At 61.9% G+C, this 56,906-nt stretch carries 48 protein-coding genes, 4 tRNA genes and 1 pseudogene (2 of these 53 cut by a window edge); 30 read left to right on the top strand and 23 right to left on the bottom strand.

Annotation, left to right across the window (positions count from 1 at the left end; translation table 11 throughout):
- Positions 1-462 carry the 5' end (the start) of a fumarylacetoacetate hydrolase family protein gene (locus tag ACP3TE_RS00465; protein ID WP_426734802.1) on the bottom strand. The gene continues 1,062 nt to the left of window position 1, outside the view, so only the first 462 of its 1,524 coding nucleotides appear in the window; it begins with the start codon at positions 460-462; the stop codon falls past the left edge of the window.
- Between the two features lie 547 nt (positions 463-1,009).
- Here ACP3TE_RS00465 and ACP3TE_RS00460 point away from each other — a divergent pair.
- Complete coding sequence (locus ACP3TE_RS00460; RefSeq protein WP_426734800.1) at positions 1,010-2,638, top strand: hypothetical protein; 1,629 nt, start codon at positions 1,010-1,012, stop codon at positions 2,636-2,638.
- A gap of 189 nt (positions 2,639-2,827) precedes the next feature.
- On the opposite strand, the gene ACP3TE_RS00455 is transcribed toward ACP3TE_RS00460, so the two are convergent.
- Genes ACP3TE_RS00455 through ACP3TE_RS00445 form a run of 3 tightly spaced genes read right to left on the bottom strand, consistent with a single transcriptional unit; the run spans position 2,828 to position 5,836 of the window.
- Positions 2,828-4,063 (bottom strand): ABC transporter permease, encoded by a 1,236-nt coding sequence (locus ACP3TE_RS00455; protein ID WP_332503229.1) that lies wholly within the window; start codon positions 4,061-4,063, stop codon positions 2,828-2,830.
- On the bottom strand, positions 4,060-4,767 hold the full coding sequence (locus ACP3TE_RS00450; RefSeq protein ID WP_105658038.1) for an ABC transporter ATP-binding protein: 708 nt from the start codon (positions 4,765-4,767) through the stop codon (positions 4,060-4,062). Before ACP3TE_RS00450 ends, ACP3TE_RS00455 begins: the two co-directional genes overlap by 4 nt.
- Positions 4,757-5,836 carry an efflux RND transporter periplasmic adaptor subunit gene (locus ACP3TE_RS00445; protein WP_426734797.1) on the bottom strand — a complete coding sequence of 360 codons (1,080 nt, stop codon included), beginning with the start codon at positions 5,834-5,836 and terminating at the stop codon, positions 4,757-4,759. The genes ACP3TE_RS00450 and ACP3TE_RS00445 overlap by 11 nt, the downstream gene beginning before the upstream one ends.
- Before the next feature lie 886 nt (positions 5,837-6,722).
- On the opposite strand from ACP3TE_RS00445, the gene ACP3TE_RS00440 reads away from it, so the two are divergent.
- Positions 6,723-14,576 (top strand): prealbumin-like fold domain-containing protein, encoded by a 7,854-nt coding sequence (locus ACP3TE_RS00440; protein ID WP_426734795.1) that lies wholly within the window; start codon positions 6,723-6,725, stop codon positions 14,574-14,576.
- A gap of 167 nt (positions 14,577-14,743) precedes the next feature.
- Here ACP3TE_RS00440 and ilvD read toward each other — a convergent pair whose 3' ends face one another.
- On the bottom strand, positions 14,744-16,663 hold the full coding sequence (ilvD, locus tag ACP3TE_RS00435) for a dihydroxy-acid dehydratase (protein ID WP_426734793.1): 1,920 nt from the start codon (positions 16,661-16,663) through the stop codon (positions 14,744-14,746).
- Between the two features lie 85 nt (positions 16,664-16,748).
- Here ilvD and ACP3TE_RS00430 point away from each other — a divergent pair, with 85 nt between their 5' ends.
- A complete protein-coding gene (locus ACP3TE_RS00430; RefSeq protein WP_426734791.1) occupies positions 16,749-17,528 on the top strand; it encodes a helix-turn-helix transcriptional regulator in 780 nt (259 codons plus the stop codon).
- Between the two features lie 270 nt (positions 17,529-17,798).
- Here the strand turns inward: ACP3TE_RS00430 and ACP3TE_RS00425 are convergent, their stop codons facing one another.
- Complete coding sequence (locus ACP3TE_RS00425; protein WP_400290871.1) at positions 17,799-18,548, bottom strand: alpha/beta fold hydrolase; 750 nt, start codon at positions 18,546-18,548, stop codon at positions 17,799-17,801.
- A gap of 116 nt (positions 18,549-18,664) precedes the next feature.
- On the opposite strand from ACP3TE_RS00425, the gene ACP3TE_RS00420 reads away from it, so the two are divergent.
- Genes ACP3TE_RS00420 through ACP3TE_RS00400 form a run of 5 tightly spaced genes read left to right on the top strand, consistent with a single transcriptional unit; the run spans position 18,665 to position 24,367 of the window.
- Positions 18,665-19,390 (top strand): NUDIX hydrolase, encoded by a 726-nt coding sequence (locus ACP3TE_RS00420; protein WP_332489031.1) that lies wholly within the window; start codon positions 18,665-18,667, stop codon positions 19,388-19,390.
- A 51-nt stretch (positions 19,391-19,441) separates the two neighbouring features.
- Positions 19,442-20,725, top strand: coding sequence for a quinolinate synthase NadA (nadA, locus tag ACP3TE_RS00415; protein WP_332489029.1), 1,284 nt, complete (start codon positions 19,442-19,444; stop codon positions 20,723-20,725).
- Positions 20,722-22,365 (top strand): L-aspartate oxidase, encoded by a 1,644-nt coding sequence (nadB, locus tag ACP3TE_RS00410; RefSeq protein ID WP_426734789.1) that lies wholly within the window; start codon positions 20,722-20,724, stop codon positions 22,363-22,365. Before nadA ends, nadB begins: the two co-directional genes overlap by 4 nt.
- Complete coding sequence (gene nadC, locus ACP3TE_RS00405; protein WP_426734787.1) at positions 22,362-23,228, top strand: carboxylating nicotinate-nucleotide diphosphorylase; 867 nt, start codon at positions 22,362-22,364, stop codon at positions 23,226-23,228. The genes nadB and nadC overlap by 4 nt, the downstream gene beginning before the upstream one ends.
- Complete coding sequence (locus ACP3TE_RS00400) at positions 23,225-24,367, top strand: cysteine desulfurase family protein (RefSeq protein ID WP_426734786.1); 1,143 nt, start codon at positions 23,225-23,227, stop codon at positions 24,365-24,367. The genes nadC and ACP3TE_RS00400 overlap by 4 nt, the downstream gene beginning before the upstream one ends.
- Positions 24,368-24,432: 65 nt before the next feature.
- On the opposite strand, the gene ACP3TE_RS00395 is transcribed toward ACP3TE_RS00400, so the two are convergent.
- Complete coding sequence (locus tag ACP3TE_RS00395; protein ID WP_426734784.1) at positions 24,433-25,860, bottom strand: D-alanyl-D-alanine carboxypeptidase family protein; 1,428 nt, start codon at positions 25,858-25,860, stop codon at positions 24,433-24,435.
- 449 nt (positions 25,861-26,309) lie between these two features.
- On the opposite strand from ACP3TE_RS00395, the gene ACP3TE_RS00390 reads away from it, so the two are divergent.
- Positions 26,310-26,819 (top strand): GNAT family N-acetyltransferase, encoded by a 510-nt coding sequence (locus tag ACP3TE_RS00390; RefSeq protein ID WP_181148886.1) that lies wholly within the window; start codon positions 26,310-26,312, stop codon positions 26,817-26,819.
- Between the two features lie 69 nt (positions 26,820-26,888).
- A complete protein-coding gene (locus tag ACP3TE_RS00385) occupies positions 26,889-27,365 on the top strand; it encodes an SRPBCC family protein (protein WP_332499038.1) in 477 nt (158 codons plus the stop codon).
- Positions 27,366-27,378: 13 nt separating this feature from the next.
- Here the strand turns inward: ACP3TE_RS00385 and ACP3TE_RS00380 are convergent, their stop codons facing one another.
- The 5 genes from ACP3TE_RS00380 to ACP3TE_RS00360 all read right to left on the bottom strand — a co-directional run bounded on the left by ACP3TE_RS00380 (position 27,379) and on the right by ACP3TE_RS00360 (position 30,897).
- Positions 27,379-27,972 (bottom strand): dihydrofolate reductase family protein, encoded by a 594-nt coding sequence (locus ACP3TE_RS00380; RefSeq protein ID WP_133834714.1) that lies wholly within the window; start codon positions 27,970-27,972, stop codon positions 27,379-27,381.
- Between the two features lie 109 nt (positions 27,973-28,081).
- Positions 28,082-28,765, bottom strand: a complete 684-nt coding sequence (locus ACP3TE_RS00375; RefSeq protein ID WP_105661090.1) for a hypothetical protein — start codon at positions 28,763-28,765, stop codon at positions 28,082-28,084.
- A 122-nt stretch (positions 28,766-28,887) separates the two neighbouring features.
- On the bottom strand, positions 28,888-29,346 hold the full coding sequence (locus tag ACP3TE_RS00370) for a MarR family winged helix-turn-helix transcriptional regulator (protein ID WP_105658053.1): 459 nt from the start codon (positions 29,344-29,346) through the stop codon (positions 28,888-28,890).
- Positions 29,330-30,463, bottom strand: coding sequence for an LLM class flavin-dependent oxidoreductase (locus tag ACP3TE_RS00365; RefSeq protein WP_105661548.1), 1,134 nt, complete (start codon positions 30,461-30,463; stop codon positions 29,330-29,332). Before ACP3TE_RS00365 ends, ACP3TE_RS00370 begins: the two co-directional genes overlap by 17 nt.
- Before the next feature lie 200 nt (positions 30,464-30,663).
- Positions 30,664-30,897 carry a hypothetical protein gene (locus tag ACP3TE_RS00360; RefSeq protein ID WP_133834713.1) on the bottom strand — a complete coding sequence of 78 codons (234 nt, stop codon included), beginning with the start codon at positions 30,895-30,897 and terminating at the stop codon, positions 30,664-30,666.
- A gap of 87 nt (positions 30,898-30,984) precedes the next feature.
- Between ACP3TE_RS00360 and soxR the strand changes: the two genes are divergently transcribed.
- A complete protein-coding gene (soxR, locus tag ACP3TE_RS00355; RefSeq protein WP_332489009.1) occupies positions 30,985-31,494 on the top strand; it encodes a redox-sensitive transcriptional activator SoxR in 510 nt (169 codons plus the stop codon).
- On the opposite strand, the gene ACP3TE_RS00350 is transcribed toward soxR, so the two are convergent.
- Both ACP3TE_RS00350 and ACP3TE_RS00345 read right to left on the bottom strand, forming a co-directional pair.
- Positions 31,475-32,152, bottom strand: a complete 678-nt coding sequence (locus ACP3TE_RS00350) for a response regulator transcription factor (protein ID WP_332728518.1) — start codon at positions 32,150-32,152, stop codon at positions 31,475-31,477. The genes soxR and ACP3TE_RS00350 overlap by 20 nt on opposite strands.
- A gap of 15 nt (positions 32,153-32,167) precedes the next feature.
- Positions 32,168-33,517 (bottom strand): sensor histidine kinase, encoded by a 1,350-nt coding sequence (locus tag ACP3TE_RS00345; RefSeq protein WP_426734781.1) that lies wholly within the window; start codon positions 33,515-33,517, stop codon positions 32,168-32,170.
- Positions 33,518-33,656: 139 nt separating this feature from the next.
- Here ACP3TE_RS00345 and ACP3TE_RS00340 point away from each other — a divergent pair, with 139 nt between their 5' ends.
- Positions 33,657-34,580, top strand: coding sequence for an ATP-binding cassette domain-containing protein (locus tag ACP3TE_RS00340; RefSeq protein WP_426734780.1), 924 nt, complete (start codon positions 33,657-33,659; stop codon positions 34,578-34,580).
- Positions 34,577-35,371 (top strand): hypothetical protein, encoded by a 795-nt coding sequence (locus ACP3TE_RS00335; protein ID WP_426734778.1) that lies wholly within the window; start codon positions 34,577-34,579, stop codon positions 35,369-35,371. The genes ACP3TE_RS00340 and ACP3TE_RS00335 overlap by 4 nt, the downstream gene beginning before the upstream one ends.
- A gap of 71 nt (positions 35,372-35,442) precedes the next feature.
- On the opposite strand, the gene ACP3TE_RS00330 is transcribed toward ACP3TE_RS00335, so the two are convergent.
- From ACP3TE_RS00330 to ACP3TE_RS00320, 3 genes are read right to left on the bottom strand one after another with little or no spacing between them, the layout of a single operon-like run.
- Complete coding sequence (locus ACP3TE_RS00330; RefSeq protein WP_426734776.1) at positions 35,443-35,880, bottom strand: DoxX family protein; 438 nt, start codon at positions 35,878-35,880, stop codon at positions 35,443-35,445.
- Positions 35,873-36,295: an organic hydroperoxide resistance protein gene (locus tag ACP3TE_RS00325; protein WP_105661097.1), complete on the bottom strand. Its 423-nt coding sequence runs from the start codon at positions 36,293-36,295 to the stop codon at positions 35,873-35,875. The genes ACP3TE_RS00330 and ACP3TE_RS00325 overlap by 8 nt, the downstream gene beginning before the upstream one ends.
- A gap of 34 nt (positions 36,296-36,329) precedes the next feature.
- Positions 36,330-36,782, bottom strand: coding sequence for a MarR family winged helix-turn-helix transcriptional regulator (locus ACP3TE_RS00320; protein ID WP_426734774.1), 453 nt, complete (start codon positions 36,780-36,782; stop codon positions 36,330-36,332).
- 230 nt (positions 36,783-37,012) lie between these two features.
- Between ACP3TE_RS00320 and ACP3TE_RS00315 the strand changes: the two genes are divergently transcribed.
- The 3 genes from ACP3TE_RS00315 (at position 37,013) to ACP3TE_RS00305 (ending at position 38,837) form a co-directional block, all read left to right on the top strand.
- Positions 37,013-37,465: a hypothetical protein gene (locus tag ACP3TE_RS00315; RefSeq protein ID WP_426734772.1), complete on the top strand. Its 453-nt coding sequence runs from the start codon at positions 37,013-37,015 to the stop codon at positions 37,463-37,465.
- A gap of 93 nt (positions 37,466-37,558) precedes the next feature.
- A complete protein-coding gene (locus ACP3TE_RS00310) occupies positions 37,559-38,164 on the top strand; it encodes a DUF305 domain-containing protein (protein WP_426734770.1) in 606 nt (201 codons plus the stop codon).
- 34 nt (positions 38,165-38,198) lie between these two features.
- Positions 38,199-38,837, top strand: a complete 639-nt coding sequence (locus tag ACP3TE_RS00305; RefSeq protein ID WP_426734769.1) for a CueP family metal-binding protein — start codon at positions 38,199-38,201, stop codon at positions 38,835-38,837.
- An 87-nt stretch (positions 38,838-38,924) separates the two neighbouring features.
- Here the strand turns inward: ACP3TE_RS00305 and ACP3TE_RS00300 are convergent, their stop codons facing one another.
- Positions 38,925-42,272 (bottom strand): efflux RND transporter permease subunit, encoded by a 3,348-nt coding sequence (locus ACP3TE_RS00300; protein ID WP_426734767.1) that lies wholly within the window; start codon positions 42,270-42,272, stop codon positions 38,925-38,927.
- A gap of 251 nt (positions 42,273-42,523) precedes the next feature.
- Between ACP3TE_RS00300 and ACP3TE_RS00295 the strand changes: the two genes are divergently transcribed.
- A complete protein-coding gene (locus ACP3TE_RS00295; RefSeq protein WP_105661102.1) occupies positions 42,524-42,802 on the top strand; it encodes a hypothetical protein in 279 nt (92 codons plus the stop codon).
- A 70-nt stretch (positions 42,803-42,872) separates the two neighbouring features.
- Here ACP3TE_RS00295 and ACP3TE_RS00290 read toward each other — a convergent pair whose 3' ends face one another.
- The 3 genes from ACP3TE_RS00290 to ACP3TE_RS00280 all read right to left on the bottom strand — a co-directional run bounded on the left by ACP3TE_RS00290 (position 42,873) and on the right by ACP3TE_RS00280 (position 47,366).
- Complete coding sequence (locus ACP3TE_RS00290; RefSeq protein ID WP_332499058.1) at positions 42,873-44,366, bottom strand: malate:quinone oxidoreductase; 1,494 nt, start codon at positions 44,364-44,366, stop codon at positions 42,873-42,875.
- Between the two features lie 72 nt (positions 44,367-44,438).
- On the bottom strand, positions 44,439-46,283 hold the full coding sequence (locus ACP3TE_RS00285) for an ABC transporter substrate-binding protein (protein WP_426734765.1): 1,845 nt from the start codon (positions 46,281-46,283) through the stop codon (positions 44,439-44,441).
- A gap of 150 nt (positions 46,284-46,433) precedes the next feature.
- Positions 46,434-47,366, bottom strand: a complete 933-nt coding sequence (locus ACP3TE_RS00280) for a 2-hydroxyacid dehydrogenase (protein WP_426734763.1) — start codon at positions 47,364-47,366, stop codon at positions 46,434-46,436.
- A 173-nt stretch (positions 47,367-47,539) separates the two neighbouring features.
- Here ACP3TE_RS00280 and ACP3TE_RS00275 point away from each other — a divergent pair.
- The 6 genes from ACP3TE_RS00275 (at position 47,540) to ACP3TE_RS00250 (ending at position 49,726) form a co-directional block, all read left to right on the top strand.
- Positions 47,540-47,612: transfer RNA gene (locus tag ACP3TE_RS00275), tRNA-Lys, on the top strand.
- A 49-nt stretch (positions 47,613-47,661) separates the two neighbouring features.
- Positions 47,662-47,734, top strand: a tRNA-Lys gene (locus ACP3TE_RS00270).
- Positions 47,735-48,240: 506 nt separating this feature from the next.
- Positions 48,241-48,313 (top strand) — tRNA-Lys (locus ACP3TE_RS00265).
- Between the two features lie 66 nt (positions 48,314-48,379).
- The gene (gene bcp, locus ACP3TE_RS00260; RefSeq protein ID WP_133834698.1) at positions 48,380-48,871 is read left to right on the top strand and encodes a thioredoxin-dependent thiol peroxidase; all 492 of its coding nucleotides are present in this window, start codon (positions 48,380-48,382) and stop codon (positions 48,869-48,871) included.
- Between the two features lie 92 nt (positions 48,872-48,963).
- A tRNA-Leu gene (locus ACP3TE_RS00255) sits at positions 48,964-49,048 on the top strand.
- A gap of 117 nt (positions 49,049-49,165) precedes the next feature.
- Positions 49,166-49,726 (top strand): MarR family winged helix-turn-helix transcriptional regulator, encoded by a 561-nt coding sequence (locus ACP3TE_RS00250; RefSeq protein ID WP_105658071.1) that lies wholly within the window; start codon positions 49,166-49,168, stop codon positions 49,724-49,726.
- 20 nt (positions 49,727-49,746) lie between these two features.
- Here the strand turns inward: ACP3TE_RS00250 and ACP3TE_RS00245 are convergent, their stop codons facing one another.
- The gene (locus tag ACP3TE_RS00245; protein ID WP_426734760.1) at positions 49,747-51,210 is read right to left on the bottom strand and encodes an SDR family oxidoreductase; all 1,464 of its coding nucleotides are present in this window, start codon (positions 51,208-51,210) and stop codon (positions 49,747-49,749) included.
- Entirely contained in the window at positions 51,207-52,037 is an 831-nt protein-coding gene (locus ACP3TE_RS00240; RefSeq protein ID WP_426734758.1) for a tryptophan-rich sensory protein, read from the bottom strand. The genes ACP3TE_RS00245 and ACP3TE_RS00240 overlap by 4 nt, the downstream gene beginning before the upstream one ends.
- A 114-nt stretch (positions 52,038-52,151) precedes the next feature.
- Here ACP3TE_RS00240 and ACP3TE_RS00235 point away from each other — a divergent pair, with 114 nt between their 5' ends.
- The 7 genes and pseudogenes from ACP3TE_RS00235 to ACP3TE_RS00205 form a co-directional block, all read left to right on the top strand.
- Positions 52,152-52,640, top strand: a complete 489-nt coding sequence (locus ACP3TE_RS00235) for a MarR family winged helix-turn-helix transcriptional regulator (RefSeq protein ID WP_426734756.1) — start codon at positions 52,152-52,154, stop codon at positions 52,638-52,640.
- Between the two features lie 12 nt (positions 52,641-52,652).
- Positions 52,653-53,756: a polyprenyl synthetase family protein gene (locus ACP3TE_RS00230; RefSeq protein ID WP_426734754.1), complete on the top strand. Its 1,104-nt coding sequence runs from the start codon at positions 52,653-52,655 to the stop codon at positions 53,754-53,756.
- A 5-nt stretch (positions 53,757-53,761) separates the two neighbouring features.
- Positions 53,762-54,706 carry a phytoene/squalene synthase family protein gene (locus ACP3TE_RS00225; protein ID WP_426734753.1) on the top strand — a complete coding sequence of 315 codons (945 nt, stop codon included), beginning with the start codon at positions 53,762-53,764 and terminating at the stop codon, positions 54,704-54,706.
- Positions 54,697-54,765 (top strand): annotated as a pseudogene (locus ACP3TE_RS00220) (hypothetical protein); the annotation flags it as partial. The gene ACP3TE_RS00225 and the pseudogene ACP3TE_RS00220, both read left to right, overlap by 10 nt.
- Before the next feature lie 3 nt (positions 54,766-54,768).
- Positions 54,769-56,295, top strand: a complete 1,527-nt coding sequence (gene crtI, locus ACP3TE_RS00215; RefSeq protein ID WP_426736260.1) for a phytoene desaturase family protein — start codon at positions 54,769-54,771, stop codon at positions 56,293-56,295.
- Positions 56,292-56,654, top strand: a complete 363-nt coding sequence (locus tag ACP3TE_RS00210; protein ID WP_426734751.1) for a lycopene cyclase domain-containing protein — start codon at positions 56,292-56,294, stop codon at positions 56,652-56,654. The genes crtI and ACP3TE_RS00210 overlap by 4 nt, the downstream gene beginning before the upstream one ends.
- A protein-coding gene (locus tag ACP3TE_RS00205) for a lycopene cyclase domain-containing protein (RefSeq protein WP_426734749.1) crosses the window boundary here: on the top strand, positions 56,644-56,906 show its 5' portion. It continues 58 nt past the right edge of the window; 263 of the gene's 321 nt are visible here — the first part of the coding sequence; it begins with the start codon at positions 56,644-56,646; the stop codon falls past the right edge of the window. Before ACP3TE_RS00210 ends, ACP3TE_RS00205 begins: the two co-directional genes overlap by 11 nt.

Here is a 56,906-nt window from a genome sequence, read left to right as displayed (position 1 = left end):
GTTGACCCAGGTCTGCACGCGCAGCCTGGCAGGATCCAAGGTGGCGGCATCCAGGGCGTTGGGACCCACCGGGGTGTAGCCGTCGCCGGACTTGGAGCGGATGTTCGAGCCCTTGTCCGCGTACTTCATGTCGTGCACGCCGAGGTCGTTCGATGCGGTGACCTGCCCGACGTAGCCCCAGGCTTCGTCTACCGAGACGCGGCGAGCGGTCTTGCCGATGATCAGTGCGATCTCGCCCTCGAAGGCGAGCAGCTCGGTGCCAGCTGGGCGTTCCACGGTGGAACCGCTGGCGGCCAGCGAGCTGGTGGCCTTCATGAAGTAGCTGGGGAACTTCGGGGTGCGTCCGCGCTGCGCTGCACGCGAGGAGTAGCTAAGGTGTACGGCCAGGATCTTGCCTGCCTGCGCGAAGGTCTCTTCGGTTACTGGGACAATATTGCTCACCGTTGATCGGCCTGCTTTCATCGAACATCATCTCGTACATCAAATCGTATACGATCAGTGTGCGCCGAATCTCAAACGGTGTCAAGCGGGCTTTGGAAATCTTTGGAAATGATTACCGTGAAGGCCTGGGAATCCGCAAGATCACGCGGAATTCTCCGGGAGCGGGAATGTTTCGAAATGGACAATTGCGGGGCGCCGGAACGGATGTACTGCAGCACACAATCGATAGCTGGAATCCTGGCTAGCCAGTCGATCTGATGCCGGATTCCCTGCATGGCCATCGTTGCCCTGTAGTCGGCAAAGGATGCCCGACCGGCGCTATCCTCTTGCCAGCTGGGCGGCAGTGGCAAGCTCGCTCGCGAACCGAAGCCGAGCTACGGCAGGCGCTCTTTTGCCGTTCGTGGAAATAGGCCATTTCACTGAGGGTGAGGGCAAGTGGAGTCATGGATTGTTCACGAGAAATATTCCGTTGCTTCCTCCTGCATGCCGGGTAATTGTAGATAGCCTGTATTTATGGGGAGTGTATTTAATATCCGAAACTCGCTGAGATGAGAGCGCAAGGAAAAAGATGTCTTCAGGTCAAAACACAGGCGTGATTGATTCGACGCTGCCGTCGCACCCCACCGAGGTCCACGCAAATAGCTGGATGTGGGGATCCGTGGCGTTGGTCGCCAGAGTTCCGGCATCTTCGATCACGGAACCTGATGGAAACTTGTGGTGGGTCCCGTCGAATGCCGCGGATATCACGTGGAAGATGTTCTGCAAAGATCTGCAAAGCGAAACCTCTGAGTTTCTCCAAAACGACGCGGGAAATCTGCATAAAGCATCAAAAAGCTGGTTCGACAAGACTTCGGTCGGACCTCATTTCCTGGCCATGACTGCCGACGCGAAGCAAGCACTATCGGGTGCTCCAACGTTTGCTTTCGACAACCAGAAGGTAATCAGCAAGCTGACCGGCGCCGGTATCCGGATCGCTGGAATTTCACGTTCTCGTAGTGAGGCGGAAACAGGAGCCGGCAACGCTGAATACGTCGCCTTGCACCTGAAGCTTTCGAAAGAGGCATTGCAAACCCCCGGTTGGGTGACCTCTGCGTTGCACCGGCCGACTCGTGCTGGGCTACTGCCGGGCACAAACATCGATGGCAAGGACTTGCGAGCGGGTGTAAACAACGCCTTGCGTTCAGCAGGCTTGGCAGTAGAACTGAATAATGGCGGCGCTCTGCAATCAAAAGACAAGCAGGATCCATGGGGGAACATCTATACGATCTCCACTTTTATTCCGCAAGACAAGATTCCTCAGTGCCAAAAACACTGGCACGGACCGAGCGCGATGGACAACCCTGCAGTGCGCTGGGCGCATGCACTGAGCATTGCTCAAACCGCCACGCCTAAGCCAACTTTGAGCGACTGGTCCGACCTCGGAGCTAGCAAAGCCCAAGTCTCCCTTGGCCCGTCAATTGGTTGGTGCAGTGATCGGGGGATGGGGATTGTTGCCCAGTCCCGTCCGGATGGCGATCCTGAACACTGGATCGCAGAGACTGGGCATACGGTGGCCCTAGCGCATTCAGTCTTCGTCGATTTGGCGGTCTTGACGATGCAGCAAGATGAATTCTTGACCCAGCGCGCGGGACACCTGGCCAATCTAGCGGCAACCGGAAACCTTGAGGATTCCGCTGCTTCGCTTAAGCGATACAAGGACATTCAAAAAAGGTTTATCGAGTTCCACGGCAAGCGCTGGTTGCAGGAGATACCCGGACGTGAATCTGCAACTCGGGTGCTGCAAGCCATGCAGAACGTGCGCATGCTGGAAGAAAGAATCAAGCATTCACTGATCGAGCAGAAATCCATCATGGATTATCTGGAAGCCAACCAGCGCGCCGAAGAAGAGCAGGTGAATCGCGAACGAGCCGAACAACTGCGCGAAGAGGCGGTTAAGCGTGAGAAGTTCAGTCACCGAGTGAATATTTTTGCGTTTATATTCCTGCCGGCCACACTGATTTTCACCGTTACCGGAGGTCTGGGGATCCAGTTATCCACACTTTGGGGAACTATTTGGATCGGCATCGCTGCTGTCACTACTATCGGGTTGATTGCTTGGATGAAGACGGAAGATGGAAAGAGGAAGAAGGATAGAAAACGCGCGTCCGGAGGCGCATCGCGCAGCGACGAATCCCTCCCTGCCGTGAGCAAGGGATAAACAGATCAGCTCAACACAGTTCGCGGCCACTGAGCTGGAGAAGAACCTCTTGGTTTGAGACCTCGGCGACGGAGGCTTTCTCAACGGTCCTCGGCTACCGCAGTTAATCAGCCGACTCACCAGAGGTACGCAGAAGGCGCTGGAACGGAAGTCATGATTCCGTTCCAGCGCCTTAGCGGCATCTGCATATTAGACGCGAATAGCATCCACAATCTTGACTCGGGCTGCCACCAGCGCGGGAAGCACACCGGTCAGTGCGCCTACGGCGATGGAAACTCCCATGCCAAGTACGGCCGCACCGATAGGGAATGCCGGCATCTGGTCCAGCTCGGTAGCCATCACCATATTCAGCAGATTCTCGTTGGAGACCAAGGCAACGGAGATGAGCACGCCAATGCCACCTGCTACGGCCGTGGCCACGACGCTTTCCATCATCACCGAGAAGAATACGCGTCCGGTTGTTGCACCGAAGCTGCGTCGGATACCCACTTCGCGGATACGCTGCTTCATGGTCACCATGGCAACATTGAGCAGACTCAGGGAACCAAGCAGCAAGATGATGATTGCGATCCCGGCAACCACCATGGTCAACATCTTCAAGCTCTCATCAGCACCCCACATCAGATAATCTTCGCGGTGCGCATCAACTGTGAGACCAGGAAGTTCTGCCTGCATTTGCTGGCCGAAGTGCATGGCCAGCTCTTCGGATCCCTCGATGGGCACCCACAGCTTGTAGCTGACCTCATTGAGCGGAGCTTGCATGCCGAACCAGTGCTCATAGGTGGCCGGCAGCATCCACAGCTTGCCGCCCATGCCGTAGCTAGATGCTTTGGTGGTTCCGATGACCGTAACTGAGACGGTGTTCCCATTGCTCATCAAATCCACGGTTAAAGGCAGTCGCTGGCCTTCCAGTCCCAATTCTTTGATGAAGGTGTGGTCAACCACCGCCGCTGGGGCAAGATTCTGTGCATCTTCGGCTTCCAGCCAGCGGCCGTCAGTAACAACTAACCGGTGCATTGGAGCGTAGTCGGGATCAACCACCATGATCTCGGCATCAAGGCTCAGCCCTTGGGCTGAAGCTTTCTGGTCGTAGCTGCGTCCCATCATGGTGGTGTACTCGACCTTGAACCGGTCACTGGTCTTTTGAAAGGCCTCATCGATTTGGTCGTTGCCCGCAGGACCAGCATCCGAGTTCGGGTCGTAGGCGTAGACAACAATCATTGCTGGCCGACCCTCGCTTTCAAGGCTTTCGGTCATCATCTGACGCGCCATGCCAGCTCCGGCCAATGCCGTAGTCAACGAGGCCACCGCAATGGTGACACCAACCAAGGAGAGCAAGACGCGCAACTTGTGAATACGCAGTTCCTGCCATGCCTCCAGCAGCGCAGCAACAAAACCGGTTCCTAAGCGAGTTAAGGATTTCATCTTGCCGCCACCTCACTGAGCGGATGCAGCCGCCCGCCATCCAACTGCAGCTGTTCTCGGGCCAAGGCCGCAACATTGCTGTCGTGCGTGATGGTGATCAGGGCAGCGCCGGAATCAACCGTGGCGGAATCCAAGAGATCCATCACCGCACGTCCGGTAGTGACATCCAAGGCACCGGTGGGCTCATCGGCCAGTACGACTCGTGGCCGGCGGACCAGCGCGCGAGCGATGGCCACACGTTGCTGCTCACCACCGGAGAGCGTCTGGGGCATTGAATCCAAGCGTTTGCCCAGTCCCACGCGCTCCAAGGACTCGGTTGCTAGCTTGCGCCGATTCCAGAAGTCGCGTCCACCGGCGTACATCAGTGGAGCCATGACATTTTCCAGGGCAGTGCGTCCTGGCAGGAGGTTGAACTGCTGGAAAACGAAACCGAGGTCGCGTCCGCGCGCATGGGCCGCCTGTTTGGCGCTCAGCCGGGTCGCATCCTTGCCTCGCCACAGCAGGCTGCCGTTGGTGGGCCGATCAAGCAGGCCGAGGATATTCAGCAGCGTGGACTTGCCCGTACCCGAACGGCCGACAATGGCTATGTGATCGCCTTCGGACACCGTGAGATCAATCCCGTTGAGGATATGCAGCTCGCTGTCATCGGGCAGCAGGACGCTGCGCGTGACATTCTCGAGCTTCAGCAATGGCTCACCACTCATCTGAGTAGGACTCCGTATCCATCATTTCTTCAGGTGCCGGGGTGGATCCTGGGACGAAGCGGAGAATTTCCGTCTCATCCTTCAGTCCTGAAATCACCTCGATGACCTTTCCGTCGGTCACGCCAAGCTCTACCTCGGTGCGGATTTCCTTGCCGTTTTCATCCAGCCTCCACACCGCGCCCTGGCCAACCAGGCCGCGAACAGCCGATACCGGTACGGTCAATACGTCCTCGGCGGTGCCTGCATCAATTTCCATGTTCATGCTCAGGCCGTCGAAAACCACGATGTCTGCAGGTACGGCACAAGAAATCTCGCTGCCCGAAGAGCTCTCAGTGGATTCTCCGGATGCCATTGGATCCATCTGCGATTCCATGTTCTGGTCTGCGGAGCCGGCGCTGGTTTTCTTCGAAGCGCTGTCACCGACAGACAGGTCCTTGCAGGTGAATGGCTCCGGTCCGCCGTCAATGGTGATCGTTGCTTCGAGGCTTTCATCGAGCAACCGGTAGCGGTCCAGCGGATCGATCGAACCGGCGGCCAAGAATTCCTGGGGTTGGATCGCGCCGAGTGCCGTGCCCTTGGTGACGTCATCGCCAACCTCGATCTGGAAAGCGCCGACCTTGCCTGTGGCCGTTGCGTAGACGTCGTGGTACTTCACCACTGGCGCAGCTTCCTGCGGTTGCTGCTCGTCTTGTGAACCTTCACTATCCGAGTCGTTGGCCTCAACGCTCTCTGGCTGGGATTCGGCGCGGACCTGGAAGATTCGATCGCCGAGGGAGACATTGTCGCCTGGCTTGACGAAAGCCCAATTGACAACGCCGTCCACGGGCGCATTCAGCTCTTTCGATTCGGTGAGCTTAATGGTTCCGGGAATGGACAGCTTGTTCTCTACCGTGGCTTTCTCAGCAAAGATGGTCTCTGCCGGGATCTCTCCGGTGGGGAACAGGTCATCGTCGGCGCTGGCAGTGCCGCCGGCAAACGCGAGTTTCACGAGGCTGACGGCGATCAAGGCGCCGATAACTAGCCATGCAGCGGGAAGGAATATGCGACGGAACGCGCGTCGTTGGCTCATAGGGTTGCTCTTTTCACCATTCAATGATTACCAAAGTGTTCAGCAACTACCAAGCTCAAACGGAGAAAACATGCAACCTTTATCAGATTGAGATTTATTTTTACTTTGCAGGTCAGACCGAGTACTCAAATTAGTAGTTGAAGGTCTTAGTGAATCTTCTCGACGTCCCGGGGTGAAGCGGGGCAGTCTCCGGGGCTCGATGCCGCGGAGCTCTTCGGTGGATGTGGAGCTCCCGAGGCGTAGTGCCATTGCTTCTGTACTGGCCCCGGGGTCGGCAGGATTGTTCCAGGCCGGTTTCTGCCCAGCCTTTCGGGCGCCGCGGGCGAGCGGGGGTGCCAAAGCCGCTGTCGCAGAGCATCGACCTTCATTGCTGTCCGCTAGGGCCTGAATCGTGAATTTGGCAGGTGACAAGCACGTTTAATCCATGGGCAAAGAAGTGCACCGATTGCTTCATTTTCAGCCAAATTTATTTCCTTCCATTTGCTGGCACAAAGCCGAATGCCGGCGTAGGATGTCGGCATATCGTTGTCTTGAATTGGGGGATTTAAAGACGAATTGAAACACTCGCATTCATTTCGCATCTTTAGATGCATTGGGGAACTTATCCTGAGCAGTTGAGCCACATGGGGTGGCTGAATCATGGGCCAGGCTTTCATTATCTGAGGTCAAAGCCTTACTATAGCTCGCTCTTTTTCGGGTGGATCGCTCCTGCACGCCGCGCGATCCACTCAGGACATTCTTGTATGGGGGAGAAATGTCTAGGCATCAAAGGCGTGGCACTTTTGTGCCAAATTTGCGCCGTAAAACAGCTTTAAACAGATTATTAAAAGGATGCTTGGCGATAATTTCGTCGATTTCCTTGTGTTTTGTCATGACCATTCCGGGCATGGCAGTTGCTGCCGAAACTTCTGTTGGGGAAGAAGTCGAGGCCAAACAGCAGGGGACTGAACCGGAGAACTCTGAATCGGTCCTGGCCACCGGCTCGGCCGAGGAAACCAAGGCCGAAGCCGACGAATCGTCCACGGCTGACACGGGGGAAGAACAGCCGGCTGCTGAAGCAGTAGACAGCGCCAAGACCTCGGCGCCAGAGGAAGAAGCTGCGGCCGAACCCGAGTCCGCCCCTGCACCGGCACCGGCAACTCAGAAGCCAGAAAAGCCAAAAGCTGTGGAAACCACGCAGCCGGCACCCGAAGCGCAACCTGTGGAATCAGCTGCGCCCAAGACAGAGAAGAAGCCAGTGGACAAGGCTTCACCGGAACTTGCGCAGCCGAAGGCCGAAGTTTCGGAATCGGAAGATTCTACCGGGTCCTCGACAGCGGCCCGCGAGCCGATCACGGCCGCTGCCCTTGAGTCAGGTGCTCCGCGGATTTGCGAGTACAACGAAGGAGACGGCTCGGTCGACACCTTCATGCAGAAGTCCGATGAGATGCCCGCCTTCGCCAACGGCAATGTCCACGACGGGCTCTATGAGGGCGGTGTGGTTCACCAGCGCTTGGAAATGACATTGCCCGCAGGCGAAAACGAGCTGGTCATCAATTACCAGGTCAAGCAGGCCGGCAAATGGGCCTATGACTATTTGCTCAACGAGACAGTGGACGGCGCGAACATCACCGGCTGGACTGTCGATGAAGGCGCCGGGAACGACCGCGTCGACACCGTCTTCATCACATTGATGGTCGACGGAGAAGAAGGCGACGAGTCAAGCGTCACCCTCTACTTCGATGCGCATATCGCCTCGGAGCTGGATCACGGCCCGGGCACCGGTGCTTCCTCAATCAACGGTTCGCCGTACCACGTCCTGATCTCGTCGTTGAACTGCAAGTCCATTGGACAACGCGACAACCAGATCCAGGCCGGTGCGGTCCAAGCCGGTTCCGTAACCGTCATCAAGGACGCGGTTCCTGCCGACGGCACGGATTTCGACTTCACCCTCGCCGAGGACCGCTTCGGCGACTCGACATCATTCAACCTCGATGACAGTGCCGATTCCGATACCGGCGCGAGCTTGCCGCAGAGCGTCACCTACACCGTGGCGCCAGCTACGATCACCGTCACCGAAGAGGACTTGCCAGCTGGCTGGAATCTTTCCTCGATCGCCTGCACCGGCGCCGCCGCTATCCGCAGCGGTTCGGCCATCACTTTCAACCTGGGCAACAACGATGAAGTCACCTGTACCTTCACCAACACGAAGACCACCTACGACGAGCTCACGGTCCATAAGGATGTGCAGGCATCCTATGACCGCGACTACGACTGGGATCTGGACAAGTCGCTGGCCGAGGGCCAGCAAGCCACAGTGAAGGCCACGGCCACCGGAGTGGACGTCGACTACAACGTGGTCGCCACCGCCAGCGAGGCCCAGGACAGCAACTTCCAGCTCTCCGGCACCATTACCGTGATGAACCCGAATGACACGGAGATGTCCGGGATCACGCTGGCCGACCAGCTCGATGGCGCCAATTGCGTCATCTCCGCTGGCGGATCGCCGATCGCCAATCCGGTGACCATCCAGCCCGGCGAGAATTCCTTCACCTATGAATGCGACCTGCCCGAGGGAACCAGTGCCGCCAGCGCCGGCACCAACACGGTGAGCGCATCCTGGGACCCGGAGGCCTACTATGGCACCGCTGGCCAAGCCAGCGCCTCGGCCGACTACGATTTCGCGTCCGTCTCGCCAACGGTGACCGACGATGAAGTCACCGTCACCGATAGCGAAATCGACCTTTCGGGCATCGCCGGCGGTAACACCGTTACAGCGGAGGAAAGCCCGAAGACCTTCGCGTACACCATCGAGTGGGACGGCGTGCTCGGAGAATGCACCGACTACCAGAACATCGCCAGCCTCGCCGCAGACGACGGCGAAACGCTGACCGACAATGCCACCGTGGAAGTCTGCATCGGCCAGGACCTGGCTATCGAGAAACTGGTCGTGTCCAGTTTCAACCGCAGCTACGACTGGAGCATCGCCAAGGACGCAGTAGGCGAGCAGCCATTCACCGCGGATCCGGAAACCGGCGAATTCACCGCGCAATACTCCGTCACTGTCACTCCCGAAAGCTATTCGGACAGCGACTGGGCCATGAGCGGAACCATCACGGTATCCAACCCCAATGACTGGCAAGCCATTGACGTGACCGTCACCGACCAGGTCGATGTGGGCGGGGACGCAACCTGCCAGGTGGTCGGCATTGCCGGCGAACCGGACACGATGGACGCCGATCCGGTGGCACCGGGCTTCCAGGCAACACTGGATGCCTCCCAAACGCTGACCTTCAACTACAGCTGCACCTTCGGATCGCAGCCGAACTACGAAGGCAGCAATACCGCTGAAGCCACCTGGTCAGCCAGCGACGCCTCCACCGCATCGGCCAGCGCCACCGAGGTGGTTCCGGTCAATGCGGGCGACTGGACGCAGACACCGCTCAATGACGCTGTGACCGTGACAGATCCGCTGCATGAATTCGATCCGGACTGGACCATCAATTACTCCGATGGACCGCAGACTCGGACCTATGAATACACCTGGACGGTGGAGGAAGCCGGCAAGTGCCAGAGCTTCATGAACACCGCCACGATCACCGGAAGCAACCAGCTGGTCAAGAGCGATGACGCCCAAGTCGAAGCGTGCCGCCAGGCAGGGCTGACCGTCACCAAGGACGTGACGGCCTCCTACGACCGCACCTACTTGTGGAGCATCGACAAGCAGCTGGCCGAGGGCCAGCGGCCAGATGCCGTCGTCGAAGAAGACGGAACCGCTACCGTTCACTACACGGTGCTGGTGGACAACACCGGCTACGAGGATTCCGGGCAGCAGCTTTCCGGATCCATTACCGTGGCCAATCCCAACGAATTCGAAGACCTCGAAGTGACGATCAGCGACGAGAATACCCTCTCGGCCGCCTGCACCATCGTGGCCGAGGACTCGAATCCGGGGATGGAAGGCATGCAGCAGGTGGTGCCGCGCATCGGCTCGATCACCGTGGACTACAACTGCGATGCATCGGCCGTGGCGGAAGCCGATTACACCGGCCACACCAACACGGCGGTGGTCACCTGGGGTGATGGGCTGCAGGCTGAGAGCCAGCCGGTACCCATCGACTTCACCCTGGATGAGAGCACCGATGAATCCGTTGGCGTCTGGGATGACCAGGCTGATCCTTCCGGGGACCCGGTACTGCTGGGCACGGTCCACTACGCCGACGCCCCGCGGAGCTTCAGCTACGAGATCACCTACGAAGTGCCGCGCGATGAATGCCTGGTCTTCACGAATACCGCGTGGGTGGATCTGGCCGGCGAGGACATCGAGGACTCGCAGGACGTGGGCATCTGCGACCAGAAGAATCTGGTTATCACCAAGGACGTGGACGCCAGCTACGCACGCGACTACGACTGGTCGCTTCACAAGCAGGTGGACCGCAGCGAATTCACGGTCGCCGGCAACGGCACGGTCACCGCGCACTACACGGTAGTGGCCACCGCCGGCGAAGCGCAGGACAGCGCGAAGCAGGTGTCCGGAACCATCACCATCAGCAACCCGAACACGCAAGTCGGGGACCTGGCGGCCACGGTCACCGATGTGCTCTCCATCCCGTCGGCCAGCTGCACCATCGAGGGCACCGATGCGGATGAAAGCGCTGACGGTTTCCAGATCGTGCTGGGAGACGGTGAAAGCATCACCCTTGGCTACAACTGCCAGGTACCCGCGGACACCGACATCACCGCCCAGTACACGAACACCGCAACCGTGACCTGGGGCCAGGAGCGCCAGGCTGAAACGGAAGTCGGCTTCGGGTTCGAGCAGGCACTGCTGACCGACGGCGAAGTCACCATCACCGATGACAAGACCGTTGAAGGACAGGAAGTGGTGCTGGGCACCGCGATGGCCGGGGAATCGCCGAAGGCCTTCGAATACGACCTGGAACTGCAGGGCGTGGCCGGAACCTGCACCGAGTACACCAACACCGCGGTGCTTGATGAGGCCACCGGCGAGGGCGAAGAGAACACGGCTTCGGCCAGCGCCACGGTGTGCGCCGGCGCCGATCTGGATATCGCCAAGAACGTCGTGACCTCCTTCGACCGCTCCTACCTGTGGTCGCTGGACAAGGAACTGCTCTCCGGGCAACCGCTGGCAGCCAACCCCAATACCGGTGAAGCCACCGCGAACTACCGGATCACCGTGACCCCCGAAGGCCACGAGGACGGCAATTGGGCGATGAGCGGAGAAATCACGCTCGCCAACCCGAACGACTGGCAAGACGCGCCGATCACGGTGCAGGACTTCGCCGATGTCGGCGGGGACGCGGCCTGCACGATCACCGGGGTGCAGGGCGAAGCGGTGGCGGACATGTCCGCCGAGCAAGCCGGCTTCCAGACGGTGATCCCCGCAGGGGCCCAATGGGTGATGGCCTACTCGTGCACCTTCGCATCCCAGCCGGACTACGAAGGCAGCAACACCGCCACCGTGGACTGGGACGCCCAGGCGCTGAGCACGGTCAACGGCCAGGACTCGGATACCGTGGAGATCTCGGAAGCCGACTGGACCCAGACGCCGCTGAACGACACGGTCACCATCACGGACAGCGCCCACGAGTTCGATCCGGCGTGGACAGTGGATGTGGCCGATGGGCCGCAAAGCCGGGACTACTCGTTGACGTGGAACGTGGAGGAGGCAGGCACCTGCCAGGTCTTCGAGAACGTCGCCACGCTCACCGGCGATGACGGCTTCACCGCGGCGGACAATGCGCTCGCCGAAGCCTGCCGCGAGGCGGCCTTGGAGATCAGCAAGACCGTCGAAGCCGCGTACGACCGCACCTACCAATGGCAGATCGACAAGTCCTTGGCCGAAGGCCAGGACCAGGAGATCACCACCAACGGGGCGGCCAGCGAACCGGTGGACTATGTGGTCAAGGTGGAGAACACCGGGTATGAGGATTCGGGATGGGTGCTGGAAGGCCAGATCACCATCACCAATCCGAACCAGTACACGGGCATCGACGCCACGATCCAGGACTTGGTCGATCTGGAAGGGGTCACCTGCACCACCTCTGAATCGCTGGTGGGCATCCCGGCCAACGGGACAATCACCGTCGGCTACAGCTGCGATGTCTCCGCAGGAGTCGATGCCGGCTCCTACAGCGGCGGCACCAACACCGCCACGGTCAGCTGGGGCGATGACCGGGCATCGAGCACGCAGGTGCCCATCGAATTCGCCATTGATTCCCGCATCGATCGGCAGGTCGAGATCTGGGATGACCAGTCGAATCCCCAGGAGCCGGTGCTGCTGCGCACCGTGGACATTGATGATTCGCCGGTGCTCATCGAGTACCAGCTGGAGCATGATGCTCCGGCCGGTGAATGCATGAGCTACACGAACACCGCCTGGGTCGATATCCAGGCAGGGGAGGATCCGAGGGATGAGGCGACCGTGCAGCTATGCGGCTTGCTCGATCTGATGATTGCCAAGGACGCCGAAGCCAGCTTCGATCGGACCTACCTGTGGGACCTGGAGAAGAAGGCCGACCGCACCGAAGCTGTCGTCGCCGAGGACGGCACCGCCGACTTCTCCTACACCGTATCGGCCATCCCGGACGGATCGGAGGATTCCGGCCATGAAGTGCACGGCATGATCGTGCTGGTGAATCCGAACCGCTTCGCATCGGCCTCGACGGTAGCCACCATCACCGATGAAATCAGCATCGAAGGGGTCACGTGCACCATTGATGCCGAGGACGCCGATCCGCAAACCGGGGGCCTGCAAGTCGCGGTCCCGGTGGGCAGCGACGGAACCGGAGCCACGGTGCAACTGCCCTACAGCTGCTCGGGTACCCCCGGCCAGCTGCACGGCAGCAACACGGTTACGGCAACCTGGGGCGAGGATTCGGTGGCCACGTCAACCGCACCGGTGGACTACCTGCTGGATGCTGAAACCGATCAGCAGGTCACCGTCATCGATGACAAGACCAACCCCGAGTCGCCGGTCGTGCTGGGCGAAGCCATCTGGAATGCCGAAGGCACCCCGGTCGACTTCGACTACACCCTGCGCCACCAGGCCCAGGCCGGCACCTGCACCGAGTTCACCAACACCGCGGTGATCCAGCAGACCGGGGCCGAGGATTCGACCACCGTCACCCTCTGCGGACAGAAGGCCCTGGGCCTGCAGAAGACCGCGCAGGGACTGGTAGACCTGGATTACGAATGGGAGGTAGAGAAGCGGATCGACCAGAGCAAGCTCACCGCGAACGGGGATGGAACCTTCACCGCGCACTACTGGGTTCAGGCTCGCAACACCGCAGCCGTTGAGCATAACTTGCGGCTGGCCGGTGAGGTGATGGTGCAGAACCCGAATGATTTCGGTTCCATCACCGCCACCTTGGAAGACCGGATCGATACCGCTGGCACCAGCTGCCGGATCGATCTGGAAGATGCCGATGAAGCGGCCGCTGGATTGCAGGTCGTGCTCGATGCCGGGGAGAACTTGGGGGCCCGGTATGAATGCGACCTCGCTAGCTGGCTCTCCACCGATGCCTTCGAGGGAGCAGTCAATACGGTGATTGCCACCTTCGATGACCGCGAAGTGCGTGCCGAGGCACCGATCGGCTTCACGATCGATGCAGTCACGGACGAATCGGTGAGAGTCACCGACGACATGATGGATCCCGGCGCCGAACCGAAGGTGCTCGGAGAAGTCCACGTCCCGCAAGCTCCCATGCAGTTCGAATACGAACAGGTGCTGGAACCCGAAGCGGGAACCTGCACGGTATACACCAATACCGCGGCAGTGCATGAGAGTACCGACGGCAACGGCAAGGACGAATCCTCGGTGGACCTGCAACTGTGCATCGAGCAGGGCCTGATGATCGCCAAGAGCGCCGACGCCCAGTACGTCAGGGACTACGACTGGTCGGCCCGCAAGGAGGCGAAGGAAACGAAGTTCGAGGTTGACCCGGACGGGCAGGCCACGGCCAAGTACACGGTCCAGGCGATGCTGGAGGGCTACGAAGACCAGGACTTCACCGTCACCGGTGAGATCACCGTGGCCAATCCGAATGACTTCAAGGACACGCAAGTGCTCCTGGAAGACAAGCTATCCATCGCCGGGGCCAGCTGCTCCATCGAAGGATTGGCGGAGGGGAAGCTGGAGCTTGCGGCCGGGGAAACCCGCACCGTGAAGTACAGCTGCACCTTCGAAACACCTGTTGCCGAGGCCGACTACACCGGCCACGAGAACACGGTGAACGCCAGCTGGACCGACGTGGAAGGGACAACCCGCACGGTCAGTGCCAAGGCTCCGCTGGAATTCGAGGCGGCAACGGCCACCGATGAAATGGTGACGGTCTTCGATGACTACACCAATCCCGGCCAGCCGCGGGAACTGGGCACGGCCAAGGCCGAAGAACAGAGCAAGAAGTTCACGTACGCACTGGTCTTGGACGGCGTAGCCGGCAAGTGCCAGACGATGACGAATACGGCCTCGATACCGGAGAAGTCCGGCGAGGATGGGAACAATTCGGATTCGGCGGACGTGGAAGTTTGCTCCGAGGCTCCGCAGGCAGCGCCACCGGCACCACCGGTTCCTCCGGCTCCGCCAGCGCCGGCAGCACCGGCAGCACCACCTGCCCCGCCAGCACCGCTTGCGGCAACCGGCCTTGACCAGGGCTCGTTGTGGCTGGCAGGGGCTGCAGGGATGGTGATTATCGCCGGAGCATTGATCCTGCTTCGGTACCGTCGCCGGAACCCATAGTCCGCGCGCCAGCTGGATGCCGGTCTTGCCTTTCGGGGCAGGGCCGGCATTCGGCGTGCGGGGCAGAGTCCCTGCTGCTTCGGGGCTAGTGCCTTGGAAACAGAACAGGCCCGGTCCGCTTATTCGCATAAGAGGACCGGGCCTGTTGCCGTGGTCAAGCCTTCTGGCTAGATTTGGGCCGCGCTTTGGGCTGCAGCTTCACGCTCATCGGCTTCGCGCATGGCACGCTCTACGCGATCCACGTCGCGGACTGCACCCTTGTCAGCGGACAACGCCATGGCGGCGTAGGCCCGCAACGCAGGGGAGACCACGCGCTCGCGGCTCTTCGGACGGTAGCCGGTGGTCGCGATCAAGCGCTCGCGGCGTTCTGCCAAGACCTCGTCAGAGACGTTCAGGGTCAGCTCGCGGGTCGGGATATCGATGGAGATGGTATCGCCATCTTCCACCAGGGCGATCATGCCGCCGGAAGCGGCCTCGGGGGAGACGTGCCCGATGGACAGGCCCGAGGTACCACCAGAGAAGCGGCCATCGGTGATCAGTGCGCAGGCCTTGCCCAGGCCGCGGCCCTTGAGGAACGAGGTGGGGTAGAGCATTTCCTGCATGCCCGGCCCGCCCTTGGGACCTTCGTAGCGGATGACTACTACGTCGCCTTCCTTCACCTGCTTGTTCAGGATCTTCTCGACGGCTTCATCCTGTGATTCGCAGACCACTGCTGGGCCGGAGAAGGTCCAGATCGAAGGGTCAACGCCAGCGGTCTTGACCACTGCACCGTCCACGGCGATGTTGCCGCGCAGTACGGCCAAGCCGCCGTCCTTGGAGTAGGCGTTCTCAACCGAGTGGATGCAGCCTTCTGCATCATCGGTGTCCAGCGCCGCCCACCGCTCGGACTGCGAGAAGCCGGTGGAGGAACGCACGCCGCCCGGGGCTGCGTGCCACAGGTCGAAGGATTCCTCCTTGGCCTTGCCGCTGCGGATATCCCAGTCATCGAGCCATTCGCCCAGGGTTGCCGAGTGAACCGTGTGCACGGTTTCATCCAGCAGGCCGCCGCGGCGCAGCTCGCCGAGGATTGCGGGGATGCCACCGGCACGGTGGACATCTTCCATGTAGTAGATGGTGCCGTTGCCGGCAGCGTTGGGTGCAACCTTGGCCAGACACGGGACACGGCGGGACACTTCATCGATCTCATCGAGGCCGAATTCCACGCCGGCCTCGCGGGCGGCGGCCAGCAGGTGCAAGATGGTGTTGGTGGAACCGCCCATGGCGATATCCAGCGCCATGGCGTTGCCGAAGGCCTTCTTGGTGGCGATGCTGCGTGGCAGGACCGTCTCGTCGTCTTCGCCGTAGTAGCGGTTGGCGATATCGACTACCAGCTTGCCGGCGTTTTCATACAGGTCCTTGCGGGCCGTGTGGGTAGCCAAGGTGGAGCCGTTGCCCGGCAGGGACAAGCCCATGGCCTCGGTCAGGCAGTTCATCGAGTTGGCGGTGAACATGCCCGAGCAGGAGCCGCAGGTTGGGCAGGCCGACTCTTCGATGCGCAGCAGGTCTGCATCCGATACGTTCTCGTTCACGGCCTCGGAGATGGCGTCCACCAGGTCCAAGGTGCGCACGGTGCCGTCAACCAAAGTGGCGCGGCCGGCTTCCATCGGTCCACCGGAGACGAAGACCGTAGGGATGTTCAGGCGCAATGCGGCCATCAGCATGCCCGGGGTGATCTTGTCGCAGTTCGAGATGCAGATCAGTGCGTCGGCACAGTGGGCATTGACCATGTATTCCACGGAGTCGGCAATGAGGTCGCGCGATGGCAGCGAGTAGAGCATGCCTCCGTGGCCCATGGCGATGCCGTCGTCCACGGCAATGGTGTTGAATTCGCGGGGGATGCCACCGGCGGCAGTGATGGCGTCGGAGACAATGCGGCCTACCGGCTGCAGGTGGGTGTGCCCTGGAACGAATTCAGTGAAGCTGTTGGAGACAGCGATAATCGGCTTGCGCCCGAGGTCAGCGCCGTTCACGCCGGCTGCGCGGAACAGTGCGCGAGCGCCGGCCATATTGCGGCCATGGGTGACAGTGTGTGAACGAAGTGTGGTCATACCTAAAATCTCACCATATATTTGCCCTCAAACCCAGACGGTGACGATACTAGTAGTACTACTACCATGCAATGAGGTTTACCCCGTGACTCCAAGTCAAAGACGTCGCGAAGAACTCGCCGCGTTCCTCAAGGACCGCCGAGCCCGGGCTGACAGGGCTTCCCATGGACTGCCGGAGATCGGACGCAGCCGGGTGCGCGGCCTGCGCCGCGAAGAAGTCGCCACCTTGGCCGGCGTTTCTGTTACCTGGTACACCTGGCTTGAGCAGGCCCGCGACATCAATCCCTCGCGCCAGGTTCTGCAGTCCTTGGCACGGCTGTTCCGGCTCACCCCGGTGGAATCCTCGTACCTGTTTTCTCTGGCAGGGCACGGTGAGCTTGACCCCATTGGCACCGGCGGAATGACTCCAGCCCTGCAGCGTTTGCTCGATGCTTTGCAGTTCCCGGCCTTTCTGCTCTCTGCCGACTGGACCATCCTGGGCTGGAATGAGGCCTATGAACAGCTGTATCCGCGGGTGGCTTCATTGGACAGTGAAGATCGGAACCTGTTGTGGCTGGTTTTCACCGATGCGCAATTGCGTGAGATGCTCCCGGATTGGGAAGTGCAAAGCCGCGGTTTCGTGGGAAGCTTCCGTGCTGAAACGCGTGGATGGCTCAGCCCGTCGGGGGAGAGTGGCATTGTTGCGCGGGTCTCGGCGGCCTCCCCGGAATTTGCCGCGATCTGGAATGAACGCGACGTTGCAGGTTTCCGCACCGGTGAACGGGTGTTCCGGCATCCTAAATTGGGGCTGACGCGCTACGAGCAGCACAACCTGACTCCTACCGAAGCCACGGACTTGACCCTGTTGATGTACACGCCGCTCTAGCACAGGTGTGCTCGCCGAAGTAGCGGCAGGGAATGGGAAGAGATGCGAGATCGCTAGGCTTGCACGCATCGAATCATTTAACCGCTAAGGGCCACAGCGCTGATCGGAACATGCAGCGAACAAGAGCACTTCCATGTCCGGTTCCAGTTCGGAAATGCAATAGTCGGCGCTGAGCTGGCTAAGGCTCGTCTGGAAACCCGGACGAGCTTTAGGCCGGATAGTTGAATAGGCTCAAGGCAGCGGGGGCATGCATTAAAGGAGTGGCCGGAGCTAAAAGCTCACGAACTCAAGCGCTCTCTCTTTGAACTCGCGACTGGTCACAGCGTTGGCGTGATTGCGACCTGCCAGCCACAGCACTTCATTGCGTGTTCCTGCGTCCTTCAGAAGGCGACGCAAATGCGGCATGGTGGTCGCTAGATCATCCTGGTCGCCGGCGACCAGCAAGGTTGGAACTGACGGCACCTTGGCTGCAGGATCGTAGGGCTCGGATTTGATTGCTTCAATCAGCTCAAAGAGCGCCGACAGATCATTGGACGGTTCAGCCTCGGCAATCCGCATGATGGCGGCGGTGTAGTCGTCATGGATCTTTTCGCCCGTCTCGACGTAGGCACGGGCCTGGCCCAATTCGAAGGCAGCCAGCGGATCACCGGCTCCTGGACCCCCGATGACCAGATGATTCACCAAATCCGGATTGAAAGCGGCGAACTCCCAAGCCAGCCGGGAACCCAAAGAGTAGCCGATGACGTCTACGGGACCATCATCCAGATCCATCACTATGGCAGCCAGGGCCTGGCGAATCTGGCTTGGCGCCCAGCTGCCGTCATTGCGGCGAGGATCTTCTCCATGGCCGGGCAAATCAACCAGAAGGACATCTCGTCCTGCATCAGTGAAATATTTCAGCCAACGCGAGCGGTCCCAATTCAGTTCGCCGGATGAGGCGAAGCCGTGGATGAAAAGCACGGATGGGCTTTTCACCTCAGCGTTTGCGCGAACCACTCGAAGATTCAGATCCAATGTCATGCCATTGATCATAGGCCATTCACCCTCGAAATGTGATCTGGGCTAGCGCCTGAAGAGCGTTAATGTCAGAATGACTCTAACGAATCCGAATGTGCTGAAAACGAGGCAAATAAGAAATGTCATCCGTACCGGGTTGGGCGAATGTCGACGAACGCCGCAACCTCCCGCCCGCTCTTGCGGTTTCCACTGTGATCCTGGGAATCCGTGAAGGCAAAGATGGCGGACCCGACAAACTCTGCTTGCCAGTGGTACGCCGCATTCGCCAACCCCACACTGGAATGTGGGCGCTGCCAGGCGGACCAGTTGATCCGCGGGAATCCCTCGGCCAAGCGGCAGGGCGCAACCTTGCTGAAACCACAGGCCTACGCCCCACCTATCTGGAACAGCTCTACACCTTCGGGGATATCGACCGCTCGCCAACCCACCGCCTAGTCACCATCGCCTACTTTGCGCTGCTGAACGCTGACCAGGTCGGTGCCACCGTCCAAGACGACAACGTGGCCTGGTTCGATATCGATGATCCGCAGATTGCCCAGATGGCTTTCGACCACCGAAAGATCTTGGACTACGCCATGTGGAGGCTGCGCAACAAGACCGAGTACGGGCAGATAGCGCATCGATTGCTAGGAGAACGCTTCACCCTGGCGGCCCTGCGCGGAGTCTATGAAGCTATCCTCGGACGCCGCCTGGATCCTGCGAACTTCCGCCGAACACTCAAGAACACTGCCTCCATCGAGGAGACCGATGAGTATCTGGCCGGCGGACAGCACCGGCCGCCACGGTTATACCGCTACGTGGGCCACGGACCAGACCCGTTGGAAGTCGACCCGCTGCACGACTAGCAAGCACCATTCATACTTTTCACCGTCATCCTGTAAGAAACGGACGAACCCATGAGCACCCAAATCACTGACAACGCCAATGCCTCGGTAGCCCAGAACATCGCTCGGCTCAATCTGCTGGCTCCGGAATCCACCTGCTCCACCGATCTGGCCTCCAACCCGTGGGACACCCCTGCGGGCTACGGGCCAGGTGCCTCCCAAGAGGATTCGGTTCCAGCTGGTTACCCGGTGCAGGGTTCCATCCCAGAGGAATACCTGGAGGCTAGCGACGCCGAGCTTGATACTCGCATCATTGCTGCCAAAGAAACCCTGGGGGACAGGGCAGTGATCCTAGGGCACTTCTACCAGCGCGATGAAGTGGTGAAATATGCGGATTTCGTGGGTGACTCCTTCCAGCTGGCCAACGCAGCATTGACCCGAGACAAGGCGGAAGCCATCGTGTTCTGCGGTGTGCACTTCATGGCCGAAACGGCAGATATTCTCAGCCGCGAGGACCAATCGGTGATCCTTCCGAATCTTGCAGCAGGTTGCTCCATGGCAGACATGGCAGACGGTCCGAGCGTGCAAAAGTGCTGGGAAGAGCTCACCGCCCTATATGCGGATGAAGCTGATGATGGGCGGATGCCGGTCATTCCGGTGACCTACATGAACTGCTCTGCAGAGCTTAAGGCCTTTGTCGGTCGCAACGGCGGACTGGTCTGCACCTCCTCCAACGCTGCAACTGTTCTGGAGTGGGCTTTTGAGCGAGGACGCCGCGTCCTGTTTTTCCCGGACCAGCACCTTGGACGCAACACCGCTAAGGCCATGGGCATTCCCCTGGAGCAGATGCCGATGTGGACTCCGCGCAAGGAATTGGGCGGCAACGAAGCTGACACGCTGCTCGATGCCAAGGTCATTTTGTGGCACGGCTTCTGCTCCGTGCACAAGCGCTTCAACCCCGCGCAGATCGCCAAGGCGCGTGAGGATTTCCCTGGCGTGCGCGTGATTGTGCATCCGGAATGCCCCATGGAAGTTGTGGACGCGGCAGATGAAGCCGGCTCTACCGACTACATCCAAAAGGCTATTGCCGCTGCTACCGAGCCAACTGCTTTTGCCATCGGTACCGAAATTAATATGGTCAACCGCTTGGCTGCCCAGTACCCGCAGCACAACATCTTCTGCCTTGATCCAGTGATCTGCCCATGCTCCACGATGTACCGAATCCACCCGGGCTACCTTGCCTGGGTGCTCGAAGAGCTGGTTGCCGGACGAGTGGTCAACCAAATTTCGGTACCGAAGGAACAACAAGGGGATGCAAAGATCGCCCTGGAGCGCATGCTAGCTGCCAAGCCATGAGCCAGGTCCAACAAGAACCGAAGAAGCTGGTGATCGTCGGCTCCGGTGTGGCTGGACTGTGCGCAGCTTTGCACGCCGTAGAGCTGGGCATCCAGCCGGTATTGCTGACCAAATGGAAACTGGGGGACTCGAACTCTGAGCTCGCGCAGGGCGGGCTATCAGCTGTTACCGGAGCATCCATGGCCCAAGGCGACTCTGTTTCCAAACACGTTGCCGATACGCTCAAAGCTGGCGCGGGCCACTGCGGCGTGGAACCGGTGGAACACCTGTGTTCCTCAGGCGAAGAGCTAGTGCAGGCTTTGGAATCCTATGCAGTGGATTTTGACCGTAATGCAGATGGCTCCTACCAGCTTGGCCTTGAAGCCGCGCACAGCGCACACCGTATTCTGCATATCAATGGGGATGCCACCGGCGCTTCATTGGTGCAATCCCTGGTTGGTGCCGTGCGCCAGCTGGAGACTGCCAAGAAGCTCAGTATTATCGAGGATGCGCTTGCCACCGAACTGCAGCTGCAGGACGGAAGGGTTTCAGGGGTGCACTACTTGCGCCACGATGCACAGCAGCTGCTCTCGTCCAGCGCCGTGCTGCTGGCTACCGGTGGACTGGGCCAGTTGTACTCAGCGACCACCAATCCCCGAGGAGCAACCGCCGACGGCCTGGGACTGGCTGCCCGGGCCGGTGCTGTCATCGCGGATGCCGAATTCGTCCAGTTCCACCCAACGCTGGTTGACCCGGCCCGATATCCCGAAGCCGGGATGGTTTCCGAAGCTGTCCGCGGCGAGGGCGCCATCCTGGTCAATGACGCAGGGCAGCGGTTCATGCCTGGAATTCACCCGGACGCTGAGCTGGCACCTCGTGATGTCGTGGCCCGAGGCATCCATGAGCAGATCCAAGCCGGACACCAGGTGTACCTTGATGCGCGGGCCGTGGAAGAAACGCGCGGCGCAGGATTCCTCGCTCGCCGTTTCCCGTCCATCACCGCCAAGCTGGCGAGTTGCACCGCGGGCGGCTCCGGCCTGGACATGGCTCATGACCTGATTCCGGTGGTAGCGGCCCAGCACTACTTCATGGGCGGGATCTACACCGACACGTCAGGACGAACCTCTGTCCCCGGTCTTTATGCGGCCGGCGAATGCGCCAACACGACAGTTCACGGCGCCAACCGACTAGCCAGCAATTCGTTGCTGGAGGCCATGGTTTTTGCGCGGAACGCGGTTGCCGCCATGGCCGGTGAAGCTTCCGACACCGGGTGCGATATCAGCAGGCTGGTGGTCCAGGAGATCAGCGCGCCAACTCCACAAGCACCCCTGGATCTTGAACAGTTGCAAACGGCAGCCAGCAGCAAACTTGGCGTCTACCGCACCGGCGTGCAGCTCGAAGAAATGGTCCAGCTGCTAGCGACGAGCGCGCCTGTAGCTGCCACTGCGCGCGAGCAATCGGAACTGCGCAACCTGTGGATCACCGCACGGATCATCGCCGCAGGTTCCATGGCACGCACCAAAAGCCTGGGTGCGCACCATCGCTTGGATTCAACCGAATTCACCAGCAGCCAGCCAGATGAGGGTGTGCGCTATGGCTGGACTCTGCACCCGAGCGAGCTGGACAATGAAAATCTTTTGAGCAAGGAATTGAACGCGTGAACACTTCGACCCATCCGGTACCGAACGCCGCCATGGACCGCATCATCGAGCTGGCGCTCGCCGAGGACAATCCGCGCGGCGACATCACCGCGCTGACCATCGTTCCCGAAGGTGCGACAGCGACTGCTGTGGTCCAGGCCCGCCAGCCAGGCGTACTCTCAGGAGGGGCGGTATTCACCCGGACAATGCAGCTAGTGGATCTGCAGCTGGAGGTAGAGCAGCTGATTGCCGACGGAAGCACGTTTGCCGCCGGTGACAGCTTGCTCAAGGTCACCGGGCCGGCGGCGAGCTTGCTGACCGCTGAACGCGTGGGGCTCAATCTCCTGCAGCGCATGAGTGCCATCGCCACGGCGACCGCTGAGCTCGTCGGCCTGGTTGCGCATACCAAAGCCCGCATTGTCGATACCCGGAAAACTACGCCAGGCCTTCGCGTCCTTGAACGCTACGCAGTGCGCTGCGGTGGAGGAGTCAACCACCGGGACAACCTGTCGGATGCTTTCATGGCCAAGGACAACCACCTGGCTTTGCTGGATAACGGGGAGCAGCTTACGGCGGCCTTGAAATCCGTACGTGCGCGGCTGGGGCACACGACATCGATGGAAGTTGAAGTGGATTCGATTGCGCAGATTCCAGCTGTGCTCGCCGCCGGCGTGGATATCATCATGCTGGATAACTTTGATCCGGCGGGCATTCCCGCAGCCATTGAACTGATCAACGGGCAAGCGGTGGTCGAAGCCAGCGGAAATATCAACGCCGCAACTGTCGTGGCTGTCGCTGAAGCTGGTGTTGATGTCATTTCCTCGGGGGCCATTACGCACTCGGTGAAAGCTATTGACCTTGGACTGGATATGGTTATTGCATGATCTACATGGATGCCGCATCCACTGCGCCGCCTCGCCAAGACGTTCTCGACATGCTCAATCCGTTGCTGACCAAAGATTTTGGAAATCCGGCATCTTTGCATGAAGCAGGGCAGCAGGCCAAGCGGGCTAACGACTGGGCAAGAACCCAGGTGGCTAGCCAGCTGGGCGTGGCAGCTGAGGAAGTCTATTTCACTTCCGGCGGCACCGAGGGGGCCAATGCTGCCGTGATCGGGGCGGCTTTGGCCAACCCCCGCGGACGCGTGGTGGTCTCCAGTTCCATTGAGCATCCAGCGGTACTGGAAGCCTGCAAGTACCTTGTTGAATTCCACGGATTCGAACACCGCATCATCCCGGTATCGGCCACGGGGCTGGTCGATCTGGATGCGGCCGGCCAGCTGATCGATGCAGCTGTTGCCGTGGTTTCGGTGATGGCAGTGAACAATGAAGTGGGCACCATTCAACCGGTTGCGCAGGTTGCCCAGCTGGCCCGCAACGCTGGGGCGATCATGCATACGGACGCCGTGCAGGGCGCCGGCTGGATCGATCTCAAGCCGTTGTGCGCCGCTGTGGACGCATTGAGCATTTCCGGGCACAAGCTCGGCAGCCTCAAAGGCAGCGGAGCACTGTACCTGTCCGCTAAGCATCGCTTTGTGCCGCTGCTGCACGGTGGCGGACAGCAGGGCGGAATGCGTTCGGGAACCGAGAACCCGGCCGCTGCCGTGGGCATAGCCGCGGCATTGCAGGCAGCGACCGCACAGCGCGAAGCAGGACTGGGCGCAAGCTTTGGCCCGTACTTGGTTGAACGGATTCTCAAGGAACTCAATGCCAAGCATCCGGGCAGCGTCCAGCTGACAGGGGATCCGGACCATCGTGTTGGCGGCATAGTCTCCTTCGTTTTCCCGAAGACCGCAGGCGAAACTGTGCTGATTGAATTGGCCCGCAGGGGAGTCCTATGTTCTTCAGGTTCTGCTTGCGCAGCAGGCTCGACCGATCCTTCGGCGGTACTCACTGCGATGGGCTATGAAGAAGAACTGGCCCATACTGCTGTCCGTCTTTCGTTCACGCGCACCGCAAAAGAAAATGAGATCAGCCAGGTGGCCTCGGCTGTAGTTTCCTGCGTCTCCGGGCTCTTAAGCTGAAAATCCTGCTTCCCGGAACAGAAAAGTTCTTGGAAGCAGGATTGCAGCCAGCCGATGCCGGTGCCCTAGCGCAAGTACGTGCCGGAGACCCAGCCGTTCTTCCCGGCATACTTCACCGGGTACCAGCCGGACTTCTTCGAGCCGCGGATGGTCACCGTCTTTCCTTTGGGAATAGTGAGGATGACACGCTTGCCTGTTCCCGCGCCACTGCGCATGTTCAGGTTCGCGATGGTCTTCTTAGACGAGGACTTTGAGCTCTTGGGCTTGGTGGTCTTCGGCGCAGTCCCGGAGGAGGAGAAATTGCTCAGGTAGGTGCCCGAGACCCAGCCATTCTTCCCTGCGTACTTCACCGGGTACCAGCCGGACTTCTTTGCGCCGCGAATGGCGAGCTTCTTGCCATTCGGAATAGTCAGCACGACGCGATGGCTGGTGCCTGCCCCGGCACGCATATTCAAGTTCGCAGTGGTCTTGGCAGACTTGGCATTGCTGGTGCTCTTCTGAGGCGAGCTCTTCTTCGAATCCTTCTTCGGTGCTGCCGGCATCGAGATGTTCTTCAGATACTTGCCCGATACCCAACCGGTTTTCGAGCTGTAGCGAACCTGGTACCAACCGGACTTCTTGGATCCGGTCAGTTGGACGCTCTTGCCTTTCGGGATGGTCAGCAATAGTCGGTTCCCGGCGCCTGCCCCGGTGCGCATATTCAGATTCGCGGTGGTCCGCGCTGTGCCCTTGGTCTGCTTGGGAGTGCTCTTGGCTTTCTTGCCTGAAACCCCATAGTAGGCTTCGAGGCTCTTGGCGCCAGAGTTCTTCACGCTCTTGGCCAGGGAGGTACCCAGGTAGCGGAAGTGCCACGGCTCGTAGGAGTAGCCCGTAACGGATTCCTGGCCCTTCTGGTAGCGCATGATGAAGCCGTACTTGTGTGCGTTCTTGCCGACCCACTTGCCCACGGGAGTGTTGGCGAAGCAGGCCTGCAAACCGCAAGCGCCGTTGGCATTTCCCACGTCAATGGCCAGGCCAGTTTGGTGCTCGCTGGTGCCCGGTACAGCGGAGATGCGTGAAGCGTAGCTCTTGCCATAGATGCGGGTGTAGTAGTTGAACAGCTCAGCCTGGCGGTTGTATGAACGATAACCGCTGACAGCCCGGATCTTGACACCGTCCTTCGCAGCTGCCTTGGCCATCTTGGTGTAGGCCTTGGCCGCCGAGGACTTCAGCCGGACGTTGGTGCCCTTGACCGCTACCGTCTTCGGTGCGTACTTAACGGGACTGAGCGGGTAGTTCTTGTTGACGAAGACGTCATCCTTGCTCGGATTGCGCTGGATTTTCTTGGCGGCAATCTGCAGTCCGCTATTAACTGCCAGTGCCTGAGCCTGTACCGCTGAAGTTGCTGGGGCAGGGGCTGCGGCTAGTGCCGGGGTTGCCGGAAGCACTGTTGCGAGCAGTGCGGCCGAGAGGACGGCAGCCATTGAAGTCTTGAACGCCCGAGGCAGTTTCATGGAACTCTCCGATAGAGGTGACAAGCGATGCGACCATCATTCCATCATCTATCCATGACTCGTTCAAGACGTTACTGCAAACGTTAGAGAAGGAATGGTCTCGTTGGGCCCATCTTTTGAATCAACTAGCGGGGCAGTTCCGCCCTTGGCGCCAGGCGCCGGCAACCAGTGGCTGCTGGCGGTGCGGATATGGATAAACGGCCTCCCACTTGAGGCACCGCAAGTTTTCCCGGGGCCATGGCCGCAGGGTCTTCGCAACTGGGTTTTCCAGTCGGCCAGGCGTGCCGCAAGGAGCGCGGCCTGGGAAAATGCTCGCTGAACTTTGCTTGCAAGAAGTCGCAATCCTCACGCCAGCCGCCAGGAAAATGCCCCGTTCCTGGAGTCAAGTTGGTGGAAGAACACGAAGGGCCAATTTTTCTAGCTCGGCGAGATTTGGTAGGTTTGCGTGCATGCGTATCCGTCCAGAAGTCTTCGATGACCGAGCTGCGGTGTATGCAATAACCCATGCTGCGTTCTCCGGCATCGATCCGATGGTTGAGCCTGAGGAAGTCGGACTGCTGCAGCGTCTATTCGACTGCGACCAGTACGATAACCGTTTCTCAATCGTTGCCCTGGATGACACAACGGTCATTGGGCACGTCATCGCTACATGGGGAGAAGTGAATGGGGAACCCTTGCTGGGACTTGGCCCGCTAGCTGTCGCCCCGGAATACCAGCACCGAGGTGTCGGGTCGATCCTGATGCAAGAAATCCATGACAAGGCCGAGCAAGAAAGCATCAGCGGTATCGTTCTGCTGGGCGCCCCTGGCTACTACCGCCGCTTCGGCTACGAAGCGGCGCAAGGTCGCGGGATCCTGCCTACGCGCACCTCATGGGGCGAGCACTTCATGGTGCGGGTCTTCGACGATAACCGCCTGCCGCGCGGCAACTACCGCTATGCCAAGCCGTTTGGCGTCTAAGCGCTAATTTTCGCTGGGAATTTTCCCATATCTATTGTCACTAGTGCTCTTCGGGCGTAAACCTGTCTTATGGAACCACATGAAGAGCTTCGCGAACTGTCCTTCACCGTGTCGGGAATCATTTCCAAATCGATCAGGCAAGTATACGAAGCTGTGGCTGATCCAGAACAGCTTTCCCATTACTTCACTACCGGCGGAGCATCCGGGCACATGGAAAACGGTGCCACCGTGACCTGGGACTTCCATGATTTCCCCGGCCCGTTCCCGGTCAAGGTCGTGGAAGTGGAAGAGCCAAAGCGCATTGTCCTGCAATGGGGCGGCCAGCAATCCACCGCTGCCGATGGCATGAATACCGTGACGTTCGAATTCGCTTCTCTGGAAGACAGCACCCGAACCAAGGTGACCATCAGCGAGGCCAGCTGGGTGGCGACCTCCGAAGGAGCCAAGGCCGCCTTTGGGAATTGCGAGGGCTGGACCGGGATGCTGGCCGCGATGAAGGCGTGGCTGGAATACGGGATCAACCTCCGCGAGGGGTTCTACAAATAGCCGGGATCGGCAGCTAGCGGCGGCGCTGGTAGTAGACGTGCGTGGCAAGCGTCGTTTCGCGCCGCGACACGCGGTCCATATGCGTTTCTATATCTTCAACGCTGATCGGTTCGCCATGCCCGAGGCGGATGGGCGCGATATGCAGCCGCAGCTCGTCAATGAGGCCGGCTCGCAAGAACTGCACAATGGTGTTTGCTCCACCGGCGATGGCCACTGGATTCTCTCCCGCCGCTTCCTGGGCTTCGGCGAGGGCTTCCTCGATCCCATCGGGGACGAATTGGAAGCTGGTCCCGCCCTCCAGGCAGAGCATCGGCTTCGGATGGTGGCTGAGCACGAAGACCGGGGCATGGTACGGAGGGGTCTCTCCCCACCACCCGATCCAGTCGGCGTCTTCCTCACCGGCTGGAGGGCCGAACATCTTGCTCCCCATGATGAAAGCCGAGGCTTCGGTAATAGCGGAAATTTCCGCCTGGTTCTCGTCGAGGCGCTCAAACTGCCAGCGGTGCAGGGCTTCGGCTCCCTCGCCCAGCGGATTATCCATGCTCTGATTGGGTCCAGCGCAGAATCCGTCCAGGGAGACGGTGACATCGCAAACTACCGAGCCCATGGCAAATGCCTCGATTCAACCTACATGCCGGCGGGAGAGTGGCTACTCCTACAATGAACCTGCCCGGAGGCAGAATCAAGCCCAGGTTCGGGACAATGCACCCAGACGCCTAGCTCTCCACGTCTTTTGGCGCACCGGCAACATTCCACAGCGACAAGTGGTATTTCCGGATCAGCGCTGCTTCCAGGAGCAGGGCCGCCTTGCGGTGGATGCAGGTGACCCACCGGCCTTCAAGATTCAAGCGGTCAATGGCCAGGCGTGCCACTTGCTGGATTGAGCGGGATTCACCGCGGTCCGCCTCGATTGCCAGGTCCCGCAGCCACTGGGGATCCGCTAGTCCTTCGTCAAAAGCGTACTTGCCCATGCCGGAGGTCGCGCCCTGGCCGCTGGAATAGATCTTCAGTCTTCCGCGAAGTCCCTTGCCGCTGCGTTCACCAGCCTGGCCCACGTAGATTGGCTCATGGTCCGAGGCGCCCGCGCGGCGGAACATGTAGACGCCCGGGGCCACTGGCGCCGAGTCGGCGGTGGCTTCAAAGGAGTCCCACGGCGACCAGTCCAGGGATTCAATGACCTGGTCGTCAATGGGCGTGAGGGAAATTTCCAGCCCCGGCGCGCCGGCGAACTGAAGTTGGGTCTGCAAAGCGGCGGAGACATGCCAGTTGCCACCTGGCTGAGGCGGCTTCTGGATGGCGCCCTTGGGACGATGCTGGCGCAGATAGCTGCGCAACTCCTTGGTTTCTACGCCAAGGGTGCTGGCAGCTTCTTCCAAGCTGAATAGCTTTTCGTCCTTCAAGAGTGTTCTGCCTTCTGTGCGCCGTGATTGAACAGTTGATGCTGAATCAATTTAATCCCATGGAATGCCCGGGAGCCCGGAAGGAGCTGCCTATGGCATGTCCTTCCGGGCTGGGGCAAAAGCTACTGCACCGCTTCACGCAGTTTGGTGCTCAAGCGTTCCAACTCATGGAATTCTTCTTCGGTCAGTGCGGTGCCCAGCAAATTGTGCAGATGCTTGACGTGCTCCCTTCCGATTTCCTGCTGGAGCTTGCGGCCTGCCTCGGTCAGCGAGAGCTGCATGGCACGGTGGTCATCCGGGTCGGCCTCGCGAACTACCAGCCCCTGGTCTTCCAATCGGGTGACCATGCGGCTGAGGCTGGGCTGCGAAATCAGCAACTGCTTGTTCAGGTCTACCATCCGGCTTTTGCCGCCGGGGCAGGTGCGCAAGTTGAACAGCACGTCGTACTCGCGCATGGACAGCTTGCCGAACTCCGGCATTGCGGTGATCTGGCGCATGACCGCCACCTGTGCCCGGAAAAGAGCCTCCCAGGCATCGGTGGCGACCTTCAATGAGGCTGCTGGATTACTGGTCCCGGTCACTTGCTACAGGCTCCTTGGTGTTTGCTTGCTCAGCTTCCAGTTTAGCGTCGCGAGCAGCAACCAATCCCGCATGGGTAGGAGCCGGGGTAAGGTCCTTCGGTGCCCGGGAATCCATTTCCTTGCGCAGTTCAGGCAGTACGTACTCGCCGAACAGGTCCAGCTGGTTCAGCACGGTCTTCAGCGGCAGGCCGGCATGGTCGATGAGGAACAGCTGTCGCTGGTAGCTGCCGAAGTACTCCTGGAAGGACAGCGTCTTCTCCAGCACCTGCTGCGGGGAGCCAACGGTCAGCGGGGTCTGGGAGGTGAAGTCTTCCAACGACGGGCCATGGCCGTAGACCGGGGCGTTATCGAAGTACGGGCGGAATTCCTTGACTGCCTGCTGGGAATCCTTGGCCATGTAGAACTGGCCGCCCAGGCCAACCACGGCCTGGTCGGCGCGTCCGTGCCCATAGTGCTCGTAGCGCTCGCGGTACAGGTTGATCAGCTGCTGGTAGTGCTCCTTTGGCCAGAAGATGTTGTTGGCGAAGAAGCCGTCACCGTAGTAGGCGGCGATTTCTGCTACCTGCGGGGTGCGGATTGATCCGTGCCAGACGAATGGTGCCACGTCATCGAGCGGGCGCGGGGTCGAGGTGAAGTTCTGCAGCGGGGTGCGGAACTTGCCTTCCCAGTTCACCACGTCCTCATCCCACAGGCGGCGCAGCAGGTGGTAGTTCTCCACGGTCAGGTTGACCGAGTCCTGCATGTTCTTGCCGAACCATGGGTAGACCGGCCCGGTGTTGCCGCGGCCCAGAACCAGGTCCACTCGTCCATCTGCCAGGTGCTGGAGCATGGCGAAGTCCTCGGCGATCTTCACCGGGTCATTGGTGGTGATCAGCGTGGTCGTGGTGGAAAGGATGATGCGCTCGGTCTGGGCGGCAATGTAGGCCAGTGTGGTGGTAGGGGAGGAGGAGAAGAACGGGCGGTTGTGGTGCTCGCCGATGGCGTAGACGTCCATGCCGATTTCTTCGACCTTCTTGGCGATCGCCACCGATGCGTCGATGCGCTCTTTTTCGGTAGGGATGCGGCCGGTAGTCGGGTCGCGGGTGATGTCGCTGACTGAGAATACTCCGAATTGCATGTCCACTCCTGTTTTCCTGGTGCAAGCGTTATGTCCTGCCACCAATTTATATGCGTATGCATGTAATAACAAGTTGATGCGTCAAATATTCCCGGGCTCCTCGGAGATGTCCCTTCCTGGGGTGCACCGTCCGGCGGGTGCCCGTCACACTGCCGGCAACGTGCAATGAGTCAATGGGCAATAAGTCAATGAGCAATGAGTCAACGGCGGGTGGGGATGAAACCTGCACCCCAGAACAAGTTGCCTTGCTCGTGGGCCGGTTCCAAAGAGGGCTGCCCTGGCACGCACCGGCAATTGCGCCTGTGCTTGCGCAACTGGCGCAAAGCCCGTCGCAGCTGGCGCGCAGTCAGCGCGGATCCGGTATCCGTACCGGACTGCTGCTCCTGGATGCGAGCGAACAGGATGGTGCATGGCGGAATCTGGGTTGCGGTCATGAGTTGGCCTTTCGTAGAAGTTCATACGACAGCCAACAGGCTCCAGCTAACTTGAGGTCAAGCGGCCGGACCTGAATAATTCCTCATATGACATCCTCCAGCCACTCCGCAGTTCCAACAAGGAAAAGCCAATTAGGCATCGGGGATCTCGCTCGGCGCGCGGGAGTATCAGTGGCCGCGATCAGGTACTACGAGTCGCGGAACCTGATTTTCTCCACGCGGACCAACGGGAACATGCGCGTGTTCCCCAAGCACACGCTGCGCAGGCTGGCGATTATCGCTGCTGGCCAGCGCGTGGGCCTGACCCTGGCTGAAATCGCCGGCACGTTGGGCGAGCTGCCCGAAGACCGGGCGCCGCGGCAGAGTGAATGGGAACAGCTCAGCACGCATTGGAAGCAGATCATCGATCGCCGCATGCTCCAGCTCGAATCGCTGCGGGATTCGCTGGATGGATGCATCGGCTGCGGATGCCTGTCGATCAAGAATTGCTCGCTGGTCAACCCCGGAGATGAGGCCGCCGCGGAAGGCGAAGGCTCTCGCTGGATCCGCAAACTCGATGCGAACTCCAGCCACGGGTTTACCGGCGCCGTGGAGTGACGATTCCGCCCTGATAGGCAATCAGGGCGGCCTCCACGCGGTTGCGCGCCCCGAGCTTGAGCAGGATCGCGGTCATATGCCCCTTGACTGTCGCCTCGGTGAGCACCAGCCGGGCGGCAATCTCCGCATTGGACAGGCTCTGGCCCACCAGCGCAAGGACTTCGCGTTCGCGCACGGTCAAGCCGTGGACCAGGGACCGGGCCCGGGACTGCGCGGCGGTGTCGATCCCGCGCACCTTGTCGATCACCCTCCGGGCAATGCGCGGGGAGAGCGCCGCGGCGCCTTCGGCCACCGCATGGATGGCGCCGAGCAGTTCCTCGGGTCCCGAGCTCTTGAGCATGAATCCGCAGGCTCCGCCGGACATGGCCTGGTCGATGTATTCTTCCTCGCCGAAGGTGGTCAGGACCAGCACCTTGGTTTCCGGAGCCTGGCCCAGGATTGCTTCCATGGCTCCCAGTCCGTCGAGCTGCGGCATGCGGATATCCATCAGGATCACCGAGGGGTCCAAGCGCGCGGCCAGTTCGATGGCGCGCACCCCGTTCTCCGCTTCCCCGGCAATGAAGATGCCCGGGTCGCTGGACAGGATCGCGCGCAGCCCGGCGCGGATCAGCGCATCGTCATCCACCAGCAGGACGCTGACGGGGGTATCCATGCTCATCTGCAGTTCCTTTGGCTAGCCGGCGGGGTAGAGGTGGTCGGTGGAAACCAGTACGTTATCGGCGAAGCACAGGCGGAACATCTCGCTGCCCAGATCCAGCAGCCCGGTCCGGGCCGCATAGTAGCGGCACTGCGCATCCCCTGGCGGTGCCGGCTCGTCGATCACGGGAAGCGGCTCATCCAGGCCCGGGGCGTGGACCAGCGAAGCAACTTGCCGTGCGTCCATGCCCACCGAGAGCTTCTGGAAGTCCGAGGGGTGCAGGGCGGTGGCCTGGTAGGTGGCATGCTGCAACAGCAGCAGGGCCGCGGCAATCACCGTGACGGCGAGGACCGGCATCAGCACCAGCATCGAGGTGCTCGTGCGCTTCACCGGCGGCTGCACCCCGGCAGGCGCCGGGTACGGGAATGCCTGGGCAATGGAAGCGCGCAGTTCGAAACGCTCCTTGGTGCGGTGCACCGCCAGCGAGCCTCCGGCAGCTTCGAGGGTGCCGCGCAGCGAAGCTATCCCGGTGGCCCCAACCCGGCTGGGAGGCAGGGGGCCATGCAGCGGATTGGAAATGCTCAGCACCGCCTGCTCCGAGCGCGTATCGAGCTCGAGGTCCACCTCGGCGTGCGGCGCGTACTTCGCCGCATTGGTCAACGCCTCCTGGGCCACCTGGCGCAGCACCGCGGCCCACCGGATGGATCCGGGGGCCTGGAGCGAGGGGCCCTTCCGGGAGAAATTGATCTTCATGCCCTTGGCCCGGGCCTGTTCGACCAGCTGCTCCAGCGATGAACCTGCCGGGCCCAGCGGCGCTTGTTCGCCGTCCTCGTGCAGCACCCCGATGATCTGGTGCAGATGCTCGATGGACTCATCGGCCTGCTCGCGGATCCGCTTAGCCTGTTCGTAGGCCGGCGTGCCCTTTTCCAAGGACACCTGCAGCCCGCCGGTGGACAGCGCCAGCAGCGCCAGATCGTGGCCCAGCTGGTCATGCATGGCTTCGGCAATGCGCGCCCTTTCCCGCAGCTCGGCTTGCACCACCACATGCCGGCGCTCCTGGCTGCGGAACAGCACGGCATTGCGCCGCGCCCGGCCCGCCCACCAGGGCAGCAACGCGAAAAGCACCAGACCGGTAAGGATATTCAGTGCGAAGGCCAGCAGGCTCAGGTGCGAGGACCATGCCAGCGTCACCCCGGAGGCCAGCGTTCCTGCCCCGAGGGCCAGCAATCCATGGGCCAGCGCGGACACATGCCGTCCGGCCAGGTAGCTGCAAGCCGCGGCCAGGGGAGCGAGCACAACCCAGGCCCCGTTCGTGGAGATGGGAACCAGATAGGCGCACAGAGCCAGCAACAGCAACAGGACCGGCTGCTTCCACGAGGTAGTCATGGAGAACATGCTACGCAGAATCGGCGCAGCCAGACACCGACCAAGGTAGGGGTTGGGGCCGCGCGATGGCCGACTTCCAGCCGGTGCGCGGCAGCCCGGGCGAATCCTAGGGTTGAGCGCAGAACCAAAGGAGCACACCATGATCGCACTTGAAGCGCTGAGCAAGGACTTCGGCGCCACCCGCGCCGTCAATGCGCTGACCGCCACCATAGAACCCGGGCAGGTGACCGGATTCCTCGGACCCAACGGGGCCGGCAAATCGACCACCATGCGGATGATCCTCGGACTGGACGCGCCCAGCAGCGGGCGGGCACTGGTCAATTCGGTTCCCTACGCGCAGCTGCGCTACCCGCTGCAGGTTCTCGGAGCGCACATCTGCGGCACGGCGGGGCACCCGGGGCACACCCCGCGCACCTTCCTCGCATCCCTGGCGCAAAGCAACCGGATCCCGGCAACCCGGGTGGATGAGGTGCTGGCCGACGTCGGGCTGCAGTCCGTGGGCACCCAGCGGATCGGCGGATTCTCGCTGGGCATGCGCCAGCGCCTGGGCATCGCCGCAGCGCTGCTGGGCGACCCCGAGATCCTGGTCCTGGACGAGCCGATGAACGGGCTGGATGCCGAAGGGATCGTCTGGATCAGGCAGCTGCTGCGAACCCGGGCGGATCGCGGCGGGACCGTCTTCGTCTCCAGCCACCTGATGAGCGAGGTGCAGCAGGTCGCGGACCAGCTGATCCTGATCGGCCGTGGAGAGCTGATCGCCCAAGCCCCCACCAGGGAGCTGATCAGGCAATTCACCCAGCAGGTCATTACGGTGCGCTCGCCGCAGCTCGCGGCGCTCGCCGGACTCCTGCAGCGACCGGGCATCGAGCTGAACGCTGGCGAGGACCGGCTGGAGGTCATCGGCCTGCCGCTGGAAAATGTCGGTGGGCTGGCCTTCGCCCATGGCATCGAGCTGCATGAACTGAGCGTTGCCCACGGATCGCTGGAAAACGCCTACAACCAATTGACGCATGGCATGGTGGAGTACTCCGCCGAATCAGCTAGGGGAGCGGGAAGCAAATGAGCACGCTGCAGATCAAAGGGTCCGCATCCGGATACCTGGGCGCAGAGCTGCTGGCGGCGGCGCGCGCCGAGGCCGCTAAATTCTTCGGGCTGCGGTCGCTGCTCTGGCTTTATGGCTCGGGAATCACGCTGTCCATCGCCCTGGGGTGGCTGCTGGGTGCCAGTGCGAAAGCCAGCGGGGACAATGGCTTCGACACGGCGATGCCCGCCCCGCTGATGGTTTTCGCAACCCTGCAATTCGGCCAGCTGTTTTTCGCTGCCGCCGCGGCCCTGCACATCACCAGCGAGTACTCCAGCGGCACCATCACCACCTCCTTGCAAGCGGTACCGCGCCGCGGGCTGCTGCTGGCAGCGAAGTCGCTGCTGCTCTCCGGGCTCGGTTTCGCTGCCGGAGTGGCCATGATCGGCGTGGGCACCATTCCGGCAGCGCTCAGCGCGGGGCCGTACGGGGCATTCGCCGTCTCCGACCTGGTTTCGGCCTGCCTGGGCGCCGGAACCTACCTGGCGCTGCTGAGCTTGATGGTGCTCGGGCTCGGGCTGCTGTGCCGGAACTCGGCCGGGGCAATCGTCTCGGCGATCATGCTGGTGACCGGGCTGCCGCAGATCCTGCAGCTGATTCCCTTCTCATGGGTGCAGACGGTGGCCGACTACCTGCCCAGCAATGCGGCGACGTTCATGGCCACCGGCGCCACCGAACCCTATGGGCCGACGGTGGCGCTGCTGGTGCTGGCAGGCTGGGCCGTGGCCCTGCCCGGAGCCGGATATGTTTCGCTGAAGCGGCGCGACGCCTAGCCGCAGGCAGCGCACAGCGGGGTATCGGGCGTGATGCCCGATACCCCGCTGTGCGCACGTGGCTGAAGTTGCTAGGCCTTGGACCGAAGCTGGGCCCGGTCTCGCCATGCGGCGGTGCTCCACAGTGCAAGCGCTACCAGCGCTGGTTGGAAGAAGAGCCGGGCAAGCCGTTTCCCGTCGGTGTCCAGGCCGAACGCGTCGCGTCCCTCCTGCCACTGGGCGAGATTGCCGGGGAACACCGCCACGAAGAAGAGCGCGGCGATCCAGCCCACGGCGACCCGCTTCTTGAGCAGCGCCAGCAAGGAAAGTCCCAGGCCGATTTCGGCGACACCGGAAAGGATGACCGTCAGGTCCGGATCCAGCGGGACGAAGTCAGGGACCTGCGCGCGAAATTCCTCGCGGGCAAAGCTCAGGTGGCTGACCCCGGCGAAGACCAGGAATGCCCCGAGCGCACTCCGTGCGCCGTGCCGGGCGATTCCCAGGGGTTTCGCCGCGGGAGACCTAGTCATCGCTGACGCTGACCAGGACATCGATGTTGCCGCGGGTGGCATTGGAGTAGGGGCAGACCTGGTGGGCCGCGTCAGCCAGTTCCTGGGCCAGCGCAGGTTCCATGCCGGGAATGATGACTTCCAGCTCAACCGAGAGCTTGAACCCGTTCTCTCCCTCGCGGTTCAGGTGGACTCGGCCTCCGACGCTGGAGTCCTCGATCTTGACCTTGCGGCCACGCGCCACCATATTCAATGCCGAGTGGAAGCAGGCGGCGTAGCCAGCGGCGAACAGCTGTTCCGGGTTGGTGCCGGCTCCCGAACCGCCCAGTTCTGCCGGGGAGGCCAGGGCCAGATCGAGCTTGCCGTCCGGGGTCTGGACGCGGCCTTCGCGGCCTTGGCCGGTGGACAGGGATTCAGCGGTGTACAGGGTTTCCATGAAACTGCCTTTCGATGAGGGGGAAATCTGGTAGCTATTGTCCGGAGGCTTGGTCCGGAGCGGGGATTTGCTGCATGGAGGCGGTGATGCGGTGCAGGGATGCCAGCAGCGCTTTGGCGCTTTCCATATCCGACAACCCGGTGCCGCAGGCAATCTGCGCCGGGATATGCGCCAGTTCCTTGCGCAGGGATACGCCAGCGGGGGTCAGGCGGACGTTGACGACGCGGCTGTCCTGGTCATCGCGTTGGCGTTCGATGAAGTCCTTTTGTTCCAGCCGGCGCAGCAGCGGGGACAGGGTCCCGGAGTCCAGCTGGAGCATCTCGCCGATTTCGCGCACCGGCTTATCGTCTTCGGACCACAGTGCGACAAGCACCAGGTACTGGGTGTAGGTCAGCTGCCAGGGGGCGAGCAGCTCGGTATATGCGCGGGTGGTGGCCCGGCTGGCCGAGTAGAGGGAGAAGCACACCATGTCGTCAACTATTGCCATGGAATAATGATTGCACGCAATTCAATTGTGCGCAACTTATATTATTGATTCTCCAGGCACGGCGCTGCGCGGAGCGCAGGACGGGGCTTGGAATCGGATTTGGAATTGGAGCCGGACCGGCACTGGAATCGGGGGACAGCGACGGGTCGGAGCACCGGCAGGGATCTTGTCCCGCCGGCTGATGGGGTCATGTTTCGCGCCCTTGCGTTGGCGTCGCTAAGCTGGGAGCCATGAGTATCGGCAACTACCTGGCGAAGGCCGGAGGGCGCACCTGCCCCCGCCTGGCGGTAGTCCGCTCGCTGCTGCTGATCAGCGCGGTGCTTTTCGGCTTGTTCTCGATGCATGTGATGCATCATGGAGCCTCGGCGCAATCCCTGGCCACGGCCACGGTCCCGGCCCCGGTCGCGCAGGCGCATCCGGCTCACACCCTGCCCGCGCACCAGGCTCCGCCAGCCGATGCAGGCGGCGGAGAGCAGGGCTGCACCGACTGCCCGATGGGCCATGAGATGGCCGCCACCGGTTGCGTCTTGGCGCTGCTGGCCATGCTGCTGTTCCTGCGGCCGCCGCAGACCGTAGCCGTTCTCCGGACGGTGTTCCCGCGGACCCTGTGCGCGGCACCGGAACTGCGGGGGATCGCACCGGATAAACCCGATCTGGTTGCGTTGGGGATCTGCCGAACGTGAGAACTTGGCCGGTCGATGCACTGGCCTCCAGCTAGTTCCGGCGCCGCCGCAGGCGGGCGCCGCTCACGTTCCAGATCCACCAGGAGAATCACCATGAACAAGCAGACCCTCATTTCCAGCGCCCTCGTACTGGGTGCAACGCTCGCCCTCGCCGGATGCGCAGGGGAACCAGCAAGCACCGAGGCGCCCAGCGCCTCGGCCTCCGGTTCGCATTCCGGGCATTCCATGGACCAGTCCGCGTCGGCCAACGACGCCGATATGGCCTTCGCCGCGGGCATGAAGTTGCACCACGAACAGGCGATCGAGATGTCCGGCATCCTGCTGGGCAAATCCGGGATTCCCGCCGAGGTGGCATCCCTGGCCGAAAGGATCCAGGCTGCGCAAGCCCCGGAGATCGAACGCATGGACCGCTGGCTTTCCGAGTGGAATATGTCCGGCGGGATGGATCACGGGAGCATGGACCACGGCGACGGGATGGTCCCGGAAGAGGGGATCAAGGCGCTGGAAGACGCGACCGGCTCCGACGCTGCCCGGCTCTTTCTCGAGCAGATGATCATGCACCACGAAGGCGCCGTGGAGATGTCCAAGACCGAGATCAGCGAGGGAAGCTACCCGGCGGCCCTCGACCTGGCCCAGCAGATCGTTGATTCCCAGACCAGGGAAATCAATGAGATGAAGCAGCTGCTTGAGACGCTGTAGCCCGGAATTGGAGACAGGAAGGTTGGGAGTGGCCATGTCTGGAATATTTGCCGGCGGCAAGAGCTACCGTGCCCGCATTGCGGCCAGGGGCGCCGGTTCGCTGCTCGCGCTGGCCATGCTGGCCGGATGCAGCACCGCTGCGGCACCCGTCGCGCAGCCCGAGCCAACGGTGGTTGCGGCCGAGGACACCGGTCAGTTCCTCGCCGAGCTGGGACTGGAAGGACTCGACGCCAAGGCGGCCATCGACCGGCTCGATCGCTTGCCGCAGGAGCAGCGGCCGGAGAACTTCACCGCCATGGTGCAGCCAACGCAGCTAGTGCTGGCCGATGCGTCGGGACGCACCGCGAACCTGCCGCTGCCGGAAGGCCAGTACTATCTTTCGGCCGCGCCCTATGTGGACCAGACGCACAGCTGCCATTTCCATAGCCTCACCACCTGCCTTGGGCAGTTGCAAGGCAAGGAGATGGGGGTCAAGGCCGTGAACGCCGAGACCGGGGAGGTGCTGGTGGACCAGGGCATGGAAACCTTCGACAACGGATTCATCGGCCTCTGGGTTCCGCGGGGAATCACGGTGGACCTTGAATTCACCTACCAGGGGAAGAGCGCCAAGACCACGGTGTCCACCGCCGGGCAGTCCAGCGCAACCTGCCTGACGGAGCTGCGGCTGGTCTAGGGCCAGCGGCCGCGGACAGCGCGCAAACGGACTCGGGCCTGCAACCACGAAGGTGGTTGCAGGCCCGAGTCATGGCGTCGCCAAAGCCTAGTCGTTGGGCTTGGGCGGTGCCTGCTTCATCAGCTCTTCGAAGGCCCGGCGTTCCTTGCGCGAGACCGGGATCTGGCCGGTCAACGGGTTGACGACCTGGCCAGCGGCTTCGGCCGGCGCGGGGGCAGCCGCGGGGCTCTTCCCGGCATCTGCGGTCTTCGAGGCCTCCGTGGCCGCGGCTTCTGGCGCGGCGCCCGGAACGATCTTGGCGCTGGCGCTATCCATAGCCCGGGACAGGTCCTGGGCAGCGGTATGCTGCTGCGCCGAATGCTTGCGCGCGCGGCGGGCCTTGGCGTTCTTCTCCTTGCGGGACTCGACCAAGCGGTAGAGCACCGGCACCAGGATCAAGGTGAGCACGGTGGACGAGACCAGGCCGCCGATCACCACCACGGCCAGCGGCTGGGAGATGAATCCGGACTGGCCGGTCAGGCCCAGGCCCATCGGCACCAGCGCGAAGATGGTAGCCAGGGCGGTCATCAGGATCGGGCGCAGGCGCTGGCGGGCGCCGTGCATGATGGCATCCTCCAGGGACATGGCCGGACGCTCGGCGCTGTCCTGGCGGTACTGGTTGATCAGGTCGATCAGCACAATCGCGTTGGTCACCACGATGCCCACCAGCATCAGCATGCCGATCAGCGAAGGCAAGCCCAGCGGGATCCCCGAGATCAGCAGCAGGCCGATAGCGCCGGTCGCCGCGAAGGGAATCGAGACCAGCAGGATCAGCGGCTGGATCAGCGACTTGAAGGTGGCCACCATGATCACGTAGACAATCGCGATGGCCGCCAGCAGTGCCAGGTACAGCTGGTTGAAGGACTCGGCCTGCTCGGTTGCGGCGCCACCGATCTCCGCGGTAGCGCCCTCGGGCAGCTGCACCGAGTCCAGGCTCGTGGCGACGTCCTTGGACACCTCTCCGAGCATGTTCTCCACCGGAGCCAGGGTGACCGTAGCGATACGCTCGCCGTTGGAGGTGGTGACCTGCTGGACCACCTTGGCACGCTCAACGGTGGCCAGATCCTGCAGTTCCCTGATGCCGGCGGCGGTAGGGATCTGCAGCTCGCGCAGCTTCGCCAGGCTGTCCAGATCCATCCCCTCGCCGATCTGCACCGTCATGTCGGTGTAGTCCAGGCGCAAGGTGCCTGCCGGAACAGGGGAGACCTGCGAAGCGACCATGCCAGCGAGCTGGGTCTCGGTCAATCCCGCCTCGGCAGCCTTCTGCGCATCGATATCGATGGACACCTGCTCGCGTTCGGCAGAGAGGTTATCGGAGATTTCGGTGACGTTCGCGGTACCTTCCAGTGCTTCGCGCATCATGGAGGTCGCCTCGCGCAGGATCCCCTCGTCCGGGGCCTTGATCTCGATGGTGACATCGCTGGACATCATGGCCGAGGAGTTCGAGCCGAAGCTCAGGTCCAGGTCCTCGGCCAGGTCCAGGCCTTCCACCTGCTCGCGAACCGTGTTCGTCAGCGCTTCCTGGTCGGCATCGGCATCGGTGATCACGGTGAAGCTTGCGGTATCCGAGCCGGAGGAGAACATGGCAGCCATGCCGCTGGCGGTGCCCACGGTCAGCTGGACATCTTCGATTCCCTCGATATCAGCGAGCCCTGTCTCGATCTTTGCCGCTTGCTTTTCGGTGGTTTCCATGGAGGTGCCCGAAGGCATCTTGGCGGTGATGGAAATGGAGTTCTCGCCGGTGGAACCCAGCAGATTGGTGTTCAGCAGCGGGGTCATGGCCACGGTGCCGGCAAGGACCAGCACCGAGGCCAGCAAGGTGATGACCGGGTGCTTCTGGGTCCCCTCCAGCACCGGAATGTAGGCACGCTGCAACCACGACTTGTCTTCGGCCACATGCACGGTATGGGTTTCGCCGCTGCCCGGGCGGTGCGGCAGGAACCAGTACGCCAGTACCGGAACAATGGTCAGCGATACCAGCAGCGACGCCAGCAGTGCGATGGTCATGGTCAGCGCGAACGGGCTGAACAGTTCGCCGGCCATGCCGCCCACCAGGGCGATCGGCAAGAAGACCGCCACGGTGGTCAGGGTCGCCGCGGTAATGGCGCCGGCCACTTCCTTGACCGCCAGCAGGATCGACTGCGCCTTGGATTCGCCATGGGACAGGTGGCGCTTGATGTTCTCGATCACCACAATCGAGTCATCCACCACGCGGCCAATGGAAATGGTCAAGGCGCCCAAGGTGAGCATGTTCAGCGTGTATCCGAAGGCATTCATCCCGATGAAGGTGGCCATCAGGGACAGCGGAATGGAGATCGCGGTGACCAGGGTGGAGCGTACCGAGAACAGGAACACCAAGATGATGATCACCGCGAAGCCCAGGCCCAGGGCGCCTTCCAGCGCCAGGTGCTTGATCGAGTCTTCGATGAAGGGCGCCTGGTCGAAGATCGTGGTCAAGGTGGCCTTGTGGCCCAGCTCTGACTCCAGGTTGGCAAGCATTGCGGTGACCGCGTGCGAAATGGCTACCGTATCGCCATCGGGAGTCTTGGTGACCTGGATGGATAGGGTCTCCTCGCCGTTGGTGCGGGTAATGCTGGTGGCCTCATCGGCCTTGACCGAGACCTCGGCGACGTCCTTGAGCAGCACCGGACCGCCATCGGTGACCAGCGGGATATCCTTGATGGCCTCCAAGCTGTCCGGGGTGGAGCCGGCGATGACCGGCAGTTCCAGGCCATCGACGTCCATGTTGCCAATGGGCATGGGGGAGCCGGCGTTCTCGATGCCGTCCTTCAGATCCGTGACGGCCAAGCCGGCATCGCGCATCTGGTCGTCTTTCGGGATCACCGCAATGTGCTGGGAGGCGCCACCGGAGACCGAGGCCTCGCGGACCCCCTCGATCTTCTGCAGCTTGGGCAGGGTCAGGCGCTCCACGTCGTCGTTGAGCGCTTCCAGTGACTGGTCCGAGGAGACGGCCAGGGCCAGGACCGGGAAGTCCGCGATGGAGCCGGCGAAGGCGGTGGGCTCGACATCCTCGGGAAGCTGGGCCTTGGAATTGGCAATGGCCCGTTCCACCTGGGTCCGGGCACGATCCATGTCCGTGCCGTATTCGAAGGTCAGCGAGATGCGGGTGAAGCCGGTCTGCGAGGTAGCGGTGGAGGATTCCAGGCCCTCAACTGCCTGCAAAGCGGTTTCCAGCGGCTCGGCCACCTGCTCGTCGATCACCTCGGGGCTGGAGCCCATTTGGGTTGCCATGACCGAGATCTGGGGGAATTCCAGGGCGGGGATCAGCTCCTGCTTGAGCGATCCCATGGAAATCACGCCGAAGACGGCGGCGAAAACCGTGATGAGCGCAATGAGCGCCCGGTTTTTCAATGACAAGATGGCCAAGCGCTGCATGCGGGTGTGGTCCTAGCTGTGTCGCAGTGGGAAGGGCTGATCTCAACTTTAGTTGGTTGCCATTGCTCAACAGTCACCGGGAGATGTAAAGCACGCAAAATCATCCCAATGGATTACCCCGAAGCGGCCTGGGGCAGCCCCGCCCGCACGTGCCAATGCTGCCGATGCCGCGGCGCGCGCAGTGGTGCTGGAGCGCCTGCCCGATTCTTAAGGGAAGGCGGCGGCTGGTGGCCGCATGGAATACTGGGGACATGAGTCTGCAGATGCCGATTGCGGTGCAAGCCACCGCACAGCAAGGGATCCGGCGGCTGATCAGGATCCGCTACCGCTATTTCAGCTATGCCCTGCGCTACGCCGACGGGCGGGAAGTCTCCGGCCTGGGCTGGGCCGAGGCCGATAAATTGCTGCAAGGGCACCGGTATCCCGCTGACGCCTCGTGCACGCGCCACGGCGCCGAACGCCATTGCCCCGACCTTGGCGCTGGTGCTTGGGTGGACTACCCCTACGGCGAGCCGCTGGACCGGCCATAGCCCGACCAGTGCCCGGATACGCGAGAACCGCCCACCAATGCTGGTGGGCGGTTCTCGTTGTGCTTGGTGCCTACAGTCCCAGGGACTTGTCGGTGGCTGCCTTGACCTCAGCGTAGAGTGCTGGGTTCTCGTTCAGCTTCTGGCCGTAGGAAGGAATCATGTCCTTGAGCTTCGACTCCCAGCCTGCGAACTGCTTGGGGAAGCAGCGCGACAGCAGCCCGACCATGATCGGGGTAGCGGTCGAAGCGCCTGGCGAAGCGCCGAGCAGGCCGGAGATCGAGCCGTCCGAGGAGGTGATGACCTCGGTGCCGAACTGCAGCACGCCGCCCTTCTTGGCATCCTTCTTGATGACCTGCACGCGCTGGCCAGCGGTGATCAGCTCCCACTTGGAACCATCTGCATCCGGGAAGTACTCGGCCAGCGCCTCGTCCTTCTTGGAGCGGGACTTGAGAACTTCCTTGATCAGGTAAGTGGTCAGATCCAGGTTGTCCTTGCCTACAGCCAGCATCGGGATGATGTTGTGCGGACGCAGGGACAACGGGAGATCCAGCTGGCCGGTGGACTTCAGGAAGTTCATCGAGAAGCCGGCGTAGGGGCCGAACATCAGCGAGCGCTTGCCGTCGACAAAGCGGGTATCCAGGTGCGGTACCGACATGGGAGGAGCGCCCACCGAAGCCTGGCCGTAGACCTTGGCGTGGTGCTGGTTGATGACGGTCTCATCGGTGCAGCGCAGGAACTGCCCGGAGACCGGGAAGCCGCCGAAGCCCTTGATCTCGTCGATGCCAGCCTTCTGCAGCAGTGGCAGTGCGCCACCGCCGGCACCGACGAACACGAACTTGGCCTTGACGTTCTTGACTGCGCCCGAAGCGTTGTCCTTGACGCTCAATTCCCAGCCGGCGCCCGAACGCTTGATGCCCTTGACCTTGTGGCCGTAGTTCACCGAGGCGCCAGCGGCGCCCAGCGAGTCGGTCAGGTCGCGGGTCAGGCGGCCGAAGTCGACATCGGTACCGGAGACAACGCGGGATGCGGCAACCTTCTGCGAGGCATCGCGGCCCTTGGCCACCAGCGGGGTCCACTGGTTGATGGTGTCCAGGTCGTTGGTGATTTCCAGTTCCTCGAACAACGCATTGGGCTTCAGTGCCTCGTAGCGGGTCTGCAGGTACTTGGAGTGGTCCTCGCCGATGACGAAGGACATATGCGGCAGGGCGCTGATGAAGCTGTTGTCGGCAACGCGGTTGTTCTCGACGGCCCACGAGTAGAACTGGCGGGAAACCTGGAACTGCTCGTTGATGCCAATGGCCTTGGCCGGATCGACCGATCCGTCAGCCTTGGCAGCGGTGTAGTTCAGTTCGCACAGTGCCGAGTGGCCGGTACCTGCGTTGTTCCAAGGGGAGGAGGATTCCTGCCCGGCCTTGTCCAGGTTCTCGAAAAGACCAATGGACCAGGTTGGTTCCAGCTGGTTGATCATGGTGCCAAGGGTGGCACTCATGATGCCGGCACCGATTAGTACTACGTCAAAAGATTCGGTTGACGTTTCAGAAGGCACGAGGATCTCCATCGACAGTGATACTTTGCTCTCTCCCAGAGTAGACCTATATCCCCGGGGGTTAGAAATCGTTAACTGGGTTAACGGTCACTAACTTGAGATAGACGGCGAGTTTGCCATCTGCACATCCGCGTAGCACTCGTTGAGCATCGGCGAGGGAGGATAGAAGGTGACGTTGCCGTTAAACGCCAGCGCAGAGATCGGAAAGACCAGTGGGAGCGCGGGCAGATCCGCGTTCAGGGTCTTGAGGATATCGGCATAGGCGGCGGTCCGTTCCTCTCCGGAAGGGATGGAACGGGACAGCATGATCTGTGAGTCAAGTAACGCCGAGGTGTATCCGAACTCATTCTCCTTGGCCGCCAAAATGCCGGACAGGAAGTCGTCTGCCGAACGGTAGCCGCCGGAGAAGCCCAGCAGGTGCAGTCCCTCGAAGTCCTTGGACTGCACGGTCTGCACGTAGCCGTCGGTCCATGCAATCGGGCGCGGCTTGATGCGGATCCCCACTGCGGCGAGGTCCTCGGCGATCTGCGCGAAAGTGCGTTCAGGCAGCGGAAGGTAGTTGCGCGAAACCTGCAGCGGGTAGGCGAACTCGATCTGTTCGCCCTTGTAACCCAACTCGGCCAGCAAGGTCTTGGCCTTCGACGCATCGTGGTTCGGCGTATCTTCCGGTGCCGGAATGCTCAAGGCAGAGGGCAAGAGGGTCGAAGCGTGCTTGGACCCTTGCAGGAACAGCTTCTCAGCCAGCGAGCTGCGGTTGACCGCGTGCGCAATGGCCATGCGGAACTCCGGCTTGGCCAGCCACTTATTGCGCTGGTTCATGCCGAGGTAGAGCACGGAGAAGGGATCGCGCTGGACAACCACCTTGGCATTGCGCACCAGGGTGCGCATGATGTCCACCGAGACCATGTCGAAGCCGTCGATTTCATCGGCCAGCAGTGCGCCTTCGCGGTTGTAGGGCGAAGGAACAGCTGAGATCAGCGCAACCTCGGGATGCGCGGTGTTATTGGATAGCCGCGGTTGATTCCAATAGTCCTTGAAGATCTCCAGGCGCACCACATTGTCCTCATGGGAAACAAAAGTGTATGGCCCGGTACCTACCGGGTGGGTGGAGAGCGACTCGGCCGGGTTCTGCCCGGGGCCGCCGGTCAACGCGCTGGGCGCGGCAATGGCCATGCCCGGCAGGGTCAGCGCTTCGATCAGCCCTGGCAGCCGGCGGCGCAGGTTCAAGGCGACCAGGTACTTGCCGGTTGCCTTGACGGATTCGAAATAGCTTGCGGAACCGGCTGCGGACTTCCCTTCGAAGAGCTTGGTGTCGAACTTCTTGGTCAGCTCTTCAAGCTGCTTGGTGCGTAGCTGCTGGGTGGCCAGTTCCTCTTCGCTGGCGTCGGCAGCGCTCTTGAACTCTTCTTCGAGTTCCTTGGCGGTTGGAAGCTTGGGGATATCGCTGTCGAAGTGGAAAACATTGGCAAAGCCCTGGCTGGATGAAGCGCGCAGCTGCGGGGACAAGCTTTCCCAGCGGTTGAAGTTGGCGACAACTGCTTCTGCTGTCAATTCGGTGCCGTCGTGGAAGAGCACGCCTTCGCGCAGGGTGAAGGTGTAGCGCAAGCCATCAGGGCTTTCGGTCCAGGATTCGGCCAGGCCGGCTACCGCGCCACCGGTATCGGGATCGATATCGACCAGCGTCTCGTACACCTGGCGGGTGATCCGGAAGGATTCGTTATCCGCCACGATGGCCGGATCGAGCTTGACCGGGGGAGCGGCTGCTGCCAGGCGCAGGGTCCGGGGAATGCGCGGTGCACTGGCCGAGGCTGTGGGCGAAGCGGAGGACGCGGGCCCCGAATTTCCGGTGCAGGCGGTCAGTGCCAGTGCGGTAGTCGCCAATGTACCGGTCAGCAATGCGCGTCGTGATACGAGTTTCAATGGCAATTCGGGCACTGGGATGACTCATCTTCCTATGGCAGGCGGTACTGCTTCGCGCAGGGAACAAGCAAGTAAATGTGCGCAAAGGTATTTATCAAAGATAGCGCACCACGGCCACGGCTCCGGGAGCCAAAACTCCCGGAGCCGTCAACTGTCGCTAAATTGTTAGCTGCGGTGCACGAGGTTCTCGCCGTCGTTGCCCGCGGCCCAGGCCTGCACCTGCTTCTTGAGCAACTTCACCATGCGCGGGAAGAACGCCTTGGTGTTGCCGCCGTTGTGGGGAACGACCAAGGCATTGGGGTGCTGCCACAATGGGTGATCGGCCGGCAGGGGTTCTGGATCGAATACATCCGATGCCATATTCAAGCGGCCCGAAGCGACTTCTGCCACGATTGCCTCGGTATCCACCACCGGGCCGCGCGCGACGTTGACCACGGTTGCACCGTCGGGAAGCTTAGCCAGCAGATCAGCGTCAACCAGATGATGGGTGGAATCGTTGAGCGGCACGATCAGGATCAGCACTTCGATCTCCGCCGCGCGCGCTGCGAGATCCGAAGTTGCGAAGACCTCGCCATGCTCATCGGTGCGGGCCGTGGAGCCGAAGCGCATGAGATTGACCTCGAAGGGCTCCAGGCGCTTGCGGATCTCTTCGCCGATGCCGCCCACGCCAACCAATGCCACCGTCCGATCAGCCAAGCCGGGCCACTGCTGGGGATTCCATCGGCCTTGTTGCTGGTCTCGGACCGCGTGCGGGTAGCCGCGCAGGGATGCGATGGCCAGGCCGATGGCCATCTCGGCGGTAGCCGCCGCGTGGACGCCGGCCGCGGTATTGATATTTGCGCGATCGCCAATCAGGTCAACCATTCCGTCGAAGCCGGTGGTCTGGGTCTGGACGATCTTGACGTTCGGTGCCTTGCGGATGTTCTTCAGCGTCTGGGGATTCGACATATAGGGAAGGATGGCAATGTCGATTTCTTCCAGCGCAGTTCCGGGGGTGCTCTCCAGGTCCCAGAGCACAGCTTTGAGGTTTTCCGGGATCGGACCAACCGCATCAATCAGATCTTGTGTCGGGAATGAAATCGTTCGTTGGGTGCTCATGGAAACACTGTACAAACCCCATCCGCGCTTTGGTAGTAACCCCTAGTCATGTCCTGTAATGAAGGTCACCGCAGAATACTGGCCCCCGAATTTGCGCTGAGGGAAATTGCTGGTAAAGTTTTATCTCGTTGCGAAAGCGCGAAGCCCGAAAAGCTTCTAGAACATCGCAGCGGGCGCCTCTAGCTCAATTGGCAGAGCAAATGACTCTTAATCATTAGGTTCCGGGTTCAAGTCCCGGGGGGCGCACGAACAATTTGTTCGGTTCACCAGACAACTTGTTTTCATAAATAAATACGCGCTTTTAGCTCAATTGGTAGAGCAAATGACTCTTAATCATTAGGTTCCGGGTTCGAGTCCCGGAGGGCGCACAAAACAAAGGTCAGGCTTCGGTCTGGCCTTTTTTGTTTGTCCCGGTGGACCAGCTAGCGCTTGACACGGAACCACTTTGGCCTGTGGTCGCCGGTAGGCTGGCCCGCGCCGGAGCCGGGAGGGGATCGGGGAAAGGATTCGAGGCCACTGGCGGGAAATTGACCGGCTGGCGGCTGGTCCTTCGGGCGACGCCGCATTGCGGTTTCGTGGAAATCATTGCTGCAGGTGCGCCCGGAGTGCTGTGCGGACCGGAGCCGAGCGGGAGTGCTGGCCGCGAGTGGCAAATCCCGGATTTGCCCCGCCGGTGGATAGTGAGGTCCGGATCGGAAAACTATGTGTGTTTTAGATTACTTTCAAGCCGGACAAATGTGATATTATGAATCTGACTTGGACTTTTATGTTCTCAGGTCGGGTACTGGCCGATTTTTGCTTTTGCATCATTTCTGCCTATGATTGTCTACGTCGCAAAGACGAGTTCTGAAAAAGAACTAGTCAGAGCGAGGAAGCGCTTTTAGCTCAATTGGTAGAGCAAATGACTCTTAATCATTAGGTTCCGGGTTCGAGTCCCGGAGGGCGCACAGTAGATCCGATCTGATTCGTCAGGTCGGATTTTTTGTATACCGCAAAGAAAAGAGGATCAGCTCATGAGTACTTCCGAAAAGACGAACCGTCTGTCCATCGGTGACCAGGCCCCTGATTTCACCTTGCAGGACGCTGCTGGCAAGTCTGTTGCCTTGGCCGATTACCGCGGCAAGAAGACCATCGTGTACTTCTACCCAGCCGCATCCACCCCGGGCTGCACGAAGCAGGCCTGCGATTTCCGTGATTCGCTCGAATCCTTGCAGTCCCTGGGGTACGCAGTTCTGGGCATTTCCCCGGACAAGACCGCCAAGCTGGAAAAATTTGTCGCCAAGGAAGAACTGAACTTCCCGCTGCTCTCCGACGAGGACCACGCAGTAGCTGAAGCCTACGGCGCCTGGGGAGAAAAGAAGAACTACGGCAAGGTCTACGAGGGCCTGATCCGCTCCACAATCGTGCTCGATGAAGAGGGCAAAATCGCGCTGGCGCAGTACAACGTTCGCGCCACCGGCCATGTAGCCAAGTTGCGCCGTGACTTGGGCATTGATCCCAAGTAGACCCCTTGTTTGGCTGATTTCATATCAGGCAGAACTTCCGCTACACTAAATGAGGTCGCCTTCGAGGAAACAGTGTTTCCGGTGTAGCGCTAGCGAGTATGGCGGAATTGGTAGACGCGCTGGATTTAGGTTCCAGTGTCTTCGGACGTGAGAGTTCAAGTCTCTCTACTCGCACCAACTGAACCCTGCGGTCTGATTCCATCGGCCGCAGGGTTTTTGCATGCATCCGCAGCGGTTGACCAAGCGTATGATCCAAATAAGGCAAGCGGCCGCGATCCGAGGAGGAGGGGCACCATGGCAGCCAAGGAACTGCCCACCATGTATGGGCTTTCTGAATCCGATCCTGGCCAGGACCTGATCAAGCGGGCGGGCATAGCCCCTGCCAATCTGGAGCAAATCGACCGCATCATGGCTGAAATGGGCCGGATGCGCCAGATCGAACGCCGCATCATGCGCAGCTCCCAGCAGTTCATGAAACTGAACGAAACCGACATGCGGGCGATCCGCAAGATGATCTCCGCCAAGCATGCGGGCCAATCCGTCACCCCGGGTGCGCTGAGCCAGTATCTGGGAATTTCCAGCGCATCGGTCACCAAGATGATTGACCGCTTGGAAGCCCACGGCCATGTGCGGCGCACCAGGCATCCAACCGACCGGCGTTCGCAATGCGTCGAGGTCACCGAGGAAACCCACCTGGCAGCACGGGAGCAAGTGGGGCGGCACCATGCCAAGAGATTCGAAGTGGCCAACGCGATGAGCCCCGAGGAGCGGGACGTAGTGATCCGGTTCCTTGCCGGGACCTCCGATGCCTTGGAAAGCAGCCTCGATTCAACGACTGCCGGCGAAGCGGACTAGTACCGGGACGTGCTGGATCCTCAGCCAGCCGCCTGCTTTTCCGCATCGCGCACAATGTTCTTGATGGTGGCCGGGAAAATGGCCCCATGGAACGGGTATACCGCCCACCAGTAGCAGCGTCCGGCCAAGCCCCGCGGGAAGAACACCGCTCGCTGGATCAGTTCGCTGCGCCCGTCAGCTCGCTTGTCGATCCGGTAATCCAGCCATGCCTGGCCCGGTGCACGCATCTCCGCGCGCAAGCGCAGCAAGCTGTTTTCCTCCAGGGCTTCCACGCGCCACCAATCCACCACATCTCCTAGTGCCAGCGTGCTGTGCGAGCGGCGTCCGCGCCGCGACCCCACGCCGCCTGCCAGTTTGTCCATCAAGCCGCGCAGCTTCCACAGGGCGGGGAAGGCGAAATACGGTGATTCCCCGCCGAGCCGATGCAGCACGCTGAAGAGCTGCGCCTCGGTTGCCGTGGTGCTGATGCGGCGGATGTCGGTGTAGGCCTTGCGCCCTGACCAATCCGGATCAGAGGGCAGCGGTTCGGCGGGTGCCGAAATCGGCTGGGCGGTAGCCCAACTGGTTTGCACCGCGTCGGCATCCATCTTCTCCAGTGCCAGCTGCACCGCTCGCGGATAATCGCACAAGCCCTGGGCCGGCGGGGCAATCAGCTTATCGATGTCCCGCGAGCCCATGACGCAATCATGCTGCAGCGACTGCACCAGCGCGGAAGCCAGGGTGTGCGGCAGCGGCGTCACCAGATTCACCCAGTGCGAAGCCAGCCGCGGGGTGAGCAGCGGCAACGGCCAGACTTTCGGTTCGCGCAGGCCGGCCACCTGGGCGTAGATCTTCATCAGCTGCGCGTAGCTGTAGGTGCCGGGGCCGCCGATGTCATAGGTTCCCTGCGCGGGCTGCGCCAGCTCGGCGCAGGCCGCCAGGTAGTGCAAGGTGTCGCGGATGGCGATGGGCTGGACCTGGTTCAGTACCCAGCGCGGGGCCGGCATCACCGGCAGCACATCGCTCAGGTGCCTGACCATTTCGAAACTGGCCGAGCCGGAGCCGATCACCAGGCCCGCCTGGAGCACCAGGGTGCTGGTGGCCGCTGACAGGATCTGCCCCACGGCCACGCGCGAAGCCAGATGCTCGCTGAGTTCGCCTGCCGGATGCAACCCGGAAAGGTAGACCAGTTGGCTGACCTCCTGTTCGCGTACGGCCTGCGCCATGACCTGCGCGCACGCTTTTTCCTGAGCCGCGAAATCCCGGGTCCCGGACATCGAATGCACCAGGTAGTAGAGCAGATCCGCGTCCTTGCAGAGCTTGGCCACTGCGTGCTCATCTTGCAGGTCGCCCTCGACGATCTCGACTTGGCCGCGCCATGGGGTATCGCGCAGGCGCTGCGCGTCACGGGTGAAAACCCTGACCTGGTGCCCGTTGCGCAAGAGCAGGGGCACCAGCCGTCCGCCGATATATCCGGTTGCTCCGGTCACTGCTATCAGGCTCATGGAGTTCGAACACCGCGCTTGCGCCAGGCGATAACCATGGATCCGAGCAGGAGCAGCGCGGCGCAGCCCAGCGCGGCGTACCCGGCCAGTTCGGACTGGTTGGTTCCGGACAGCCGGCTCACGCCGATCCAGCCCAGGCCCCAGGCGATGGCCAAGGCGGTGAAGATCCTGCCCGAGTAGGCGGTGGTGCCCAGTCCGATGGCCGCTGCGACCACCAGCAGTGCCACTGCCGCTCCTGGTGCCCAGGAGGCGTCCTGGCCAAAGCCCAGGGAGAGCAGCCATGCGGAGGTGTTGGCGATGCTGGCTACGCAGACCCAGCCCAGGTAGATGCCGAAGGTCAGCCACATGATCCAGTATTCGGTGCGCGAGGCCGGGGTGCCTGCCACCATGATGGTCAGCATCCAGGCCAGGCACGCGACGAGGATGAAGATCACCGCGACGCTGGCGCCCAGCCAGCCCAGCTGGACCACGGTAATCCATGCGGCGTTCAGCAATGCCGAAAGCAGCGCGGGAATACGCAGCTTGGCGGCCCAGGCCGAGCGGCGTCCGGCGGGGGTGAGCTGGAAAATTCCGTAGACGGCCAGCCCGGCGTAGATCACGCTCCAGATGGAGAAGGCCGGACCCGCGGGGGCCAGCAGCGTCGAGTCAGCGCCCAGATAGCCGCCGGCTGCCTGCTGGACCGGAGTTCCGCCCAGGGCCCCGCTTCCGATGAATGAAACGGCAATGGCCAGGATCAGGGCAATCGCTGTGAACACCGGCAGTGCCCAGGATGTGGCTGACGCGGGGGCTCGGTAGGGAAAATTCGGGGAATCCGTGGAACTGCTCATCGTGTGCTCCTGATGTCGGTTGAAAATTTTTCCCGCTTCGAGTCGACAAAACGAGATAGTTAAACCATGATGTATCTAGAAAAGCTAAATATCAACTAGGCGAGAGAAGTTATCATGGATTGTTCACGTCCGCTGATTGCCTCGGAAGTGTTCCGGTTGCTGCTCAAGCTCCAGCGGTCCTATGCACTGAGCGAAGCGCGCCTGCGCCACAGCCTTGACCTGAACGATACAGATTTGCGTGCGGTGAACCTGCTGCGTTCCATGCAAACGCCCAGCTCCGGGGAACTGGCCCGCGAACTGGGAGTGTCATCGGCAGGAATCACCTCGGTCCTGGACCGGCTCGAAGCCCGCGGGATGGTTGAAAGAAGGCACCATGCCGCGGACCGGCGGCGCACCCTGGTGGCACAGGGACCCAATTTCCCGGTGTCCACCGGGCCAGGGCAGGTGCTGCTGCGCAAGCTGCACACGTTCTACGCGCAGCTGGACGAGCCGTCCCGCAGGAATCTGGGCGCGCTGCTCGAAGACGCCCGGCGAGAGCTGGAGACGCGGGACACCGTGACCAGCGAAGAGAACCAAGCAAACCCCACCACATCCTTTCAGTAGGGAACCATGAGAATGCACACCACCACACACCAGGCCCCGCCGGCCGAAGCGGCTGGCGCGCCAGCCTCAGGCGGGCTCATCGATGCACCCACCCGGCGCGCCATCAGCGATCGGCTGGAATTGCTGGCCACGCAGGCCCAGCGCCGCAGCGCCGCCTACTCCGCGCAGACTGCGCTGCTCTGGTCCCGGATCTCCGAACGGCTGGCTACCGGCAAGCTGATGCGCCCGGGGCTGGTGATGCTCGGCTACCGGGCCTTCGGCGGCCGCAATGAGGCCCGCGCCGTCGACCTGGGCTGCGCCTTCGAGCTACTGCACGCCGCCTTGCTGATCCACGACGACGTGGTGGACCGCGACTTCGTGCGCCGCGGGGAAAAGACGATCTCGGCGCTCTACCGCGACCACGCCATCGCTAGCGGCCGGAACCGGGCCGATGCCGAGCATGCGGGCAATTCCGTGGGCATCATCGCCGGGGACCTGCTGATCAGCGAAGCGATCAAGCTTGCGGCCAGGGCCTCGGCCGGAAGCGACAGCGAAGCCGGGGTCCAGCAGGCCTTCTTCCAAGCCATCGAGCAGGCAGGGGCCGGAGAGCTCGAGGACCTGCTCTACTCGCTGGGCCCGGCTCCAGCCACCACCAGCCAGGTGCTGCGCATGGAGCAGATGAAAACCGCGGCCTACTCCTTCCAGTTGCCGCTGCAGGCCGGAGCGCTGCTGGCCGGGGCGCACCCCGGCCAGGCCGAGGCCATCGGCGCGGTCGGCTGCCAGCTCGGGGTGGCCTACCAGATCATCGATGATGTGCTGGGCACCTTCGGGGACCCGGCACGCACCGGCAAGCCGGTGGAATCGGACTTGCGCGAATTCAAGAGCACCATCTTGCTGGCCCTGGCCAGCGAGCAACCCGAATTCGCCAAGCTGCTGGGCGGATTCCGCGAAGGAACAGTGGATGCCGGCCGGATCCGCCAGGAACTGGCCGCGCAGGGGGCCGAGCGCTTCGCCCGGCAGCTGGCTAAGCAACTCTGCTCGCGGGCCACCGGCTCCGCGGCCTTCCTGGACCTGCCCGAAGAAGCCCGGACGCTGCTGCGCGAATGCACTGGCCTGATCCTGGATCGAAGCAGCTGAACGCCATGAAACCTGACAATTCCCCTCACAGCACCGCAGGCACCGCCGCCTTGGAGCACTATTCGCGCACCGCCCAGCGCAGCGCCCGGGTGGTGCTGGGCGAATACTCCACCTCGTTCTCGCTGGCCTGCAAGCTGCTGGATGCCGCCAGCGCCCGGCACATCGCCAATATCTACGCGCTGGTGCGCCTGGCCGATGAAATCGTGGATGGGGTGGCCTGCCAGGCCGGCCTGGACAACCAGGCCATCGCCGCGTGCCTGGACGAGCTGGAAGCGGAAACCCTGCGCGCCATGGAACGCGGGTACAGCACCAACATGGTGGTCCACGCTTTCACCATTTCCGCCCGGGCCACCGGCATCCACGCCGAGCTCACCGCCCCGTTCTTCGCCTCCATGCGCGCGGACCTGGGCACCGGGCAGCATGATGCGCGCAGCTTGCAGGACTACATCTACGGCTCGGCCGAAGTCATCGGGCTGATGTGCCTGCAGGTCTTCCAGGCGATGCCCGCCGCGCCGGACTTGACGCCTGCCCAGGCGCAGCGCGCCAAGCACGCCGCCCGCAGCCTGGGCGCGGCCTTCCAGAAGGTCAACTTCCTGCGCGACCTGGCAGAAGACAGCGAAGATTTGGGACGCAGCTACTTTCCCGGCCTGGACCCGGCAGGATTCGATGAGCCAAGCAAGGCGAAGCTGGTTGCGCAGATCGAGCAGGACCTGGCCCAGGCCCGCGCCGGCCTGCCCTACCTGGCCCCGTCCGCTGCCCGGGCGGTGCGCCTGGCCCATGACCTGTTCCGCGAACTGAACTCCCAGCTGGACAAGGCCCCGGCCTCCCAACTGCTGCGCACCCGCATCTCGGTCTCCGCCCCGCGCAAGGCGCTGATCGCCGCCCGCGTGCTGCTGGGCACCCGGGGCACCACCGGCCGCAAGCCAAGAATGGAAGTAGCAAGCAGATGAACCACGCACAAAGAGAAGTCGTAGTCATCGGGGGCGGATTCTCCGGCCTGGCCAGCGCCGGGTTGCTCGCCGCCCGAGGCTGCAAGGTCACCTTGATCGAGCAGCAGCCGCATCCGGGCGGTCGCTCCGGACGACTGGAGCGCGACGGGTTCCGCTTCGACACCGGCCCCTCCTGGTACCTGATGCCCGAGGTCTTCGAGCACTGGTTCAAGCTCATGGGCACCAGCGCCAGCGAACAGCTGGAGTTGCGCGAACTGGCCACCGGCTACCGCACCTTCTTCCAGGGCCGCGAAGAACCGGTGGATGTCGGTACCGGCGCCGCGGCCAGCGGACTCTTCGAAGCCCTGGAACCGGGCAGCGGCCCAGCCTTGGAGCGGTACCTGCGCACCGCGAAGGAGGGTTATGAATTGGCCTTGGAGCATTTCCTCTATGACGATTTCAACTCGCTCACCTCCCTGCTGCACCCAAGGATCCTGCGCCGGACCCCGCAACTGGCCCAGCTGCTGGCCTCCAGCTTGGAAAGCCATGTGGCCCGGCGCTTTTCGAGCAACGAGATCCGCCAGCTGCTCGGATACCCGGCGGTGTTCCTGGGCTCCAGCCCGAGCCGCACCCCTGCGCTCTACCAGCTGATGAGCCACCTGGACCTCACCGACGGGGTGAAATACCCGATGGGAGGCTTCGCTGCGGTGGCCGACGCCATGGCCGAACTGGCCCGGAAACACGGCGCGGCCATCCATCTCTCAGCGACCGCAACGGCCATTGAAGCCAGCGCAGGGAAAAATCCCCGGGTCAGCGCGGTGCGCTGGATCGACGCGCACGGCAGGCAGCAGCGCACCCCGGCGACCCAGGTGATCGCAGCCGCCGATGTGCGCCACCTGGAAGGCCATTTGCTGCCCGAAGCGCTGCAGACCCATACCGCCAAGAGCTTCCAGCGCAAGGACCCCGGCCCCAGCGCGGTGCTGCTCTGCCTGGGCATCAGCGGCAAGCTGCCGCAGCTGGAGCACCACAACTTGCTGTTCACCACCGACTGGAAAGAGAATTTCTCGCGGATTCGCCAAGGGCGGATGCTGGAGGCGGAAACCAGCATCTATGTCTGCAAGCCCAGTGCCACCGACCCCTCGGTGGCCCCGGAGGGCTGCGAGAACCTGTTCATCCTGGTTCCAGCTCCGGCCATGCCCGAATGGGGGATTGGCGCAGCCGATGGGGCAGGAGATGCCGCGGTGGAAGCGGTGGCCGACGCGGCCATCGACCAGCTGGCCGCATGGGCTGGCATCAAGGATCTTCGCGAGCGGATCGTGGTGCGCCAGAGCATCGGCCCGGGGGACTTCGTCCAGCAGTACGGCGCCTTCAAAGGCGGTGCGCTGGGCCTGGCCCATATCCTGGGGCAAAGCGCCATGCTGCGTCCGGGCAACCGCAGCGCCAAGGTGGGCGGGCTGCACTATGCCGGCAGCACCGTGCGCCCCGGAATCGGTGTGCCGATGTGCCTGATCAGCGGGGAACTGGCTGCCAAAGCGGTGCTCGGGATCAAGGCCGCGGGGCCCATGGACGAAAACTTCGCGGCCACGGTGCGGCAGGAGGCCGGAGCATGATCTACCTGGGCATCTTGCTGGCACTGCTGGCCTGCATGGGGTTGCTGGACGCGAAGGGAAAGCTCTTCATCTTCCGCCATCCGGTGCGCGGGATCCTGGCCCTGGGGCTGGGCACCGGATTCTTCGTGCTCTGGGATGTGCTGGCCATCAGGCAGGGCATCTTCCTGCATAAGGAATCGGAGCTCATGACCGGAATCATGGTGGGCGAGCAGTTCCCCTTGGAAGAAGTCTTCTTCCTGGTCTTCCTGTGCTATTGCGCCATGATTGCCTTCACCGGGCTGCCGGTGCTGGCCAGCATGCTGCGCAACCGGAACCCGAAAGCATCCAAGCGCACGTTGGGGGAGAACCATGTTCCTTGAATTGAGCCTCTGCTTCCTATTTGCGGCCATGGCCGTCTTTGCCGCCGGGCTGGCCGCCAGCAAGCAGCGCCTGCGCTCGGTGGCCAAGCCGCTGGGCGCTGCCATGGCCCTGATGCTCGTGCTCACGGCGATCTTCGACAACCTGATGATCTACGCCGGGTTGTTTGGCTACGGCAGCGGGACGCTGTCCGGGCTGCATCTGGGCCTGGCCCCGATTGAAGACTTCTTCTACGCCGCCTGCGCGGTCTTCCT

The sequence above is a fragment of the Glutamicibacter sp. 2E12 genome (assembly GCF_050030965.1).
Classification (GTDB): Bacteria; Actinomycetota; Actinomycetes; order Actinomycetales; family Micrococcaceae; genus Glutamicibacter.
Note: the sequence above shows the minus strand (reverse complement) of the source record. Positions and strands in the feature narration are given on the sequence as shown.

Coding starts and splice junctions, on each gene's coding strand:
- ACP3TE_RS00300 (WP_426734767.1), bottom strand. CDS start 42,272: ATGCAGCGCTTGGCCATCTTGTCATTGAAAAACCGGGCGCTCATTGCG.
- ACP3TE_RS00425 (WP_400290871.1), bottom strand. CDS start 18,548: ATGACATTGGATCTGAATCTTCGAGTGGTTCGCGCAAACGCTGAGGTG.
- ACP3TE_RS00450 (WP_105658038.1), bottom strand. CDS start 4,767: ATGAGTGGTGAGCCATTGCTGAAGCTCGAGAATGTCACGCGCAGCGTC.
- bcp (WP_133834698.1), top strand. CDS start 48,380: ATGAGTACTTCCGAAAAGACGAACCGTCTGTCCATCGGTGACCAGGCC.
- ACP3TE_RS00240 (WP_426734758.1), bottom strand. CDS start 52,037: ATGAGCAGTTCCACGGATTCCCCGAATTTTCCCTACCGAGCCCCCGCG.
- ACP3TE_RS00460 (WP_426734800.1), top strand. CDS start 1,010: ATGTCTTCAGGTCAAAACACAGGCGTGATTGATTCGACGCTGCCGTCG.
- ilvD (WP_426734793.1), bottom strand. CDS start 16,663: ATGACCACACTTCGTTCACACACTGTCACCCATGGCCGCAATATGGCC.
- soxR (WP_332489009.1), top strand. CDS start 30,985: ATGACATCCTCCAGCCACTCCGCAGTTCCAACAAGGAAAAGCCAATTA.
- ACP3TE_RS00390 (WP_181148886.1), top strand. CDS start 26,310: ATGCGTATCCGTCCAGAAGTCTTCGATGACCGAGCTGCGGTGTATGCA.
- ACP3TE_RS00340 (WP_426734780.1), top strand. CDS start 33,657: ATGATCGCACTTGAAGCGCTGAGCAAGGACTTCGGCGCCACCCGCGCC.
- ACP3TE_RS00295 (WP_105661102.1), top strand. CDS start 42,524: ATGAGTCTGCAGATGCCGATTGCGGTGCAAGCCACCGCACAGCAAGGG.
- ACP3TE_RS00385 (WP_332499038.1), top strand. CDS start 26,889: ATGGAACCACATGAAGAGCTTCGCGAACTGTCCTTCACCGTGTCGGGA.
- ACP3TE_RS00335 (WP_426734778.1), top strand. CDS start 34,577: ATGAGCACGCTGCAGATCAAAGGGTCCGCATCCGGATACCTGGGCGCA.
- ACP3TE_RS00230 (WP_426734754.1), top strand. CDS start 52,653: ATGCACACCACCACACACCAGGCCCCGCCGGCCGAAGCGGCTGGCGCG.
- ACP3TE_RS00315 (WP_426734772.1), top strand. CDS start 37,013: ATGAGTATCGGCAACTACCTGGCGAAGGCCGGAGGGCGCACCTGCCCC.
- ACP3TE_RS00400 (WP_426734786.1), top strand. CDS start 23,225: ATGATCTACATGGATGCCGCATCCACTGCGCCGCCTCGCCAAGACGTT.
- ACP3TE_RS00325 (WP_105661097.1), bottom strand. CDS start 36,295: ATGGAAACCCTGTACACCGCTGAATCCCTGTCCACCGGCCAAGGCCGC.
- ACP3TE_RS00420 (WP_332489031.1), top strand. CDS start 18,665: ATGTCATCCGTACCGGGTTGGGCGAATGTCGACGAACGCCGCAACCTC.
- ACP3TE_RS00365 (WP_105661548.1), bottom strand. CDS start 30,463: ATGCAATTCGGAGTATTCTCAGTCAGCGACATCACCCGCGACCCGACT.
- ACP3TE_RS00345 (WP_426734781.1), bottom strand. CDS start 33,517: ATGACTACCTCGTGGAAGCAGCCGGTCCTGTTGCTGTTGCTGGCTCTG.
- nadB (WP_426734789.1), top strand. CDS start 20,722: ATGAGCCAGGTCCAACAAGAACCGAAGAAGCTGGTGATCGTCGGCTCC.
- nadA (WP_332489029.1), top strand. CDS start 19,442: ATGAGCACCCAAATCACTGACAACGCCAATGCCTCGGTAGCCCAGAAC.
- ACP3TE_RS00235 (WP_426734756.1), top strand. CDS start 52,152: ATGGATTGTTCACGTCCGCTGATTGCCTCGGAAGTGTTCCGGTTGCTG.
- ACP3TE_RS00210 (WP_426734751.1), top strand. CDS start 56,292: ATGATCTACCTGGGCATCTTGCTGGCACTGCTGGCCTGCATGGGGTTG.
- ACP3TE_RS00245 (WP_426734760.1), bottom strand. CDS start 51,210: ATGAGCCTGATAGCAGTGACCGGAGCAACCGGATATATCGGCGGACGG.
- ACP3TE_RS00280 (WP_426734763.1), bottom strand. CDS start 47,366: ATGAGCACCCAACGAACGATTTCATTCCCGACACAAGATCTGATTGAT.
- ACP3TE_RS00360 (WP_133834713.1), bottom strand. CDS start 30,897: ATGACCGCAACCCAGATTCCGCCATGCACCATCCTGTTCGCTCGCATC.
- ACP3TE_RS00350 (WP_332728518.1), bottom strand. CDS start 32,152: ATGAGCATGGATACCCCCGTCAGCGTCCTGCTGGTGGATGACGATGCG.
- ACP3TE_RS00380 (WP_133834714.1), bottom strand. CDS start 27,972: ATGGGCTCGGTAGTTTGCGATGTCACCGTCTCCCTGGACGGATTCTGC.
- ACP3TE_RS00250 (WP_105658071.1), top strand. CDS start 49,166: ATGGCAGCCAAGGAACTGCCCACCATGTATGGGCTTTCTGAATCCGAT.
- ACP3TE_RS00330 (WP_426734776.1), bottom strand. CDS start 35,880: ATGACTAGGTCTCCCGCGGCGAAACCCCTGGGAATCGCCCGGCACGGC.
- ACP3TE_RS00225 (WP_426734753.1), top strand. CDS start 53,762: ATGAAACCTGACAATTCCCCTCACAGCACCGCAGGCACCGCCGCCTTG.
- ACP3TE_RS00305 (WP_426734769.1), top strand. CDS start 38,199: ATGTCTGGAATATTTGCCGGCGGCAAGAGCTACCGTGCCCGCATTGCG.
- ACP3TE_RS00440 (WP_426734795.1), top strand. CDS start 6,723: ATGGCAGTTGCTGCCGAAACTTCTGTTGGGGAAGAAGTCGAGGCCAAA.
- ACP3TE_RS00395 (WP_426734784.1), bottom strand. CDS start 25,860: ATGAAACTGCCTCGGGCGTTCAAGACTTCAATGGCTGCCGTCCTCTCG.
- ACP3TE_RS00455 (WP_332503229.1), bottom strand. CDS start 4,063: ATGAAATCCTTAACTCGCTTAGGAACCGGTTTTGTTGCTGCGCTGCTG.
- ACP3TE_RS00320 (WP_426734774.1), bottom strand. CDS start 36,782: ATGGCAATAGTTGACGACATGGTGTGCTTCTCCCTCTACTCGGCCAGC.
- ACP3TE_RS00310 (WP_426734770.1), top strand. CDS start 37,559: ATGAACAAGCAGACCCTCATTTCCAGCGCCCTCGTACTGGGTGCAACG.
- ACP3TE_RS00445 (WP_426734797.1), bottom strand. CDS start 5,836: ATGAGCCAACGACGCGCGTTCCGTCGCATATTCCTTCCCGCTGCATGG.